Origin of the sequence: Pseudofrankia coriaricola (assembly GCF_032027725.1) — a bacterium.
Lineage (GTDB): Bacteria > Actinomycetota > Actinomycetes > Frankiales > Frankiaceae > Pseudofrankia.
The window spans coordinates 1-57,671 of record NZ_JASNFO010000005.1; the positions used below are offsets into that span (position 1 = coordinate 1).

At 73.9% G+C, this 57,671-nt stretch carries 43 protein-coding genes (1 of these 43 running past the window's edge); 22 read left to right on the top strand and 21 right to left on the bottom strand.

What is annotated here, in order from left to right:
* Together QOZ89_RS05400 and QOZ89_RS05405 are read right to left on the bottom strand one after the other, a co-directional pair.
* The coding region (locus QOZ89_RS05400) for a cytochrome P450 family protein (RefSeq protein ID WP_491723640.1) at positions 1 to 782 on the bottom strand (782 nt) is incomplete at its 3' end.
* The gene (locus QOZ89_RS05405) at positions 779 to 997 is read right to left on the bottom strand and encodes a hypothetical protein (protein WP_312623148.1); all 219 of its coding nucleotides are present in this window, start codon (positions 995 to 997) and stop codon (positions 779 to 781) included. The genes QOZ89_RS05400 and QOZ89_RS05405, both read right to left, overlap by 4 nt.
* Positions 998 to 1,773: 776 nt before the next feature.
* Here QOZ89_RS05405 and QOZ89_RS05410 point away from each other — a divergent pair.
* Together QOZ89_RS05410 and QOZ89_RS05415 are read left to right on the top strand one after the other, a co-directional pair.
* Positions 1,774 to 2,067 carry a 2'-5' RNA ligase family protein gene (locus tag QOZ89_RS05410; protein ID WP_071052459.1) on the top strand — a complete coding sequence of 98 codons (294 nt, stop codon included), beginning with the start codon at positions 1,774 to 1,776 and terminating at the stop codon, positions 2,065 to 2,067.
* Positions 2,068 to 2,143: 76 nt separating this feature from the next.
* Positions 2,144 to 3,379 (top strand): epoxide hydrolase family protein, encoded by a 1,236-nt coding sequence (locus QOZ89_RS05415; RefSeq protein ID WP_071052458.1) that lies wholly within the window; start codon positions 2,144 to 2,146, stop codon positions 3,377 to 3,379.
* Positions 3,380 to 3,664: 285 nt separating this feature from the next.
* Here QOZ89_RS05415 and QOZ89_RS05420 read toward each other — a convergent pair whose 3' ends face one another.
* Genes QOZ89_RS05420 through QOZ89_RS05450 form a run of 7 tightly spaced genes read right to left on the bottom strand, consistent with a single transcriptional unit; the run spans position 3,665 to position 11,189 of the window.
* The gene (locus tag QOZ89_RS05420) at positions 3,665 to 4,885 is read right to left on the bottom strand and encodes a cytochrome P450 (RefSeq protein WP_312623149.1); all 1,221 of its coding nucleotides are present in this window, start codon (positions 4,883 to 4,885) and stop codon (positions 3,665 to 3,667) included.
* A 53-nt stretch (positions 4,886 to 4,938) separates the two neighbouring features.
* Positions 4,939 to 6,276 carry a cytochrome P450 gene (locus QOZ89_RS05425; protein WP_312623151.1) on the bottom strand — a complete coding sequence of 446 codons (1,338 nt, stop codon included), beginning with the start codon at positions 6,274 to 6,276 and terminating at the stop codon, positions 4,939 to 4,941.
* Positions 6,273 to 7,298: an acyl-ACP desaturase gene (locus QOZ89_RS05430; protein ID WP_312623152.1), complete on the bottom strand. Its 1,026-nt coding sequence runs from the start codon at positions 7,296 to 7,298 to the stop codon at positions 6,273 to 6,275. The genes QOZ89_RS05425 and QOZ89_RS05430 overlap by 4 nt, the downstream gene beginning before the upstream one ends.
* Positions 7,299 to 7,355: 57 nt before the next feature.
* Positions 7,356 to 8,246: an SAM-dependent methyltransferase gene (locus QOZ89_RS05435; RefSeq protein WP_312623153.1), complete on the bottom strand. Its 891-nt coding sequence runs from the start codon at positions 8,244 to 8,246 to the stop codon at positions 7,356 to 7,358.
* The gene (locus QOZ89_RS05440) at positions 8,243 to 8,518 is read right to left on the bottom strand and encodes an acyl carrier protein (protein ID WP_071052455.1); all 276 of its coding nucleotides are present in this window, start codon (positions 8,516 to 8,518) and stop codon (positions 8,243 to 8,245) included. The genes QOZ89_RS05435 and QOZ89_RS05440 overlap by 4 nt, the downstream gene beginning before the upstream one ends.
* Complete coding sequence (locus QOZ89_RS05445) at positions 8,518 to 9,339, bottom strand: PaaI family thioesterase (RefSeq protein WP_312623154.1); 822 nt, start codon at positions 9,337 to 9,339, stop codon at positions 8,518 to 8,520. Before QOZ89_RS05445 ends, QOZ89_RS05440 begins: the two co-directional genes overlap by 1 nt.
* On the bottom strand, positions 9,336 to 11,189 hold the full coding sequence (locus QOZ89_RS05450; protein WP_083419603.1) for an AMP-binding protein: 1,854 nt from the start codon (positions 11,187 to 11,189) through the stop codon (positions 9,336 to 9,338). The genes QOZ89_RS05445 and QOZ89_RS05450 overlap by 4 nt, the downstream gene beginning before the upstream one ends.
* A gap of 822 nt (positions 11,190 to 12,011) precedes the next feature.
* On the opposite strand from QOZ89_RS05450, the gene QOZ89_RS05455 reads away from it, so the two are divergent.
* From QOZ89_RS05455 to QOZ89_RS05485, 7 genes are all read left to right on the top strand, one after another.
* Entirely contained in the window at positions 12,012 to 13,106 is a 1,095-nt protein-coding gene (locus QOZ89_RS05455) for a LysR family transcriptional regulator (RefSeq protein WP_083419616.1), read from the top strand.
* A gap of 483 nt (positions 13,107 to 13,589) precedes the next feature.
* Entirely contained in the window at positions 13,590 to 14,417 is an 828-nt protein-coding gene (locus tag QOZ89_RS05460; protein ID WP_071052452.1) for an MBL fold metallo-hydrolase, read from the top strand.
* A 114-nt stretch (positions 14,418 to 14,531) separates the two neighbouring features.
* Positions 14,532 to 15,872 carry an ABC transporter substrate-binding protein gene (locus tag QOZ89_RS05465; RefSeq protein ID WP_071052451.1) on the top strand — a complete coding sequence of 447 codons (1,341 nt, stop codon included), beginning with the start codon at positions 14,532 to 14,534 and terminating at the stop codon, positions 15,870 to 15,872.
* A 2-nt stretch (positions 15,873 to 15,874) separates the two neighbouring features.
* Complete coding sequence (locus QOZ89_RS05470; RefSeq protein ID WP_083419602.1) at positions 15,875 to 16,894, top strand: carbohydrate ABC transporter permease; 1,020 nt, start codon at positions 15,875 to 15,877, stop codon at positions 16,892 to 16,894.
* A complete protein-coding gene (locus QOZ89_RS05475; RefSeq protein WP_241842205.1) occupies positions 16,881 to 17,873 on the top strand; it encodes a carbohydrate ABC transporter permease in 993 nt (330 codons plus the stop codon). The genes QOZ89_RS05470 and QOZ89_RS05475 overlap by 14 nt, the downstream gene beginning before the upstream one ends.
* Before the next feature lie 5 nt (positions 17,874 to 17,878).
* The gene (locus QOZ89_RS05480; protein WP_312623155.1) at positions 17,879 to 19,531 is read left to right on the top strand and encodes an ABC transporter ATP-binding protein; all 1,653 of its coding nucleotides are present in this window, start codon (positions 17,879 to 17,881) and stop codon (positions 19,529 to 19,531) included.
* The gene (locus QOZ89_RS05485) at positions 19,524 to 20,243 is read left to right on the top strand and encodes an HAD-IA family hydrolase (protein ID WP_083419601.1); all 720 of its coding nucleotides are present in this window, start codon (positions 19,524 to 19,526) and stop codon (positions 20,241 to 20,243) included. The genes QOZ89_RS05480 and QOZ89_RS05485 overlap by 8 nt, the downstream gene beginning before the upstream one ends.
* Before the next feature lie 117 nt (positions 20,244 to 20,360).
* Here the strand turns inward: QOZ89_RS05485 and QOZ89_RS05490 are convergent, their stop codons facing one another.
* Positions 20,361 to 21,389, bottom strand: a complete 1,029-nt coding sequence (locus QOZ89_RS05490) for an alpha/beta hydrolase family protein (protein ID WP_312623156.1) — start codon at positions 21,387 to 21,389, stop codon at positions 20,361 to 20,363.
* Positions 21,390 to 21,872: 483 nt separating this feature from the next.
* Between QOZ89_RS05490 and QOZ89_RS05495 the strand changes: the two genes are divergently transcribed.
* Complete coding sequence (locus tag QOZ89_RS05495; RefSeq protein WP_312623157.1) at positions 21,873 to 23,867, top strand: AMP-dependent synthetase/ligase; 1,995 nt, start codon at positions 21,873 to 21,875, stop codon at positions 23,865 to 23,867.
* Positions 23,868 to 24,000: 133 nt separating this feature from the next.
* On the opposite strand, the gene QOZ89_RS05500 is transcribed toward QOZ89_RS05495, so the two are convergent.
* Positions 24,001 to 24,525: a DUF4442 domain-containing protein gene (locus tag QOZ89_RS05500; RefSeq protein WP_071052449.1), complete on the bottom strand. Its 525-nt coding sequence runs from the start codon at positions 24,523 to 24,525 to the stop codon at positions 24,001 to 24,003.
* 315 nt (positions 24,526 to 24,840) lie between these two features.
* Between QOZ89_RS05500 and QOZ89_RS05505 the strand changes: the two genes are divergently transcribed.
* The 9 genes from QOZ89_RS05505 (at position 24,841) to QOZ89_RS05545 (ending at position 44,260) form a co-directional block, all read left to right on the top strand.
* A complete protein-coding gene (locus tag QOZ89_RS05505; protein WP_312623158.1) occupies positions 24,841 to 26,037 on the top strand; it encodes an NAD(P)/FAD-dependent oxidoreductase in 1,197 nt (398 codons plus the stop codon).
* Between the two features lie 113 nt (positions 26,038 to 26,150).
* Complete coding sequence (locus QOZ89_RS05510) at positions 26,151 to 26,789, top strand: SGNH/GDSL hydrolase family protein (RefSeq protein ID WP_071052447.1); 639 nt, start codon at positions 26,151 to 26,153, stop codon at positions 26,787 to 26,789.
* A 240-nt stretch (positions 26,790 to 27,029) separates the two neighbouring features.
* Positions 27,030 to 34,133, top strand: a complete 7,104-nt coding sequence (locus tag QOZ89_RS05515) for an SDR family NAD(P)-dependent oxidoreductase (RefSeq protein ID WP_312623159.1) — start codon at positions 27,030 to 27,032, stop codon at positions 34,131 to 34,133.
* A gap of 2 nt (positions 34,134 to 34,135) precedes the next feature.
* A complete protein-coding gene (locus QOZ89_RS05520) occupies positions 34,136 to 36,871 on the top strand; it encodes a beta-hydroxydecanoyl-ACP dehydratase (RefSeq protein ID WP_071052446.1) in 2,736 nt (911 codons plus the stop codon).
* A gap of 5 nt (positions 36,872 to 36,876) precedes the next feature.
* Entirely contained in the window at positions 36,877 to 38,628 is a 1,752-nt protein-coding gene (locus tag QOZ89_RS05525) for a PfaD family polyunsaturated fatty acid/polyketide biosynthesis protein (RefSeq protein ID WP_241842204.1), read from the top strand.
* Positions 38,625 to 40,589: an acetyl-CoA carboxylase carboxyl transferase subunit alpha gene (gene accA, locus QOZ89_RS05530; protein ID WP_083419597.1), complete on the top strand. Its 1,965-nt coding sequence runs from the start codon at positions 38,625 to 38,627 to the stop codon at positions 40,587 to 40,589. Before QOZ89_RS05525 ends, accA begins: the two co-directional genes overlap by 4 nt.
* On the top strand, positions 40,586 to 41,326 hold the full coding sequence (locus QOZ89_RS05535; protein WP_116271748.1) for an acetyl-CoA carboxylase biotin carboxyl carrier protein: 741 nt from the start codon (positions 40,586 to 40,588) through the stop codon (positions 41,324 to 41,326). The genes accA and QOZ89_RS05535 overlap by 4 nt, the downstream gene beginning before the upstream one ends.
* Complete coding sequence (locus QOZ89_RS05540; protein WP_312623160.1) at positions 41,326 to 42,705, top strand: acetyl-CoA carboxylase biotin carboxylase subunit; 1,380 nt, start codon at positions 41,326 to 41,328, stop codon at positions 42,703 to 42,705. The genes QOZ89_RS05535 and QOZ89_RS05540 overlap by 1 nt, the downstream gene beginning before the upstream one ends.
* A 409-nt stretch (positions 42,706 to 43,114) precedes the next feature.
* The gene (locus QOZ89_RS05545; protein ID WP_312623161.1) at positions 43,115 to 44,260 is read left to right on the top strand and encodes a P1 family peptidase; all 1,146 of its coding nucleotides are present in this window, start codon (positions 43,115 to 43,117) and stop codon (positions 44,258 to 44,260) included.
* Positions 44,261 to 44,269: 9 nt separating this feature from the next.
* Here QOZ89_RS05545 and QOZ89_RS05550 read toward each other — a convergent pair whose 3' ends face one another.
* Both QOZ89_RS05550 and QOZ89_RS05555 read right to left on the bottom strand, forming a co-directional pair.
* Positions 44,270 to 45,655, bottom strand: a complete 1,386-nt coding sequence (locus QOZ89_RS05550; protein WP_071052443.1) for a lysine N(6)-hydroxylase/L-ornithine N(5)-oxygenase family protein — start codon at positions 45,653 to 45,655, stop codon at positions 44,270 to 44,272.
* A 367-nt stretch (positions 45,656 to 46,022) separates the two neighbouring features.
* Positions 46,023 to 46,280 (bottom strand): aspartate 1-decarboxylase, encoded by a 258-nt coding sequence (locus QOZ89_RS05555; RefSeq protein ID WP_071052442.1) that lies wholly within the window; start codon positions 46,278 to 46,280, stop codon positions 46,023 to 46,025.
* Between the two features lie 991 nt (positions 46,281 to 47,271).
* Between QOZ89_RS05555 and QOZ89_RS05560 the strand changes: the two genes are divergently transcribed.
* Positions 47,272 to 47,631: a hypothetical protein gene (locus QOZ89_RS05560; RefSeq protein ID WP_071052479.1), complete on the top strand. Its 360-nt coding sequence runs from the start codon at positions 47,272 to 47,274 to the stop codon at positions 47,629 to 47,631.
* A gap of 1,027 nt (positions 47,632 to 48,658) precedes the next feature.
* Positions 48,659 to 49,624 (top strand): isopenicillin N synthase family dioxygenase, encoded by a 966-nt coding sequence (locus QOZ89_RS05565; protein ID WP_071052440.1) that lies wholly within the window; start codon positions 48,659 to 48,661, stop codon positions 49,622 to 49,624.
* A gap of 72 nt (positions 49,625 to 49,696) precedes the next feature.
* Here the strand turns inward: QOZ89_RS05565 and QOZ89_RS05570 are convergent, their stop codons facing one another.
* The 7 genes from QOZ89_RS05570 to QOZ89_RS05600 form a co-directional block, all read right to left on the bottom strand.
* Positions 49,697 to 50,086, bottom strand: coding sequence for a hypothetical protein (locus QOZ89_RS05570; protein ID WP_071052439.1), 390 nt, complete (start codon positions 50,084 to 50,086; stop codon positions 49,697 to 49,699).
* A gap of 58 nt (positions 50,087 to 50,144) precedes the next feature.
* Entirely contained in the window at positions 50,145 to 51,962 is a 1,818-nt protein-coding gene (locus QOZ89_RS05575; RefSeq protein WP_071052438.1) for a protein kinase domain-containing protein, read from the bottom strand.
* A 265-nt stretch (positions 51,963 to 52,227) separates the two neighbouring features.
* Positions 52,228 to 53,100, bottom strand: coding sequence for an alpha/beta hydrolase (locus tag QOZ89_RS05580; RefSeq protein ID WP_198543498.1), 873 nt, complete (start codon positions 53,098 to 53,100; stop codon positions 52,228 to 52,230).
* Positions 53,101 to 53,439: 339 nt separating this feature from the next.
* Entirely contained in the window at positions 53,440 to 54,285 is an 846-nt protein-coding gene (locus QOZ89_RS05585; RefSeq protein ID WP_071052436.1) for an enoyl-CoA hydratase, read from the bottom strand.
* Between the two features lie 84 nt (positions 54,286 to 54,369).
* Positions 54,370 to 55,404, bottom strand: coding sequence for an aldo/keto reductase (locus QOZ89_RS05590; RefSeq protein ID WP_241842202.1), 1,035 nt, complete (start codon positions 55,402 to 55,404; stop codon positions 54,370 to 54,372).
* Positions 55,404 to 55,916, bottom strand: a complete 513-nt coding sequence (locus QOZ89_RS05595; protein WP_083419595.1) for a MerR family transcriptional regulator — start codon at positions 55,914 to 55,916, stop codon at positions 55,404 to 55,406. The genes QOZ89_RS05590 and QOZ89_RS05595 overlap by 1 nt, the downstream gene beginning before the upstream one ends.
* Before the next feature lie 101 nt (positions 55,917 to 56,017).
* The gene (locus tag QOZ89_RS05600; protein ID WP_071052435.1) at positions 56,018 to 56,590 is read right to left on the bottom strand and encodes a flavoprotein; all 573 of its coding nucleotides are present in this window, start codon (positions 56,588 to 56,590) and stop codon (positions 56,018 to 56,020) included.
* A 382-nt stretch (positions 56,591 to 56,972) separates the two neighbouring features.
* On the opposite strand from QOZ89_RS05600, the gene QOZ89_RS05605 reads away from it, so the two are divergent.
* Entirely contained in the window at positions 56,973 to 57,314 is a 342-nt protein-coding gene (locus QOZ89_RS05605) for an ankyrin repeat domain-containing protein (RefSeq protein WP_071052434.1), read from the top strand.
* 91 nt (positions 57,315 to 57,405) lie between these two features.
* On the opposite strand, the gene QOZ89_RS05610 is transcribed toward QOZ89_RS05605, so the two are convergent.
* Positions 57,406 to 57,671: the 3' end of an acyl-CoA dehydrogenase family protein gene (locus QOZ89_RS05610; RefSeq protein ID WP_071052433.1), read on the bottom strand. 940 nt of this gene lie beyond the right edge of the window; only the last 266 of its 1,206 coding nucleotides appear in the window; the start codon falls outside the window, past its right edge; its stop codon occupies positions 57,406 to 57,408.

The window sequence follows — 57,671 nt, forward strand, 5'->3', positions numbered from 1 at the left end:
GCGAGGATGCCGTTGCCGACGAGGTTGATGCTGGTCTCCATGCCGGCGACGAGGAGCAGCACGCAGATGCCGATGACCTCGGCGGCGCTGAGTTTGTCCCCGGCTTCTTCGACGGCGACGAGCCGGCTGAGCAGGTCGTTCTCGGGGTGGGCGCGGCGGCGCTCCATGAGGTCCATCAGGTATGCGACGACGCCTGCTCCGGCCTGGTCGCGGCGGGTGATCTCCTCGGTGGTCAGCAGCGGTTCCGGGTCGGTGCCGCGGGCGATTGCCAGCTCCCAGGCTCGCAGCTGGTCGGCGTCCTGTTCGGGTACGCCGAGCAGCCGCTGGCCCACCATCGCGAGTGCGAGCGGCGCGGAGAGGTCCCGGACCACGTCGAGCCCGCCGGCCTCGACGGCCCGGTCCACGAGGGTGTCGACCAGCCGGGTGATCATGGGGGTGAGGTCGGCGACCATCCGGGCGCTGAAGGCCTTGTTGACCAGGCCGCGCAGGCGTCGGTGGTCCGGGGGGTCCATCCGGATGAACGAGCCCGGCAGGCTCGCTTCCTGGTCCCAGAACGGGCTGAGCCGGTCGGCGTTGCCGTGCCCCCAGGTGGCGCTCTGCAGCACGGCGGCGCAGTCGGCGAACCTGGACAGCACCGTCACCTCGGTGTCGCCGAGGCGGATGTCGGTCAGGCTGGGGGCCTCGCGCAGCCGGCGGTAGCCCGGGTAGGGGTCGAGGCGGTGGGCGGTGGTGAACAGGTCGACCGCGTCGGGGACGACGTTCTCGATCTGGGCTGAGGTCATGGGTCCCGCTCCTTCGTGGTGCCGACCCGGGCTGTTACCTCGGGTGCGCATTGCGAGAAGCACCGCCGTCCGGCAGCCGTTATGGTCTGGTTGCGGTCCGTGCGGTGCTCGGGGCCGGACGCGTCGAAGACGAAGCCCGCCACGGCGTCGTCCGCGCCGCCGGAGGTGGACTGGGCCGGCTCGGTGGGCGCGGGGTTGAAGACGGTACGCGGCATGGCCGAAGTCACGTATCCACCCGGAGCTGGTCGTTGCCGGCGGCGGTCGGCCCGGGGATACGGCCGGCGGATTCTGGCCGCTTCCCCTCAGCCCGGTGGCGAGCTTTTCACGACGGCCTGCCCGAGTATGTCGCGAAAGCGACTAACATCGGTGTCGGCCGGAGTGGCGATCGGACATCGGTATCGCGCGATGGGTGGTGCTGATCGTGCTTGTCGGTGAGCGGGGACCGGTCTAGAAAAGCAGTGGAATGCTCTTTGGACCCAGGCAGAGAGAAACCGGGTCACCCACCGCGGACACCATCGAGAAGTAAACATTCACATGGTTTCGTGATCTTGCTGTGAGTGGTTGGCGTTCGAGCCGGGTGTCGATGTTGTTCGGTGTTCGGGGTGTCGCGCGTGGTGGCGCGGGTCGGGTTGTGGTGATCTGGCCGGGTGGCGCCGGAGGAGATGTCGCGTGAGGAGCTGCTGGCCGTGGTGGCCGCGCAGAGCGCGACCGTGGCGGCGCAGGCGGAGCTGATCGAGGAGCTGCGTGGGCAGGTCGTGCGGCTGACGGCTGAGGTCGACCGGTTGCGGCGGGCGTCGTCGCGGAACTCGGGAACTCGTCGTTGCCGCTGTCGTCGGACGGGGTGCTGCCGGGCCGGGAGGTGCCGAACCGGGCGGATCGCCGCGCCGCCGGCGGGGGAGAGGAAGCGCGGCAAGCAGCCGGGACAGGACGGGCGGACGCTGGCCTGGGCGGAGCGTCCGGACCGGGTCGAGCGGCATCTGCCGGCGGGGGCGTGCGGGTGTGGGTCGGGCCGCTGGCCGGGTCGAGCGGCGCGGTCCGCTTCACCGTCACGCCCTGGGAGCCGCTGGTCGAACTCCGCGCCGCCGTGGACAAGGTCACCGCTGCGTGCGGCCTTCCCGCCGTCGAGCAGCGTTTCCGTCCGCACGTCGGCATCGCCTACTGCAACCGCGACCTGCCCGCAGAGCCGATCATCCGCCGGGTCGCGAAAGGAGCGCATCCCTGGCCGGCCGGCTCGACTCGCGCACCACCAGCAGGTACTCGCCGCGTCGCTGCCCGCGCTCTCTGAAATGGCCCGGCCCGCTGCCCAACCATCCAACAGGCCGACAGCACCGCTTCCCGCTACCCAGTAGGAGAACCACGCCATGACCCCCCTGCACGCCTTCCCCCTGGAGCCCGCCCCGATCCATGTGTCCGACGAGGTCCTCGATGACCTGCGCGCCCGTCTCACGCTGACCCGTCCGCCGCTGGACGAGGGGAACGGGGACTGGTCCTACGGCGTCCCGGACAGCTATCTGCGTGAGCTGGTCGCCTACTGGCGGGACGGCTACGACTGGCGCAAGGCCGAGGCCGCCATCAACGCCTACGAGCACTACCAGGTGAGCGTCGCCGGTGTCCCGGTGCACTTCCTGCGCAGGCCCGGCCACGGCCCCCGCCCGATCCCGTTGATCCTCACCCACGGCTGGCCGTGGACGTTCTGGCACTGGTCGAAGGTGATCGACCCGCTCGCCGACCCGGCCGCGTTCGGCGGTGACCCCGCCGACGCGTTCGACGTCATCGTGCCCTCCCTGCCCGGCTTCGGTTTCCCCGGCCCGCTCACCGACTTTTCCGACGTCAACTTCTGGAAGGTCTCCGACCTCTGGCACACCCTGATGACCGAGACCCTGGGATACGAGAAGTACGCCGCCGGGGGCTGCGACATCGGCGGGATCGTCTCCAGCCAGCTCGGCCACAAGTACGCCGACGAGCTGTACGGCATCCACATCGGCTCCGGGCTGCCGCTCGACTTCTTCACCGGCCCCCGCGCCTGGGACTTCGCCCGGAATCGGCCCCTCACTGACGACCAGCCCGCCGACGTCCGCGCCCGGGTCATCGAGCTGGACCACCGCTCAGCGTCCCACCTCGCCGTGCACATGCTCGACGGCGCCACCCTGGCCCACGGGCTGAGCGACTCACCCGCCGGACTGCTCGCCTGGCTGCTGGAGCGCTGGAACGCCTGGAGCGACAACGGCGGCGACGTCGAGTCCGTCTTCAGCAAGGACGACCTGCTCACCCACGCCACGATCTACTGGGTGAACAACTCCATCGCGACGTCGATGCGGTACTACGCCAACGCCAACCGCTACCCCTGGGCCCCCGCCCACGACCGCACCCCGGTCGTGCAGGCCCCGGTCGGCCTCACCCTCGTCACCTACGAGAACCCGCCCGGCATCCACACCGCCGCCGAGCGCGTCCAGGCGTTCAAGACCGGCCCGCAGGCCGACTGGTTCAACCACGTCAACGTCAACGCCCACGACCACGGCGGCCACTTCATCCCCTGGGAGAACCCCGACGCCTGGGTGAGCGACCTGCGCCGCACCTTCCACGCCCGCAGGCCCTGAACGACGCTGGCCAACCTCGGTCACATCCGGCGTTCTGCCGCTGGCCACCAACCGCGATTCGCCAGCTCGGAGTGGGACTCCTGGACAACCCACCCTGCACCTGACCACGCCGACCGACATCACAACACCCCCAGGTTGGCCATCAGACCCGAACCGCCCCCCGACCGGACACGAATACGACAGCAACCATCGGAACCACCGTTAACGGGACAGTCCTCGGCCCGACGGGAACCGGGCGGACCAGTCGACCACCCCACCGTGGGCCCGGGACGCCCCGGATAATGCTCATGGACGCTCGAGGCGGACGCGCAGCGTGTCCAGGGTGCGGATCGCCACATTGGGACGGTAGACGGGAGGCTCGGCCAGCTCCACGGAGCGGGTGGCGGCGGCCAGCGCGGTGAGGGCGGCCTCGATCTGCACGCGGCCGACGAGGGCGCCGATGCAGAAGTGCACACCCAGGCTGAAGGCGAGGTGGCGGCGGGCCGGCAGCGGGCCGTGGTAGCGGGTGAGGTCGAGCCGGTCCGGGTCGGTGAACACCGCGGGGTCGCGGTTCGCCGAGGCGAGGATGACGACGATGCCGCTGCCGCGGGGAAAGAGCTGCCCTCCGACCGTCAGGTCCCGCAGCGCCACCCGGTGGGTGAACTGGACCGGCGGGTCGAACCGGATGAGCTCCTCGACGGCCGAGGCAGCAAGCTCTGGGCGGTGGCGCAGGAGATCGAGCTGGTCGGGATCGCGCGCGAGCGCGAGCACGGCGTTGCCGAGCATGCTCTCCGACGTGCCATAGCCACCGATGATCATCAGGGCGGCCAGCGCGCGCAGCTCGTGGCTGATGGGACCGTCGGGGCTGGCCGCGGCGGCGATCGCGCCGAGCAGGTCGTCGGTCGGCGCCCGCCGGCGCTGGTCGAGGAGGGCGCCCAAGGCGTCCTCCAGCACTCGCTCGCTCGTCGCACGGGCGGCGACGTCGGCTGGGGAGAGGAAGACGTCGGGGTCCACCCCGCGCGACATCGCGCGCAGCGGGCCGCGCAGCTCCTCGGCCAGTGACGTGGGTATGCCCAGCATCGTGGCGATGGTGTACAGCGGCAGCGGGTCGGCGAGCGCGGCCATTACCTCCGCCTCGCCCGCCCCGACCATGTCGGCGACCAGTCGCTCGGCGGTGGCCCGCACGCCGGCGCGCAGCCGCTCGACCGCGCGCGGCGTGTACCCCCGGCCGACGACGGCCCGCAGCCGGGTGTGGTCCGGCGGGTCGAGCACGAGGAACGAACCGGGGACGTCGGCCGCCGGGACGCCAGGCCGGAACGGGTTGATACCGGCGTCGTAGCCGTGTCCCCATGCCGGCTCGTGCAGCACCGCGGCGCACTCGTCGTAGCGCGGCGCGAGCCACACCGACGGAGCGAGCGGCTGCAGCGCCCCGCCCGCATGGATCCGGCGGTAGACCGGGTAGGGGTCGGCCCGGTGCTCCGGCGCGAAGGCCGCGAGCGGGTTCTCGGCCGCCGGGGCGCTCGTCATCCCAGCCACTCCTTCGATGGGTCGGGTCCAGCCATCCGGGTCGTCGGCGCCGCTCAGGAGAGGCGGACCGGAAGGCGGGCGAGGCCGCGCAGCACCAGGTTCGGCTTGTAGGTGGGCGCGTCCGCGCCGGGCTCGAAGTGGCGCACCCGGCGCGTGAGCGCGTCCAGCAGGATCTCCATCTCCAGGCGCGCCAGCGGCGCACCCAGGCAGTAGTGGATGCCCATGCTGAACGTCAGATGCTTGGGCGTGGTCGAGCCGCCGGCATACCGGGCCAGGTCGAGCTCGTCCGGCCGGTCGAACGCGCGCGGGTCCCGGTTGCCCGACCCGAACAGCAACACGATGGCCTCGCCTGGCTCGAAGACGCGACCGCCGAGGACCAGCTGGCGGCGGGCGACCCGGGTCGTCAGGTGCACCGGCGAGTCGTGGCGCAGCAGCTCCTCCACCGCCGGTGCGGCGAGCTCGGGGTGCCGGCGCAGCAGCTCCAGCTGGTCGGGGTGGCGCAGCAGGGCGAGCAGGCCGTTGCCGACGAGGTTGACCGTCGTCTCGTGGCCGGCGACGACCAGCGTGACGCAGGTGGCAAGCATCTCGTGCTCGGTGAGCACGTCACCCCGGTCGTGCACGGCGCCGAGGCCGCTGACCAGGTCGTTCGCGGGCTCGGCACGCCGCAGGGCGATCAGGTGGGCGAAGTAGTCCAGCAGCTCCAGCGCCGCGTCCGATCGGGCCTTCGCCTCGGCCTCGCTGAGCAGCAGGTCGGGGTCGAAGCCGCGGGCCAGCGCCGGCGCGCACCAGTGGATGCGGTGCTGGTCGGCCGGCGGGACGCCGAGCAGCTCGCAGATGACCGTCAGCGGCAGCGGGTAGGCCAGCGTCTCGACGGCGTCCACCTCGCCCCGGCCGAGCACCCCGTCGAGCAGCTCGTCGACGATCTCGGTGATCCGGGGCCGCAGGTCCAGCACCCGCCGCGCGGTGAACGCCTTGCTGACCAGGCCGCGCAGCCGGGTGTGGTCCGGCGGGTCCATCCACAGGAACGAGGCCGGCAGCTCGGTGTGCTCCACGTCCGGGTGGAAGATCTCCGCCTCGTCCGCGTGGCTCCAGGCCGGCTCGGACAGTGCGGCCGCGCAGTCGGCGTACCGGGTGACCAGATATGGGCCGAGCGCGCTGCGCACGAGCGGCGTCGCCTCCCGCACGGCCGCGTACCGCGGGTACGGGTCGGCGCGGTGCTCCGGGTTGAACGCGTCGAACTCCGGGACCGCGAGCTCTGGCACCACGAGCTCCGGCGTCGCGCCACTGCCGGGCACCGCGCCACTGCCGGGCACCGCGCCGCCGTCGCGCGTCGCGTCGGCGTGTTCCGCGCCGGCCGTGTCCGTGACCTGGCTGGCGAGCCCGCCGGTCATGACGGCGCTCCGGCGGTGGTGGAGCGGCAGGCGTCGACGAAGCGGACCAGCTCGTCGACCCGGTCGGTGCGGGCGTCGACCGCGTGGTTCACGATCCGGATCAGGTGCCCGTAGGCGTCGGTGTGGTCGTAGCGGGCGGTGTCGGCGATCCGCAGCGCCCAGCGCCAGTAGCCGCGGATCGTGTCGGCCAGCGGCATGCGGAACTGGGCGACGACCTCGCGGATCGGCTCGACCACCGCGTCGCCGTACAGCCGCAGGTACCGTTCCACCACGTCGGCGAGGAACGCGAAGTGCCGCGCCTCGTCCCTGGCGAGGTAGCCGAGCACGTCGGCGAGCACCGGGTCGCCGACGACCGCGCGCAGCTGCTGGTAGTAGATCTGGGTCGCCTTCTCCTGGACCAGCGCGTAGGCGAGCAGCGAGACGGCGTGGTCGTGCGGCAGCTCGAAGGGCTTGCGCCCCTCCACCGCGAGCTCCCGGCGCAGGCTCGCCGGGTCGGCGAGGCCGGAGGCGACCTGGTAGCGGAACAGCGCCCGCGCGTGCGTGTCCTCCTCGAACCCCCACCGGATCGTGAAGTGGTACAGCTCCCGGTTGTGGATGAACGTCTCGAGGTCGACGTCCTCGTCGAGCGGGAAGGCCCGCTCGTAGACGCCGATGTAGCCGGGCAGGTGGTCCTCGATCAGCGTGATGAACTGGACCGCCGAGGCCTGCCCGTCGGTCAGCCGGCCCGCGTCGGCCACCTCCCAGGCGATCGAGGACTCCACGTCCCAGCGCCGGGCGGACGGCGCGGCCCGGTGAAACGCCTCGGCCACGTCGGCGATGTCCGCCGCCGGCAGCAGCGGCCCGAGCGCCGGCCGAACCGGCCCGGAGCCGGGACCGGTGCCGGTGCTCGCGTTGACGGCCCGCACGTCGTGGGCTGACCGGCCGGGGGTCGACAGCCTCGCGGACGTGGTGTTGGTGGCGGTCGGATCGGTGGTGGACTGGCCGGTCGTCAGCGGGTCGGCCGTGGGTCCGGGAACGGGCATCGGGGTTCTCCGTAAGCGTCGGTCGGGGAAGGCGGGGGCCGGGGTACCGACCGGCGTCTAGCGGGCGCGGCGGCAGACGAGGGCGTAGTGCTTGGTCGTGTAGCCCCAGCCGGCGTTGGCGACCTCCAGGTAGCGGCGCAGCGTGGCCGCGGTGCCGGGGCGGATCGCGTCGAGCTGGTCGGTGGCGGCGTCGACGTTCACCAGCCAGTCGTCGATCGTCCGCCGGTAGTCGTCGGTGAGGTCGTCGACGCTGGCGATGGAGAAGCCGGCGTCCTCCGCGGCGCGCACCAGGTCGGACAGCGGCCGCATGTCGCCCCAGCCGAAGATCGCCGAGCGCACGAACTGGGTGCCCTCCCGCGCGTCGAAGGCCGCGCGGGCTGCCGCGTTGCGAAAGCAGCTCTCCGACACGTAGAGCCGACCGCCCCGGCGCAGCAGCGCGCGGGCCCGGCGGAAGACCACGTCCAGGTCGGGCATGTGCACGATCGAGCCGAGCATGGTGACCGCGTCGAAGCCGCCGGCCGTGAGCTCGCCCGCCTCGACCGTCTCGAAATGGCCCTGCACGGTCGAGACCCTGTCGGCCAGCCCCAGCTCGGCCGCCCGCCGCGCTATGTAGGCGTGCTGGTTGCCGGCCGGCGACACCCCGACCACCTCGCAGCCGAGCTCGTCCGCGACGAACAGGGTGAGCGACCCCCAGCCGCAGCCGACGTCGAGCACCCGCTGGCCCTGGCCGAGCTGGAGCCGGCCGGCGACGAAGCGCAGCTTGTTGAGCTGGGCCTGCTCCAGCGTGTCGCCCTTGCTGAGGTACAGCCCGGAGCTGTACTTGCGTAGCGGGTCGAGGAACAGGCCGAAGACCTCGGCGGGCAGGTCGTAGTGCTGGTTGGTGTCGCTGAGTTCCACGCAGGCGGCGGGCGCCGCCGTGCTGGGCGGGGCGGTCGTCGTGGTGGTCACGCGGCGTCCTGGGCGAGGGCGACGAGGACCACCGCGGCCACGCCGTCGATGGAGTTCGTCGAGAAGACCTGCTCGTCCTCGAGCTCGACGTCGTACTCCCGCTCGACCTTGGCGATCATGCGAAGCACCTTGACCGAGTCGGCGCCCTCGACCGAGCGCAGGTCGGTGTCGGGGGCGAGGCTCTCGGCGGGGACGCCGAGCTCCTGGGCGACGATCCCGGTCACGGTCGCGACGATCTCGTCATGGGTGGTGGTCGCCTGGGCGGTGGACATCAGTGCTCCCTGTGGTGGTCGGTGACGGCCGCCGGCGCGACGGCCCGCTGGGGAACGGCCTGCTGGGGAACGTCCTGGTGGGGGACGTCCTCCTGGTGGGCGACGGCCCGGGGGGCGATGGCCGCCCGCGAGGCGGCCGGCGCGGCGGCGTGGGACGCGACCGCGCCGAGGGCGGCCGCGACCCGGTCGGCCTCGTCCGGGCGCAGCGCGAAGCGCTCGCGCGCGACCTCGATCGGCGTCGGCAGGTAGCTCGCGGTCGCGGTCGCGAGCAGCGCGCCGGCCGCGTCGAGGATCTCGGCCTCGGCCTGGAGGACCCCGCCCTCGGCGCCGGCGGCCGCGCCGTCGGGCCGCGCGGCCTGGCCACGCCCGCCGGTGGGGCGCAGCCGGGCGACGCAGGTGTACTCGACGCCGACGCGCAGCGGCTCCAGGTAGCGCAGCCGCATGCCAGTGGTGAACGCGGTGCGGCCGAGCCGCAGCACGATCAGGTTGCCCATGGTCTCGTCGCAGATCACGCTGACGATCCCGCCGTGGACGACGCCGGGGTAGGACTCGTGGCCGCGGTCGAGCCGGAACGTCGTCGCGATGCCCGCGTCGTGGGCGGTGAAGCGCAGGCCTAGGCCGCGGGGGTTGTGCGGCGAGCAGCCGAAGCAGTGGTAGTCGTCCAGCACCGACCACGGCACCCGCAGGTACGCCGGCTCGTCGGGGCACGCCGGCGCCTCCGTGCCGGGCGCCGTGTCGACCGGCGCGCTGGCCGCCGCGGCGGGCGGGGGCGGGTCCTGGAGCGGCTCCTGAAGTGGCGTGGCGCCAGGTGAGCCGGTCACAGCTCACCCCGGTCGAGCAGGCCGCGCACGGCGAGGCGCTGGAACTTGCCGCTCGACGTTCGGGGCAGCGTCCCCGGATCGACGAGCCGGGCCGCCACCTCGGCGCGCCCCAGCCCGAGGGCCGCGGCCGCGGCCGTCGCCAGTTCGGCCGCCAGCCGGTCCCGTTCGGCCGGCTCGGTCAGCGACGTCTCGCCTACCAGCGTCATCGCCGCGTCCGCCGCGTCCGCCACGTTGCCGTCGGCGGGGCCGTCCGGCCCGCCAACGGCGACCACGCGGCGGCGGTGCAGGCCCGGCAGGTCGCGGACGGCCTGCTCCGCGTCTTCCGGGTAGTAGTTGACGCCCCGAATAATGATCATTTCCTTGGCTCGGCCGGTGACATAGAGCTCGCCGTCGCGCAGGAACCCGAGGTCGCCCGTGCGCAGCCAGCCGTCCGCGGTGGGCGCCGCACCCGGTGTGCGGGCGGCGGTCAGATAGCCGGCGGTGACCGGCGTGCCGCTGATCTCGATCTCGCCGACCCGCGTGTCGTCGTCGCCAACGCCGGTGGCGTCCACGGCCGGCAGCCCGCCGTCGTCCTCGCCGCCATGCACACCGTCGCCGTCGCCCGCGCGGATGCGTACGCGCACGCCCAGAACGGGCCGGCCGACGCCGACGAGACCGCGGGCGCGCGGGTGGTCCCGCCCCAACGGCACGACCACGCCGTCGGCCGTGAGCCGGTCGCGGTCGACCCACAGCACGACCGGCGGCCGGCCCAGCGGCGGGAAGGTGACCGCGAGCGTCGCCTCCGCCATGCCGTAGACGGGAAGCATCTGCTCGGCGGCGAAGCCCGCCGGCGCGAAATGCGCGAGAAAGCGCTCGAGGCTGTGCGGCGAGATCGGCTCCGCGCCGTTGAGCGCCACCCGCCAGTGACGCATGTCCAGGCCGGTGACCTCGCCGGGTTCCACCGCCGCCACCAGCTGGTCGTAGGCGAAGTTCGGCGCCGGGGAGACGGTGACGCCTCGGTCGAGGAACTCCCGCAGCCAGCGTGCCGGGTCACGGATGAACGCGGCCGGCGACCAGACGGTCATGTCGATGCCCGTCATGACCGCGCTGAGCGTCGCGAACAGGCCCATGTCGTGGTACATCGGCAGCCAGCTGCCGCCGCGGTCGTCCGGGCCGAGCCGGACCCCGGCGATGATCGCCCGGATACCGGCGAGCACGTTGCGGTGGGTGAGGACCACGCCCTTGGGCATCGCGGTGCTGCCCGACGTGAACTGCACGATCGCGACGTCGTGCGCGCCGACCTCCGGCGGGCGCCCCGCGCCCGGGGCTCCAGCGGCGAGCTCGTTCGCGGGCAGGAGGCGCAGGCCGTCCAGGCCGGCGCCGAGGCGGGCGAGCACGCCGGACAGACGCCGGCCGGTGATGACGCGGCGCATGCCGGCGGCGGCGGTCGTGCGCGTCAGCCGGCTGGCGTAGCCGGCCAGGTCGCCGGCGGCCGTCGGCAGCGCGAGCGGGCTCGCCGCCGCCCCCGCGCGGCTCACCGCGAACAGGGCGGTGAGGAAGTCCGCCGAGTTGGTGGCCAGGATGCCCACCCGCTCGCCGTGGGCGACCCCGTCGGCGAGGAGCGCGCCGGCCATCGTCCGGGACCGGTCGGCGAGCTCGCGCAGCGACACGGTCTCGCGCTCGTTCGGGAAGTCGACCGTGGCGTCCGGCGCGCAGGCCGCCGCGAGGTCGAGGGCGGTGTGCAGCGTCGCGGCCGTCGTCGGGTGCGGCTGCCCGTCGGGCGCCGGCGGATGGTTCACGGCGTGCTGGGCTAGGCGCTGGCCAGGCAAGGGCGGCCGCGTCGCGGCCGGCTGGCTGCGTGTGGGGGGCACGGGCGGCGCTCCTGTCTTCCGGACGTCGTGTCATGGCCTCGCGTCCCCGGCCGGCCGCGGGCCTTGACTGAGGACGTGCCCGGGCCCGGCGTCGTGGCCGCGGCCGGTGTCGCCTGGCGTTCGGTGCGCGGCACCGCGGGGTGGGGCCACGGTCGGGCCGCCGGGCGAAGGGAGGGGAGCCGAGAAAGGGAACGGAGGGGTGGGCTGTCCATGCCGGGCGGCTCTCGTCCACCGCGGCGGCGCCGGCGCGGCGGACGAGGTATTTCCGAGGCGGGCCGGCAAGAAGCCGGGGCGGGCGGGCCGACGATGACGCCAGCCATCAAGGAAGGCTTGTCGCAATGCTGACGGCCGTCAATGCCCGGCGGCCGGCGTCAATTGACCGATCCGCTCGACCAATCACCGCTCGCTCCACCGGCGACTGCCGCGAGGGAATTCATCGAACGGTACTCCAGCCGTTCACCGGCCGGAAAGAGCGGCGCGCTGCAATGGAAAAATTCCCTCGGCGCAGGTCAGAGCGGACCGGTTGCCTCCCCGGTGACACATACATTGTCGCAACGGCCGTCCCAAACTCTCCCGCCACGGTGCCCACCACCGGGCAGGGCCGGGATCCGTGGCCGGCAACAGCGGGGCCTCGATGAGGCTGCCCCGGGTGACGATACGAAATTTCCGGCCCGGTCAAGCGCTTTCCCTGGATGGTGGCACACGCCACACCGGTGCGAGCCGGTGCTTTACACCGCGCCTTCCGGAGTTTCACATGCCTGATTCACCGTGAGTTAGCCGGTGCCGGTAGCGTGTTCGCCGGAGGGTGCCATGGAGAGCAAGATGGAGTTCCGATACATCGTCTCCTTCCTGGCGATCGCGGAAGAGCTGCACTTCGGCCGGGCGGCGGCCCGGCTGCACCTGGCTCAGCCGTCTCTCAGCCAGCAGCTCCAGCGCTTGGAACGCGACATTGGCGTGGAGCTGGTGAACCGAACGTCGCACGAGGTGAAGCTCACCCCTGCCGGGCGGGCCTTCGAGGTGGAGGCCCGCCGGGTTCTCGACCAGGCGGCACGCGCCGTGCGTGCGGCGCGGGAGGCCGCGTCCGGGCGCACCGGCTCGATCTCGATCGGATTCAACTTCCCTGCGGGGCAGCGGGTCCTGCAACCGACCTTACGGCGCTTCAACGCCGACTACCCGCACGTGTCCACCCAGCTCTGGGAGGCCCGCAGCGGCCCGCAGCTGGCGGCGCTGGTGGAGGGCAGGCTCGACATCGCCCTCGTCTTCGCCGGACCGCTCGCGGCGCAGCTGCGCTCGCAGCGGGTGCTGACGGTGCCGCTCGTGGCCATCGTCGGCAGCCAGCACCCGTGGGCGCAGCGGCGGCAGGTCGCCTTCCGCGAGCTGGCGCAGCAGCGGTGCGTGCTGTTCCACCGGGAGCAGAGCCCGGCGATGCACGACGCCATCCTCGCCGCCGCCGACCGCAGCGGCATCCGGCTGACCATCGACGATGAGATCGACGACTCGGGCGCGACCGGCATCGTGGTCACGACCAAAGACGTCGTCGGGTTCGCCTCCGCGGCCCGCGGCGCGCACGTCGTCCCGACCAAGGGTCTGTCAGCGGTACGGCTGGTGGACCCGGTGCCCACGGTGGGGGTGTACGCGGTCTGGCGACCTGACCCGCAGCCGGCGGTCGGCGCCTTCCTGACCAGCCTGGACGCCGCGGGCCCGTTCAGCGAACCGGCCCTGACGCCCGCCTCCCCGCCGACGGATCCGGCGGTGCCGGCCGTGCCGCCGGCCGCTTCACCGCCGCCGACCGGCCCAGCGTCGGCGGTGTCGCCGTCCGCGCGGTCCGGCCCGGCCACGCCGTCGGCCGTCAACCTGCCCCAGATACCAGCGAGCCGGCAGGCGCCGGCCCGCCCGACCACCACCGCGGGCCGCTAAGGCGCTTCTGGCGGGAACCCCGGCCGCGGCGCCTGTCGGGCGCCAGGTCGTTACTTCTAGATCATCATCGGCCGGGCGTGAGAGTCCACTTCTCATGCCCGGCCGATGATTTTCGGCGTTCCCGGTGGGCGAGAGGCCGGGAATCCCGCCGGAGCTCGCGGTGCCCGCCGTCAGGCCGGGGCGGCGGCGGGCCGGCGCGGCCCGATGAATGATGCGGGATCTTTCGCCGTCGTGTCATGGAATGAATGGTGAACATTTTTCCCTGGCCGGGGGAGCGCGGGCCGGCCGGGCGGGTGCCGGCGCCGGGCCGGCCGGCGCCGTGACCGGCGATTGCGCTGGCCAATCACACGTTCGGAACATTCAGGTTGCGACCGTTCACTCCGGGGCGGGAGCATCGACGTCGCGGAACGGCGTGTTCCGCCGAGGCCCGGGCACGCCGTGCTCCTGGCCCGCCTGAAAACGTCGGAAGAACGGACGAGAAACATGTGGCTGACCGTCATCGGCTGCCGCTCCGGAATGCCGTCCGGGGGGCGGTGCAGCTCTAGCTACCTGGTTTCCACGTCCTCGACGAGGATTCTGCTGGACTGCGGGCCCGGCGCGGCGACGGCGCTGAGCGCGGTCGGCCATCCCAACCAGCTCGACGGCATCGTCATCAGTCACCTGCATCTCGACCACTGCTATGACCTGCTGCCCCTGGGAAAGATGCTGCTCGCCGCCCACGTGCGTTATCCGATGAGCTTTCCGACGCTACCCGACAGGTTGCGCCCGGAACCCGCCCCGCCCGTTCCGCTCTACATCCCGGAAGGCGGGCGCTCCATCTTCGAGGCGTTGGCCTCGCTTTTCCCGGTAGCCACCATCCCGATGCTCGACAAGGCCTTCTCGGTCGCCTTCGACGTGCGCGAGTACCGGCCGGGGGACACGTTCACGATCGGTGACCTCAAGATCGGCATGCACGGGCTGCGGCACTCGGTTCTCAACTGCGGGACCCGGGTCGAGTCGACCGAGGGCTCGCTCGCCTACACCGGTGACACCGGAGTGACCGACGCCCTCGTCGACCTCGCGCACGACGTCGACCTCCTGCTGGCCGAGTCCACCCTCGAGCTGCCCGACCCCAGCGGCCACGGCCACCTGTGCGCCCTGGACGCCGGTGACGCGGCCATGAAGGCCGGCGTCGGCCAGCTGGTCCTCACCCACTTCGTCACCGATGACCCGGGCTGGCTCGCGGCCAGGCGCGCGGAGGCCGCCGGCCGGTTCGACGGACCCGTCCACCTCGCCAACCCCGGCCGCCGGTTCGCCGTCCGCGCGGGCTGAACCCGTCCGCGGGCCAGGTCACGTCCGCGGGGTCCCTCAGCGTCAGAGCTCCGCGGCGCCGCCGGAGAGCTCGCTCGATCTTCCATGACAAGCCACGTGAAGGGGCAGGACCAAATGAGACAGCGAACGCGGTGGGGTACACGGCTGGTCCCCGCACTGCTGGCCGTGGCCGGGCTGCTCGCCGCGGCCGCCTGCGGCGGTACCACCGATGACGAGAAGCCGGTCGCAGCCACGGGGGCGGCGACACCGAACGCCGACAAGCCGGTGACGATCAGCTTCCTGTCGTACAACTACGGCACGCCCGGCATCGGCGGCAAGGGCACCCAGTCGCTGCTCGATGCCTTCCACAAGGCGCACCCGAACATCACGGTCAAGCCGCAGGGCGTCGCGGTCGCGGACGTGCTGACCCGGCTGCGGACCGACACGGCCGCCGGCTCGCCGCCGGACGTGGCTCAGATCGGCTGGAGCAAGATGGCCGAGGCCGTCCGCACGCTGCCTATCGTCCCCGTGCAGAAGGCCGCGCCCGCGGACGAGTGGTCCACGCACGTCGCCGGGCTGTCGCCGTCGATCATGAAGGCCGTCACCCAGGACGGCGTCGTCGCGGCGATGCCCTACACGATGTCCATCCCCGTGATGTACATCAACGCGGACCTGTTCAAGGCGGCCGGCCTCGACCCGGCCAACCCGCCGAAGACCCTCGACGACGTCCGCGCCGCCGGCCTGGCGATCAAGAAGGCGACCGGCAAGGAAGGCGCCTACGTCGCGGTTGTCGACAGCGGCAAGTCGGACTACCTGACCCAGTCGGTCATCGCCTCGGCCGGCGGCTCGCTGGTCGGGTCCGACGGGTCGGTGACCCTCGACCAGAAGCCGGCCGTCGACGCGCTGACCGCGGTCGCCGGGCTGACCTCGTCCGGCGCCATGCCCAAGGTCGACACCACCGCCGCCGTCGCCTCGTTCACCAAGGGCGAGATGGGGATGCTCGTCGGCAGCACCGCCCTGCTCGTCAGCGCCCAGCAGGCGGCCGAGGGGCACTTCACCCTCACCACCGCGCCGTTCCCGCAGGTCAAGGCCGGCACGCCGGCGCGGCCCACCTACTCGGGCGCGGGCCTCGCGATCCTCGCCAAGGACCCGGACCGCCAGCGCGCCGCCTGGGAGTTCATCAAGTTCATCACCAGCGACGCCGGCTTCGAGATCATCACCTCGCAGATCGGCTACCTGCCGCTGCGGCAGACGATCGAGACCAAGCTCGCCGACACCCCGACCGTGAAGCTGCTCAAGCCGGCGCTGGACCAGCTGGCGACCGTCACCCCCTACACCTCCTTCCCCAGCGACCACGCGAACGAGGCGGTCGTGACCCTGCAGGACGACGCCGTCGAGCCGATCGTGCTGCGCGGCGCCGACCCGGCCGGGACCCTGTCCTCGGTCGCCGACAAGATCAGGAAACTGGTCGGCTGACGATGACGACCAGCGAGGCCGGCGCCCAGCCGGCGCTCCCCAGGGGGCGGGCCGACAGGCCCGCCCCTCGTGGGCATGCTCTGGCAGGCAAGCGCGCGGACGAGCCGCCGGCGCCCGGACCGCTGGCGGCGTCGACGCGGCGGGCGGGCGGGTGGCGCGGGGCCGCCACGCCGTGGCTGTTCCAGGCGCCGGTGCTGGTGTCGCTCGCGGTGTGGGTGTACGGCCCGCTGGTCTTCACCGGGGTGCTCAGCCTGCTCGACTGGGACCTGATCTCGCCGCACCCGGAGTTCGTGGGCCTGACGAACTACCGCCAGCTCGTCGAGGATCCCGAGTTCGGCAACGCCGTGCTGCGCACCGGGCTGTACGTGCTCGCGCTGCTGCCGTTCGCGACGGTGGTGCCGATGGCATTGGCGATCATGCTGTGGAAGCGGCCGGGGCGGGCGAGCGGCATCTACCGGTCGCTGCTGTTCGTGCCGGTCATGCTCGCGCCGGTCGCGAACGCGCTCTCCTGGCGGTTCGTGCTGGACCCGCTCGGCGGGATCGTCAACGAGGTCTTCGGCGGCCTCGGGCTGCCCCAGCGGGACTGGCTGGGTGACCCGAGCTTTGCCCTGCCGGCCATCACCCTCATCACGGCGGCGAAGTTCGTCGCGATGCACCTGCTGCTCTACGGCGCGGCGCTCGCCGCCGTGGACCGGCGCTCGCTGGACGCCGCCCGGGTCGACGGCGCCACCGAGTGGGAGATCACCCGCCACCTCGTCGTGCCGCAGCTGGCCAGGACGACGGCGCTGCTCGCGTTCCTGTGCGCGGTGTTCGCCGGCCAGTGGACGTTCACGAACATCGTCGTGCTCACCGATGGCGGTCCGGACGGCACCACCGACAACGTCTACTTCCGCCTGTTCCAGTATGCGTTCACCTTCTTCGACGCCGGCACCGGCGCCGCGGCCGCGATGATGATCGTCGCGGGCCTGGCGCTGGCGTTCGCCGTCGTGAGCCTGCCACGGAGGCGCCGTGCCACCGGCTGACCGGACCGCACCCGCGGTCACCGCCGCCGACGGGGCGAGCTCTGGCGCGCTCGCCACCGCGATCCCCCTGAGACGACAGCCCATGCCCACGCGCTCGATGACCGAGAACCCCACAGGAGGGGCCGCGGCCGTTCGGGGACCGGCCGCGCGGCGCGACCGACGGTGGTGGCGCGCGGCGCGGACGGCGGGGCGCCACGGGGTGCTCGTCGCCGTCGTCCTCGCGATGCTGTTCCCGACGCTGTGGGCGCTGAACACCTCGTTCAAGCCGACGTCCGATGTCTACGACTCGAGCCCGCTGCCGATCCCGGCGACGTTGGCCAACTACCGGGCGGCCATCGACGCGTTCCCGATCTGGCAGCTGCTGCTCAACTCGTTCGTCACCGCCGCCGGGGTGACCGTGCTGCACCTGCTGGCCGGGGTGCTCGCCGGCTGGTCGTTCGTCCGGTACGCCCACCGGGGGCAGCGCGTCGTGTCGGCCCTGGTGCTGGTCGCGCTGGTCGTGCCGCCGCAGGCGCTGATCATTCCGGACTTCCTGCTGGTGGCCCGGCTGGGCTGGCGTGACACGTTCGTCGGCCTGATCGTGCCGCAGCTGTCGACCTGCTCGCTCGCGGTGCTGCTGCTGCGCCAGCACATCCTCACGGTTCCGGCCACCCTGTTGGGGGCGGCGACCCTGGACGGGGCGACCGACGGGGAGATCCTGCGTCACGTCGTGCTGCCGCTGCTGCGCCCCGCGCTCGGCGCCGTCGCGATCGTCGTGTTCATCACCACCTGGAACGAGTTCCTGTGGCCGGCGCTGGTGGCGCCGAGCCCCGAGCACACCACCGTGCAGATGGGCCTGCAGCTCTTCCAGAACCAGGAAGGTCCCGAGTACGGCCCGCTGCTCGCCGGCGCGATGCTCGCCACCATCCCGATCGCGCTGATCTACGCCCTGGCATCGCGTCGCATCACCGACGCCTTCCTTCACTCCGGACTGCGGTGAGCGCCATGACCCACCCGACCGTGCCCGCGCGGGCCATGCCCGCTCCCGCTCCCGCTTCGGTCCCCAGCGTCGGTGTCGGTGCCGTCCGCGCGCCCGCCGCGGCGTCGGCCGTCGCGGGGCCGACTGTCGCGGAGCCGGCGGCCGCCGGATCGGCCGGTGAGATGACCCGCACCGGCCAGACCGCCGTCGACCAGCCGGTCGCCGATGGCAAGGGCGTCACGGCCGAGGGCCGGGTCGCCGCGTCGGTAGACGACGGCGCCGCTGACTCGGCCGTCCGCCCGACGGCCACCGACGACACCGCGGCCGGGATCCTGTTCGACGGCGTCGCCAAGAGCTACGGCGGCCGGCTGGCGTTCGACGTGGGGCGCCTCGAGCTGCCGCCGCGGAGCTTCACGGTGCTCGTCGGGCCGTCCGGGTGCGGCAAGTCGACCGGGCTGCGCCTGGTCGCGGGGCTGGAGACACCCGAGGCGGGCCGCATCCTCCTCGGCGGCCTCGACGTCACCCACCTGCCGCCGGGCGAGCGCGGCGTGTCGATGGTGTTCCAGGACTTCGCGCTGTACCCGCACCTGTCCGTCGAGCGCAACATCGGCTTCGGCCTGACGCTTGAGGCCCGGCGCCGGCACTGGACAGGGCGCCGCCATCACCCCGGACCAGGGCGGACGGAGATCGCCCAGCGAGTCACCGAGGCCGTCGACCTGCTCCGCCTCGGCGAGCTGCGCCGCCGCCGGCCCGGGCAGCTGTCCGGCGGTGAGCGCCAGCGGGTCGGGCTCGCCAGGGCGATCGTGCGCCGCCCCGCCGTGCTGCTGCTCGACGAGCCGCTGTCCGCGCTCGACGCCCAGCTGCGCCAGCACGCCAGGGCCGAACTGGTACGGCTGCACCGAGAGCTCGCGAACACGGTCGTGCTGGTCACCCACGACCAGCTGGAGGCGCTGTCGATGGGCACCTACCTGGTGGTCATGAACGCCGGCCGGGTGGCGCAGGCCGGCCCGCCCGCGCTGGTCTACCACCAGCCGGCGGACACGTTCGTGGCGACGTTCCTCGGCAGCCCGCCGATGAACCTGCACCCGGTCGACGCCGAGGCGCGGGCCGGCGGGGCGACGGTGCTGGCCGCGCCTGGCCTGCGCGCCGGGCTGCCGTGGCGGGTCGGCGGTGGCGAGGCCGCGGCGACGCCGCGGGTCCTGCTGGGCTGGCGCCCGGGCGACGGCGTCGCCGAGACGGTGCCGTCCGGCGACGATCTCCCCGAATCCGATCTCACCGAATTCGGTCTTGCCGACCACCACCTCACCCGGCACGACCCCGCCGGCCTGAGCGCCGGTGGGGGAGCGGACGTTGGGGAGGGAGCGGGAGCTCACGACGGAGCGGATGGCGACGGCGACGGCGACGGCCTGACCGTGCTAGGCCGGGTCGATATCGTCGAGTTCACAGGCGACGCCGCCGTGGCGCACTGCGTCTCGCTCGCCGGCGACTGGACGGTGACCGTGCCGTCCCGGTCGGCCCCGCCGGTGGTCGGCACGTGGCTGCGGGTCCGAGTTCCGGTCCGGCGCCTACATCTGTTCGACGCCGACAGCGGCCGGCGTCTGCCGGCCCCCACGGAGGCCGCCACCCAGGCGCCGGCCGGCACGGCGGGTGGCCCCGGCAGAGAGGTCGACAATGACTGAGACCCGATCGCAGGTCGAGAACGGCGTGGCCGAGGCGGGCGGCGTGGCGGTTGGTGGGCCGGTTGGCGAGCCGGCGGTGTGGTGCGACTTCGGCGGGGTGCTCACCTCGCCGGTCGCCAACGCGTTGGGGCGGGTGGTCGCCGCCGCGGGTGTCCCAGCCGCCGTACTGCTCGCGGCGATGGAGGATGTCGCCGCGGCCCACGGCCTGACCGGGCTCGGCCCGCTGGAGCTCGGCCTGGTCAGCGAACGCGACTGGGGAGACCAGATGGCGGCGGCGCTGGCTCCGGCGTGGACGCCCGCGGTCGACCTGGGCAGGATGGGCGAGCACTGGTACGCGGCCCACCGCGCCGAGCACGCGCTGCTCGCCCGGCTCGTCGAGCTGTCGGAGCGCGGGGTGCGGCTCGGGTTGTTGACCAACAGCATCCGCGAATGGGAGCCGCACCGGGAGGCGCTGCTGCCCGGGGTGTTCCACGTGTTCGAGAGCAGGATCAACTCGTTCGAGGCCGGCGTCCGCAAGCCCGACGCGGCGATCTACGAGCTGGCGGAGCGGGCACTTGGGCGGGCCGGCGCCGACTGCCTGCTGATCGACGACACGGAGGAGAACTGCGCCGTTGCCGTCGGGCGCGGCTGGTCGGCGATCCACCACGTGTCCGCCGACGCCACCATCGCCCAGCTCGACGTCTGGCTCACCGGCCGGCTCGACCGACCCTGAGCGCCTCGGTCCCCGCCACCGCGTGTCGAGGCAGGTGAAGACTGGGGTTCGGGCGGCGCTCCCGACTCCAGTTTTGACTGCCTCGAACGCGGTGTCGTTCGCCGGTGGCGGGCCGTGCTACTCGGGCTTGGCCGCCTGGTCCTGGACCCAGGAGGCGACGTGGTCCGCCACCACCGCGGGCTCGCGGGCCCACGCGAAGTGGCCGACGCGGCCGAGGCCGTCCGCCCTGGTCAGGTGCGCCTTGGTCACGGTGGTCCCGGTGAGGCGGTCGATCAGCGCGTCGACGGCGCGGCGGGGCGCGAGGGGGTCGGCCTCGAGGGACAGCGCGAGCACTGGCAGGGAGACGTCGGCGAGCAGCTCGGCCAGGTCCCGGTCGTAGCCGGTGGGCTGGTAGCGGCCCGTCCTGGAGTGGCGGCTCCAGTCCAGCATGAGCGCCGCGGGCTGGCGGCCGCCGAAACCGAACCAGTGGCCCGGCCAGCGCCCGAGCGTCCGGGTCACCGCGGGGATGATCCAGGAGCCGACGAGCACATAGGCGGTGCGGCGGCCGAAGGCCCGCCAGTAGGCGGTGCCCGTGGCGATGACGGCGATGCCGGCGAGGCCGTCCTCGTCGCCGTGGCAGGCGGCCCGAAGGAGGGACAGCTGCCCGCCGAGGCTGTGCCCGACGACGAAGACCGGTGCCTTCGGGAACCGGTCGCGGGCCACGGCCGTGACGGCGGGGAGGTCCAGCTCGATGCGGTCGTGGTAGCCGCCGCCGCGGCGGCCATGCGGCGCCGTGCTGTCGCCCTGGCCACGCAGGTCGGTGACCACCACCGAGTAGCCCGCCTCGTACAGCGCGTCGACGAACCTGTCGTAGTAGCCGGCGCGAACACCCATGGCCGGAAGAAAGACAAGCGCCGGCGCGGATTCGTCCGGCCGCGGCCGGACGCTCACCCCCAAACGGGTGTGGGGGGTGGGGGGGCCCCCCAACACCCCCACCTCGACAGCGGACACCGCGGGGGCCTGGCCGTCGTCGGCGGCCACTCGCGTGGGGGCGGAGGCGACGCTGGTCGCGCCCGCTCCGGCGGTGTCGGCTGCCGTGGCCGTGACGCCTGTGGCGCCCGTGACGGCCTCGGCGGCCTCGGCGGCGCTCGCGGGGTGCGTGGTCACCGTCGGCTCCTTCCGTGAAATCCAGCCGGTGTGCCGCGCCCGAAGGTCTATTGGCACACACAATCGGCCGGTCTGGAAATGCGAATCGTTGGCGGCCCCGCGAGTGTGCCCGGGGCCTTCGCCGCGGCGCCTCCGGCGGTTAGCATAGTTCCGGAAGGCCGGACTATCCAGGTTCGGTGAACCTTTCGTCAGGCATCTGAAGAAAATCATCGATAAACAACCCGCGTGACGGCGGGTGTCATCTGGCGCGCCTCGTCGGTCATACCGACGATATTTGTTCGCGAAGCCGTGCGGAAAAGGTCGCCGGGTGTTTCCGCGTGCCCGTGCCGACGGCGCGGGCCAGACCGCCGCCGCTGTGAGCCGCGCTCGGCGGGACGGACCCGTCGCCGGCGCTCGCCGGCAGGTCCACCGACGGCTCCGAGATCCGCTCCAGGCCACCGTCTCCGCCCGCCGTCGCCGTCGTTGTCGCCGCGAGGAGAACCCGTGCAGCACCTCCAGCCCGCCCCGAATCTCGGACACCACCTCAACGGACACCATGCGGGCGAGCCGCTCGCCGAGCGGCACCCGCCAGCCGGCGACCGAGGTGACGCACCCGGGACGCGGCTACCCGAAGAGCGCGGCCTGGCCGGCGCGGTCCTCGATCTGGTCGAGGCGGCCGGCGGCCGGCCCGTGCTGGCGAGCCCCCAGGGCGACGGCTGGCGCGACGTCACCGGCGCCGAGTTGTGCGCCGACGTCCGCGCCGTCGCGCGCGGGCTGGTCGCCGTCGGGATAGGCCAGGGCGACCGCGTCGCCATCATGGGCGCGACCGGCTACGGGTGGGTGGTCGTCGACTTCGCGCTGTGGTCCGTCGGGGCGGTGACCGTCCCCGTCTACCCGACGTCGTCCGCCCACCAGACCGCGCACATCATGCGCGACAGCGGCGCCGTCGCCGCGTTCGCGCAGACCCCGGAACACGCCGGGCTGCTGCGTGCCGCGGGCGTTCCCGACGACCGTCTGTGGACGCTCGACGACGCGGTCGATGAACTCGCCGCGGTCGGCGGTGACGTCGACCAATCGCGGTTCGCGGCGTGCCTGGACGCGGTCCAGGCGGCGGACCTGGCCACCATCGTCTATACCAGCGGAACCACCGGTGAACCGAAAGGCTGCATGCTGACGCATGCCAACGTCTTTTATGCGGCGGTGAACGTCGTCGACATGCTCGACCCGGTCGTCCGGGCCGCCGGCGGCGCGCCGTCCACCGCGCTTTTCCTGCCGCTTTCTCATGTGTTCGGTCGGGTGACACTGGTGGGCTGCCTGTGGTCGGGGGTGCACACCGCGCTGGTGGCGAGCCCGGGAGACCTGCCAGCGGCTTTGGCCTCGTTCCGGCCGACCTTCCTCGTCGCCGTGCCCGCGGCGCTGGAGAAGCTGCGCAAGGGCGCGCGGGCGCGGGCCGGCGGCGGGCTGTCCGGGCGGCTGTTCGCCGCCGCCGAGCGGCACGCCGTCGAGCGTGGCCGGGCGGCCCGCGGCCGGCTCGAGCCGGCCGCGGCTGTGGAAGGCACGGGAGCCGCGCGCGGCGTGCGAGATGCCCAGGCGGACACCCGCGCCGGCGGGGCGGTCGACACGGGTGGGGCGCCCGGCCCCGCCGGCCCGGCCGGCCGGGGACTGCGCGGAGCGGTGTTCGAGCGGCTGGTGTACCGGCGGCTGCGGGTTGCGCTCGGCGGGCGGCTCGGGCACGTCGTCTGCGGGGGAGCCACCCTCGACCCGTCGACCGCCGAGTTCCTCACCGGTGCCGGCGTGCGGATCCTCGGGGCGTACGGGCTCACGGAGTCCGCGACGGCGGTGAGCATCAACGCGCCCGGCGCCGACCGCCCCGGGAGCGCCGGACGGCCGCTGCCGGGCACGACCGTCGCGATCGGCGACGGCGAGACCGGAGCCGTCGGCGAGATCCTCGTCGCCGGACCGCAGGTGTCCCCGGGCTACTGGCCGGGCGAGGGGCCTGCGCCGCACGAGCCCTGGCTGCGCACCGGTGACCTGGGCCGCCTCGACGAGGACGGCTACCTCTACATCACCGGCCGGGCGAAGGAGCTCATCATCACCTCCGGCGGCAAGAACGTCGCGCCGGCGCCGCTGGAGGACCGGATCCGACTGCATCCGTTGGTCAGCCACGCGATCGTGCTCGGCGAGGGCCGGTCGTTCGTGACGGCGCTGGTCACGCTCGACCGGGCGGCGCTGCGCGCCTGGGCGGCCCGCACCGGCGGCCCGGACGACCCGGCGGCCGCCCGCACCGACCCGGCCGTGCTGGCCGAGGTCCGCGCCGCGGTGGACGCGGCGAACGCGCTCGTGTCCCGGGCCGAGTCGATCCGCGAGTTCCGCGTGCTGCCGACGGACCTGACGGTCGAGGGCGGCCAGATCACCCCGTCCCTGAAGATCCGCCGGGCCGTGGTGGCCGAGGAGAATGCCGCGCTGATCGAGGAGATGTACGCCCCGCGCCCGCGCTGAGCCGTGCCTGCCTCATGACCGGCAGCGGATGGTGTCGAACCTGACAGCGACGGCGCGTCCGGAGGGGACGACCCTCACGGACGCGCCGGCGTCGCGGGTGGCGGACAGCAGGTAACGGGTAGCGGTTGCGGTGTCAGGCGACGGTGGCGACGTAGTCGAAGTCGACCTTGGCCACCAGCACGCCGGCGTCGTCGTAGACCAGCGAGCGGCCGGTCAGGTCGAACCGCTCGGTGCCGGTGCGGGTGAGCACGTCGCGCGTGACGGTGGTGTCGATCGCACCGTGCGCCCGCAGCCGGCCCCGCGCGGGCTTCAGGTAGGACACCCGGCAGTCGCGCAGCACGAAGGCCTGGACGCCGAGGATCCGGGGCGCCATCGCCCCGGAGAAGGCCGCGGCGCCGGACACCTCGGCCACGAGGAAGATCGCGCCGGCGTGCACGGTGCCCATGTGGTTGCGCAGATCCGGCCGGTCGGGCAGCTCGGCGACGCCCGCATCGGGGCGCAGCTCGATGACACGCACCCCGACGAGGTCGCAGAAGGGCACCATCGCGTCGATGACCTGGCGCAGCTGTTCGAGGTCGGGCGCCGTGTCCCCGTGGGAACGTAGGTGCGACGCGCGGGCCTCCGCCAGGGCGGAAGGAATGTCAGACTGTGCGGACATACCCTCCAGCCTCACCCGCGAAGATTTACCGCCGGTGAATAGCCAGCAAACGCAGGCGGGCATCGTGAGTATTCGACGTGTCTTTGATTGCCCCTGTCAATTGCCCGATCGGAACGCGTCAGAGCGTCCGCCCGGAAACCGTCGGACGCGGTAGGAAAATATGCGACGCCCCCGACTGGGCGGGCGCTCCGGCGCGCCGGACGACGTTTTTCGGCGCTGAGCCGCACAACGCCGGGCGAGATCGCGCCGGCCGACACCGCGCCGGGCGGACTGGCATCGGACGACGTGAACGGACGACCGATAGGGGACTGACCGATGTACGACGTGGCTGTCGTCGGCGCGCGCTGCGCCGGCTCGCCGGTGGCGATGCTGCTCGCGCGCCGTGGCTACCGGGTCCTGCTGGTCGACCGGGGCAGCTTCCCGAGCGACACGCTGTCCACGCACTACCTGCAGCAGGCCGGCCTGCTGCGGCTGCGCGACTGGGGCCTGCTCGACCGGCTGATGGCCACCGGGCCCACCCCGATCCGGCACATGACGATGTCCTACCGGGACCTGATGATCAGCGGATTCGCCGACCCGATCGACGGCCTCGACTTCTCGCTCGCACCGCGGCGCACCGTGCTCGACAAGATCCTCCTCGACGGCGCCGCCGAGGCGGGGGTCGAGGTGCGCGAGAACTTCTCCGTCCGCGAGCTGGTGTTCGACGACGACGGCCGGGCGGCGGGCATCCGCGGCCGCGACGCGGGCGGCGCCGAGGTGACCGAGCGTGCGCGGGTGGTCATCGGGGCCGACGGGCGCAACTCCGTCGTCGCGGGGCTTGTCGGCGCCGAGTTCTACAAGGTCGTGCCGGCCGCCTGCTTCATCTACTACTCGTACTTCAGCGGTCTCGACTGGCAGTTCCACAGCCGTTTCGGCGTGCGGGAGCAGTGCGCCGGCTGGCCCACGCACGACGGGTTGACGCTCGTCACCGCGATGCGTCGCCTGGACGCCTTCGAGCCGTTCCGCGCCGACATCGACGGCAGCATCCGCGAGGTCTTCCGCAACATCGACCCCCAGCTCGCCGCCGACCTCGAGGGAGCCGAGCAGGCCGACCGCTACTACGGCATCCGCTACCCCGACAACTACTACCGGACGTCGCATGGCCCCGGCTGGGCGCTGATCGGGGACGCCGGGTACCACAAGGACCCGGTCACCGGGCAGGGGATCGCCGACGCGTTCCACGCCGCCGAGCTGCTCGCCGAGGCGGTCGACGAGGGCCTGGGCGGCGCGCGCCCGCTGGACGAGACGCTGGCCGACTACCAGCGCCTGCGCGACGAGGAGTCGTCGACCGTGTTCGACCTGACCACCACGGTCGCGGAGCTCGACTTCCCGCCGGAGCTGGTCGCCGTCCTGACGGGCGTGGCCGCCAATGACAACGCGCGGAAGCTGTTCTTCGGGCTGCTCGCCGGCGTCGTCCCCGCGTCGGTGTTCTTCGCCCCGGAGAACATCGAGGCCATGCTCTCGGCGGCCTGACCTGCCGAACGCGGCCGGCGCCCGTCTGCCGGTGCCGGCCGCCGCCGCCCGCCGCCATCCACCACCGCCGTCATCCGGCCGCCCACCGGCCCGCATGAGGAGGAGCGACGACCATGCCCGCGCCGATGTTCACGGTGCTCGGCGACAGCTTCGCGCAGGGCCGCGGGGACCCGGCGCCGGGCGGTGGCTACCTCGGCTGGGTGCCGCGGGTCGCCGCGGCGCTGGGGATCCCGCCGAGCCGGGTGCGCAACCTCGGCGAGCACGGCGCCACCACGCAGACCGTCGTCGACCGCCAGCTCGCGCTCGCCACCGCCGCCCACTCGCGGCTCGTCGGCATCACCGTCGGCGGCAACGACCTGGTCAGCGACTACTCCCGGTCCCGGTTCGAGGACAACCTCGCAGCGATCTTCGACGCGCTGACGGTGCCCGGCACCGTCGCGTTCACGATCACCTTCCCCGACATCCCCGGCCGGCTGCCCATCCCGCCCGGCCTGCGCGACCTGCTGCGCGAGCGGTTCGACGCCGCCAACGCCTACATCCGCCCGCTCGCGGCCCGGCTCGGTATGCCGTGCTTCGACCTGGCGCACGCGCCCGGCACCGACGACCCGTCGCTGTGGAACCCCGACGGCATCCACCCGAGCCCCCGCGGCTACGCGGCCGTGGCCGAGGGCTTCGTCACCCTCCTGCGCGCCGGTGACGCCGAGGGTGCGCCGGCCCGGGGAAATAGCGAAGCCATGGTGTTCGGCCCATGATGTGGCCCGAATTACAGGAAGCCACGAGCGGGCCTTTTGGGGACGTTCAGCACGCGCGATAGGCAGCCCCGATCGAGTGTTCGGGCCACCGATATTGATAGCCGCCTTGTCTGACCCTAAGACTCTGCCTGGAATCCCGGCGCGATGAGCGCGTCGACGCCCGCCGCTAGCCACGAAAACCTCTATCAGACCGAGTTGGACCGTCAGCCGCCGCTCGCGGCAACCGAAAGAGGGAAGCTCGTGCACGAGGCCGACCGACCCGAGGACCGACGGCTCGCGAACAATCCGATCGCCATCGTCGGGCTTGCCGGGCTGTTTCCCCTGGCGCGCGACGTCCGGGAGTTCTGGAGCAACGTCGTCGACGCCGTCGACTGCGTGACCGAGGTGCCGGCGACCCACTGGCGGCCGGACGACTACTACGCGCCGGACCCCAAGGTGCCGGACCACACCTACGCTCTGCGCGGAGGCTTCCTGCCGCCGACGCCGTTCTCCCCGATGGAGTTCGGCGTCCCACCGAACCAGCTCGACGTGACCGGCGTCGTCCAGCTGCTGAGCCTGCTCGTCGCCCGCGACGCGCTCGCCGACGCCGGGGCGCCCGGCTCGGGCTGGTACGACTCCGAGCGCACCGGCGTCGTCCTCGGGGTGACCGGGCCGACGTCGCTCGCCCACCCGCTCGCCGCCCGCCTGGAGAGCCCGGTCGTGCGCGAGGTCGCCCGGGCCGCCGGACTGAACAACGACGAGGCCGCCTCCGTCGCCACCGCGTTCGCCGAGGCGTTCCCGCCGTGGGAGGAGAACACCTTCCCGGGCCTGCTCGGCAACGTCATCGCCGGCCGGATCGCCAACCGCCTCGACCTCGGCGGCACGAACTACACCGTCGACTCGGCCTGCGCGAGCGCGCTGACCGCCGTGCGCGCCGCGATCGGTGAGCTGCTCGACCACCGCGCCGACCTCATGCTCACCGGCGGCTGCGACACCGAGAACACGATCTTCAGTTACATGTGCTTCAGCAAGACCCAGGCGTTGTCCCGGACCGACAAGATCAGCCCGTTCGACGCCGAGGCCGATGGCACCCTTGTCGGCGAGGGCATCGGGATCCTCGCGCTCAAGCGGCTGGCCGACGCCGAGCGCGACGGCGACCGCGTCTACGCGGTGATCCGCGGCCTCGGGTCGTCCAGCGACGGCCGGTTCACCAGCATCTACGCGCCGCGCGCCGAGGGCCAACTGCGGGCGCTGCGCCGCGCCTACGCGGACGCCGGGGTCAGCCCCGCCACGGTCGAGCTGTTCGAGGCCCACGCGACCGGCACCGCCGTCGGCGACCAGACCGAGCTGACCGCGCTCTCGACCGTGCTCACCGAGGCGGGCGCGCGGCCCCGATCGGCGGCGGTCGGCAGCGTGAAGTCGCAGATCGGGCACACGAAGGGGGCGGCGGGCGCCGCGAGCCTGATCAAGCTGTCGCTCGCGCTGCGCCACCGGCTGCTACCGCCGACGATCAACGTGTCGGCGCCGAACAAGGTGCTCGCCGCCGCGGACTCGCCGCTGTACGCGAACACCAGCACGCGGCCCTGGGTGCTCGACCCGGTGCTCGGCCGCCGCCGCGCCGCCGCCTCCGCGATGGGCTTCGGCGGGACCAACTTCCACGTCGTCCTCGAGGAGTACGCCGCCACGGCTGGCGCCGGCGACGCGACGGCCGCGACGCCGGTCGCGCCCGCCCTGCACGGTGCCGCCCGCGCCTACCTGTGGCACGCGCCGACGCCCGCCGCGCTCGGCGAGCTGCTCCGGTCCGGGGGCGAGCCGAACGGTGACGACACCGTCCCGGCGTCCGCCGCCCGCGTCGGCTTCGTCGCCCGCACCCTCGAGGACGCCGACGCGCTGCGGGCGCTCGCCGTCGAGCAGTTGGCCAGCCGGCCGGACGCCGACGCCTGGTCGCACCCGCGCGGCGTCCACTACCGCCGGGCGGCGCTCGCGAACCCCACAGTCGGCGTGCTGTTCGCCGGTCAGGGCAGCCAGTACGTCGGGATGGGCGGCGCGGCGGCCATCGATGTTCCGCCGGTGCTGGCCGCGTTCGACGCTGCGAACGCCCACTTCGCCGGCGCGGAGCCGACACTGGCCCGCGCCGTGTTCCCCGCGCCGACCTTCGACGAGGCCGAGGCGCGTGCCGCCGAGGCCACGCTGACCAGGACCGAGTACGCCCAGCCGGCGATCGGAGCCCTGTCCGCCGGACACTTCCAGTTCCTGCGCGAGCTCGGCCTGCGTCCGTCGGGGCTGCTCGGGCACAGCTTCGGCGAGCTGACCGCCCTGTGGGCGGCCGACGCGATCGGCGCCGACGACTTCTTCCGGCTGGCGCGGGCCCGCGGCCAGGCGATGGCGCCGCCCGCCGCCGACGGCGGCACGGGCACGGGCGCCGTCAGCGACACCGGGTTCGACCCGGGCACGATGGCCGCCGTCCGGGCCTCCCGTGACGAGGTCGTCGCCGCGCTCGCCGAGCACCCGGACGTGGTCGTCTGCAACCACAACGCCCCGGACCAGGTGGTCGTCGGCGGCCCGACCGCCGCCATCGAGGCATTTGTCGCCGCCACCGGCACGCACGGGCTGGACGTCCGCCGGCTGCCGGTCGCCGCCGCCTTCCACACCCGCCTCGTCGAGCACGCCGTCGACCGGTTCGCCGCCGACCTCGCCGAGGTCACCATCGCGCGGCCGGCCACCCCGGTGTACGCCAACACGGCCGGCGCGGATTACGGCCCCGACCCCGTGGCCAACCGCCAGGTGCTCGCGGAGCAGCTACGCAACCCGGTGGAGTTCGCCGCCGGCCTCACCGCGCTGCGCGCGGCCGGCGTCGACGTGTTCGTCGAGGTCGGCCCCGGCCAGGTACTGACCGGCCTGGTCCGCCGTACCCTCGGCGACGACGTCGTCGCGGTCGCGGTCGACGCCGGACGCGGTGGCGACGGCGCGGCGAGCCTGCTGGCCGCCGCCGTCCGCCTGGCCGTGCTCGGGGTCGAGCTGACCGGCCTGAACCGGTACGCGGCCCCGCTCGCCGCGCGGCCGGAGCCGACCGGCCTGACGGTCACCCTGACCGGCGCCAACCACGTCTCCGAGTCGCGCCGCCAGGCCTACCGCGATGCCGTGACCGCGCTCGCGCCGATCGCGGCCAGCCGCCAGCTCGCCGCGATCCCGGCGCCGGCGCCGCCCGCCGTGGAGATGCCGGCCGCCGCGGCTTCGGCCGTGGCGACTTTGGTGGACGCGACGCCGGTGGCGACGCCGCCTGTGCGGCCGGAGCCGGCGCTCGTGCCCGAGTGGACATCCGCGCCGGGAGCGATGGTGCCCGCGGCCACCGCGGCCACGCCTGAGCCGGGCCCCGTCGCCGCGTTCGCCGCCGGCGCCGCGGGGCCGGCGGGTTCCGCCGCCGCGGCGGCGGAACTGAGCACGCTCGCGCGGGACCACCTCGCGCTGCACGGCCAGTTCATCGAGGGCCAGCTGCGGGTCGCCGAAGGGCTCGTCGACCTGCTGCGCCAGGCCCCTGGCGACGGCGTGGCCGGTCAGGAGATCGGGCTCGCCGCGCAGGCCGTGGCTCACCAGAGCCTTGCCACCGGCGACGCGCATGTGCGCGTCAACGAGATCCTCGCGTCGCTCGCCACCCTCGCGCCCAGCGGAGCGGTCGCGACCGGCCTGTCCGCCGGCGGGTCGGCGGCGGGTGGCCTGTCCGCCGGCCGATCCGGAAACGGGCTGGTCGGCGACGGCGGCCCACACGGCGACCAGCCCAGTGGCATCGGCCAGCCACCGGTGGCGGCCAGTCTCACCCATGCGATCCCTGCCCAGGCCGGACCGTCGGCCGGCGGCTACCTGAACGGCTCGTCCAACGGGCACGCGCCGAGCACGCACCCCGCCGCCGGTCCGGACCCTGACGTGGCGGCACCCACGGCCTCGGCCTTGGAGAGCTGGCTGCCGGCGGGAGCGACCGACCTGCTCGACCGCCCCGCGCCGGCGAGCTTGCCGACTGCCGCCGCCGCGGCTCCGGCTGTGGATTCGGCGACGGTGTCCGCGGCGGTTGCTGAGGTGGTGGCGGGGAAGACGGGCTATCCGGTGGATGTGCTGGATCCGTCGATGGCGTTGGAGTCGGATCTGGGTGTCGACTCGATCAAGCGGGTGCAGATTCTGGGTGCGCTTCAGGACCGGTTCCCGGGTGTGCCGGCGGTGGGTCCGGAGCGGCTCGCCGAGCTGCGCACGCTCGCCGATGTGGCCAGCTTCCTGACCGACGGGCTGGCATCGGTGGGCGGGCCCGCCGCGCCGGCGAGCTTGCCGACTGCCGCGGCTCCGGCTGTGGATTCGGCGACGGTGTCCGCGGCGGTTGCTGAGGTGGTGGCGGGGAAGACGGGCTATCCGGTGGATGTGCTGGATCCGTCGATGGCGTTGGAGTCGGATCTGGGTGTCGACTCGATCAAGCGGGTGCAGATTCTGGGTGCGCTTCAGGACCGGTTCCCGGGTGTGCCGGCGGTGGGTCCGGAGCGGCTCGCCGAGCTGCGCACGCTCGCCGACGTGGCCAGCTTCCTGACCGACGGCCTCGGGCTCACAGCCGGGACGCCGGCGGCGGTGCCCGCCGCCGTGCCGCCCGCCGTCGCGCCCTCCTCGCGGCCAGTCCCGGCCTCGCCGGCAGCCGGCGGCGCCGGCCAGCCTCGCGACGCCGCCGACGAAAGCGCCGCCGCGGCGGCGGCCGTGGTCGAACGGATGCCGTTGGCGCTGCGGCGTATACCCGCCGCCGACCCACTCGACATTCCGTTCGGCACCGGAGCACGCGCGCTCATCATCAACCTCGGCGGCAGGGCCGCCGCCGCGTCCGAGGCGGACGACACCGGTGACAGCCCCGCCTCCAGGCTCGCCCGTCGCCTGGAGGCCGAAGGGCTGCGCGTCGACGTCGTCACCGTCGGCGCGACCAACCTGCCGCTGGACGCGGACCCCGGTCATACCAGCACCGGGCTCGCCGGCTGGGACGGCGGTGACGCGGAGGCCGCCCTCGCCGCCGTCGAGGACTTCACGCGCCTCGACCTCTGCCTGCTCCTCGTCGAGCCGACCGGCCTCGACAGCCGCGCCGAGGGCGCTCTCGTCGACCAGCCGGGCGCGGTGAGCGCCACCCGGAGGCTCGCCGACGCCGTGCTCATCGCCGGCCGGCTGGTCGACGCGCTGCGCACGACCGCGGCGGCTGGCCGGCGCGCGGCGTTCGTGGCCGTGACCCGGCTCGACGGCGCGCTCGGCCACCGGGGTGACGCCCCGGCGGCGGCCGCCATGACGGGCGGCGTCGCGGGCCTGGTGAAGACCCTGGTCCAGGAGGCGCCCGAGATCTTCTGCCGGGCGGTCGACGTCCATCCCGCTCTCGACGCGGCGGCGTTCACCGGCGCGGTCCTGCGGGAGGTCACCGACGTCGCCAGGGATGTCGTCGAGGTCGGAGTCGGCGAGGACGGTCTGCGCTGGGCTCCCAGTTATCTGTCCGCGGGTGACGGCTCGCGGGGCCAGACGCGGCCGGATGTCGTCGTCGACGGCGACGACCGGCCGCCGGTCGACGGGTCCGACGTGCTCGTCGTCACCGGCGGGGCGCGCGGCATCACCGCCCGCTGCGTCGAGGCGCTGGCCGTGGCCTGCCCGGCCGAGCTGGTCCTGCTCGGCCGGACGGAACAGGAGGACGACCCGGACTGGGCCCAGGGCGTGTCCGACGACCGGCTCAAGGCGGCACTCGTCGCCGCGACCCGCGCCGCCGGCGGCGCGCTCGACCTGCCGGCGGTGGACGCGGCCGCCCGGCGGGTCACCGCGTCCCGCGAGGTGCGCGCCACACTGGCGGCCCTGGCCTCGGCCGGCGCGAGCGCCCACTACCTGGCCGTGGACATCGCCGACCCGGCCGCCACCGCCCAGGCGCTGGCGCCGTGGCGCGAGCGGGCGACCGGCGTCGTCCATGGCGCGGGGGCGCTCGCCGACGCGCTGCTGGCCGACAAGTCGCCCGCGGCGGTCCGCGCCGTGCTCACCCCGAAGCTCGCCGGGCTGTCGTCGGTGCTCACCGCGCTGCGCGACGCCCCGCTGCGCCACCTGGTGCTGTTCGGCTCGGTGGCGGGCGCGTTCGGCAACCCGGGCCAGGCCGACTACGCGGCGGCGAACGAGGCCCTCACCCGCCTCGCCGCCACCGCCCGCCGCCGGCTGGACGGCCGGGTGGTCGCCGTGAACTGGGGCGCGTGGGACGCAGGCATGGTCGGCGCCGACCTTCGGGAGCTTTTCCTTGCCAGGGGCGTCACGCTGCTCGAACCGGCCGACGCGGCCGCGCGCTTCGTCGCGGAGCTCCTCGACGGCACCGGCCGGCAGGCCGCCGTGGTGGTCGGCGCCGCCTCGCCGCTGACCGGGCCGGCTGACACCCCCATGGGCCCGGCCGTCGCGACCGCCTGGGAACGCCGGCTCGCCGCTTCGGTGCCGTTCATCGCCCACAGATCGCTGGCCGGGCTGGAGACGGACCCGGTGATCGACGACCACCAGATCGGCCCGTCACCGGTTCTGCCGGCGACCGCCGGCCTCGGCTGGTTGATCAACGGTGTCGAGCGGGCGGTGCCGGGCCTGCGGGTGGTCGGCGCGGAGGACTACGAGGTGCACAAGGGCGTCGTGTTCGACGGCTCGCACCGGCGCGACTACTGGCTGGACGTCCAGCCAGGCCGGCCCGCCGCCGCCGACGCACACCCCGGCTCGCCCGCGCGGGTGCGCGCGGTGGTCCGTGGTGATGGCGGCACGGCGCTGCCCCCCTCGCACTACGCCGCGACGCTGCTCCTCGCTCCCGCGCCGCTGCCTGCGCCGGCACCCACCGCCGGCGCCTGGCCGCCGGTCATGCCGTGGCCGCCCGCTGACGCGACCGACGCGTCCTGGGTCTACGCCGAGGGCGTCCTCTCGCACGGTCCGCGGCTCGCCGGCATCCGTCGGATCCTCGTCCGCGAGCGGACCCGGCTCGTCGTCGAGTGCCAGCTCGCCGAGACGCCGCTCGCGGCCGGCGCGTTCGCCGGCGCGCTGCACAGCCCCGGCCTCGCCGACGTCCTGGTGGCCGCCGCGTCGCTGCTCGGCCGCTGGTACCTCGGCGACATGGGCTGCCTGCCCCTGGGCATCGGCCGGGCCGAGCTGTTCGCGCCGCTGCCCGACGATGATCCGTTCGTCACCGTCGTCGACGACCTGCGGCCCCGCTCGTCGGGCGTGACGGTGACGGTGACGGCATACCGCCCGGATGGGCTTGTGCTGCAGCGGCTCTCGGAGGTCTCGCTCGTGCCTACGCCCGACATGGCCGAGCACATCCGCGCGGCGGCTCGCCGACGCGACGCCCGGACGGAGGCCTGACGGTGACCAGCCCGACCATCACAAGCGCGGCGCACGCGGACCGCGGCGGTGCCGCGGCCCTGGATGTCCTCGACGAGCTCGCCTTCGACGGCGACCCGGCCGACCCGAGCGTCTGGACCGCCGTCACCGGCGGCGCTCCAAGCTGGGACGACAGCGCGGGCGAGCCCGCCGATATGGCCAGCGGGGACCCGGCGTCGGGCGAACGGGGTGACCTGGCGGCCGAGCTGGTGGGCCAGCTGCGTAGGGGGCTGGTCGCCGCGCACGCTTCGGCGCTGCGAGTCCAGACCGCGTTCGCCGACCAGGCATTGACGCTGCTGCGCGAGGCGGTCTCCGCGCCCGTGCCGTCGACGGCCACCACGGCCGTCAGGCCGCCCGTCATCGAACCTCCGGTCATCGAGCCGCGGGTCGCTCTGCCGGCCGAGATCACAGTGGCGACCGAACTCACCCCGGCCATGCCGGCGGACACCGGCGGCTGGCTGACGCTGCCCGCGCTGCTGCGAGCCGCCTGGGCGGAGCTTGCCGCCCGGTCGGCGCACCTCGCCAGCCTCCCGCCGGGCGGTCTCGAACTGACCCGTGCGACTGTGCGGGCCCTGGGCCCGCTGCCCGCGGCCGGTGAGCGGCTGTGGCTGCACGCGACGACCCGGACCGCCGGCGGCGTCGCCGGTGCGGCCGGCACGGGCGGCACCGACGCCGGCCTCACCGTCGAGATGCGGATCGACGGGCCGTCCGGGCCGATCGTCCAGGTGACCGACTGCCTGCTGTCGCTGGCCACCGCGGGCGTCGACCGCCCAGCGGCGCGCGGCGGCGCGGGCGGTGCGGTCACCCGGCCCGCCAGCCGGGAGCCGGGGCCGTACGCGTGGACACCGCGTTGGACGGAGCCGGCGTTCAAGCCGCTCGCCCGCGCGGCCGTGAACATGCTCGACGCGGCGGCGCTGGGACAGCTCGCGCGGGGCGACGTCGCGGGTGTCCTCGGCGCTGCCTACGACCAGGAAGGCGCGAATCCCGCGATCCGCCTCGCCGGGCCGTGGCCGCTCGCCGCCGTCACCGAGCTCGCGCCGCGCGGCGGTCAGCTCGGCCGTGGCCTGCTGCGCGCGGCGGCGTCGCCAGTACCGCCGGCCGGTGTGCCTGGCGCGGACACGGCGCTGTGGGCGCTGGACGCCGCCTGGCAGGCCGTCTCGGTCTTCGCGCTCTACCTGGGCCTGCACCTGGTGATGGCCGACAGCCACCTGGACGTCGCGCTGCCCGACCCGCGCCTTGTGCTTCCCGACGGGATCGGCTTCGCGGACGTCGAGATCCACGACACCGCCGGGCTTGGCGCCGCCGGGTTCGACACGGCCGGGCCCGAGGTGGAGCTGGAGCTGACCGTCACCGACGTCGACCTGGTGCCGCGGCCGTGGCTGCGCGGCGACGTGGCGCTGCTTGCCGGCGGGCGGCCGGTCGCGACCGTGCGGGGGATGGCCGTCGCCGTCCGCGAGGCTCCCGGCGCGCCCATCGCCCCGCTCACCGGCGGGGAGGTGCCCGGCTTCCTCGGCCGGCGCGGCCCCGACGGGACCAGGGCGCTGCTCGGGGAGCTGCACATGGCGCACGGCGCCCGCGGCGACCTCGCCATCGCGCTCGGGCCCGAGTTCGCCTCCTCGATGGGCCGGCGCGCCTGCCGGCTGCCGGGCGGCGGCCTGCGCCTCGTCGACCGGTTCATGTCCGTCCAGGGGCGGCGCGGCGAGCTCGGCGGCGGCGCGACCGCCGTCACCGAGTACGACTCGCCGGCCGACGCCTGGTACTACGCCGACAGCGCCACGCCGACGATGCCCAACGTCATCCACATGGAGACGTCGCTGCAGTCGGCGCTCATGCTCGGCTACTACCTGGGCGCCACCCTGACCGCCCCGGACGAGCAGTACTGCCTGCGCAACCTCGACGGCACCGCGACGCTGCTGCGCGACGTCGACCTCGCCGGGCGCACGATCCGCCAGACCTCAACGCTGCTGTCCACCACCGTGCTGACCGGCGCGGTCCTGCAGAACTTCTCCTACGAGCTGGCCGTCGACGGCGAGCCGTTCTACGCCGGCGAGTCGCTGTTCGGCTTCTTCAACGACACCACCCTGGCCAACCAGAACGGCCTCGACGGCGGCGACCACGTGCCGACGTGGCTGGAGCGGACCCGGCCGCCCGCCGCGGCGGCGCGCACCATCGACGTGGCCGGCCGCCGCGCGGCCGGCGCGCCGCTGTGCGCGACCGGCGCGATGGCGCTGCTCGACGAGGTCACCGTCGTCGACGGCGGCGGCGACCACGGGCGCGGCTACCTGCACGCGACCCGCGAGGTACGCGCCGACGACTGGTTCTTCTCCCGGCACTTCTGGCTCGACCCGGTGATGCCCGGCTCGCTTGGCATCGAGGCCGTCATCCAGGCGATCCAGGAGTGGATGGTCGACACCGGCCTGGCCGACGGGCTCGACGAACCGGTGTTCGTCCTGCCGACCGGCCTGCCGATGAGCTGGCGGTACCGGGGCCAGATCCTCGCCGAGGACGGCGAGATGACCATCGAGGCGCACATCCGCGAGGTCCTGCGCGGCCCGGGACGGGTCCGGGTCGTCGCCGATGCCAGCGTCTGGAAGCCGGGACTGCGCATCTACGGACTCACCGACATAGCGGCGGAGATCCGCGCCGCCGACGCGCGCGGCCAGGACGTGGGCGACCTCGTCCCGACCGGCGGGCGCGGCGAGCGCGGCGAAGGAGCCTGAGCATCGTGACGACACCACCCCCAGCCCTCGCACGACCGGCCCCGCCCATGACATCCGTCCCACCCCAGGCGGTCCGGCCCGCGGCGGGCGGCCCGCGCGCGGCCGGCCGAGGCGCCGACGTGCCGGCCACCCTCGACGCCGACGGTCTCGGACGCACGGGGCGCGACATCTACGCGGCGCTTGCCCGGGTGGGGAACCCCTGCCTGCTGGTCCGCGACCAGGCGGGCCGGCTCGCGGTGACCGCGGACCCGGCGGCCGCCCACGCCGCCGGCGCGGCGGTGCTCGCCGTCGCCCCGCCCACGCTGCCCGAGCAGCTCGGCGCGGCCGGGTTCCGTGCCGACCACGGCGTCCGCCTGTCCTACATGACCGGCGCGATGGCCAACGGCATCGCCTCGCCCCGGATGGTCATCGCCCTGGCCCGCGCCGGCCTGCTCGCGTCGTTCGGAGCCGCGGGTGTCCTGCCCGACCGGCTGGACACCGCGCTCGCCGAGATCCGCCGCGGCGTCGGCGCGGCGCCGTTCGCCTGCAACCTCATCCACAGCCCGAACGAGCTGGAGCTGGAGCGGGCCACCCTGGCCGCCTGCCTGCGCCACCAGGTTCGCTGCGTCGAGGCGTCGGCGTTCGTGGCGCTCACCCCGCAGATCGTCGCCTACCGTGTCTCGGGCCTGCACCGCGACCGGTCCGGCCGGCCCGTCGCCAGCCACCGGGTGGTCGCGAAGCTGTCCCGCCAGGAGGTCGCGGAGCACTTCCTGCGCCCCGCGCCCGAGCCGATCGTGCGGGCGCTGGTGGCGGCGGGGACCGTCACCGCCGAGCAGGCCGAGCTGGCGAGGGCGGTGCCGATGGCCGACGACGTCACCGTCGAGGCCGACTCCGGCGGGCACACCGATCGTCGCCCGCTCGCGGTGCTCCTCCCGGAGATCATCCGGCTGCGCGACGCCGTCGCCGCCGAGCTCGGCTACCGGCGCCCGCCACGGGTCGGCGCCGCGGGCGGCATCGGCACGCCCGCGGCCGTGCTGGCCGCGTTCGCGATGGGCGCCGCCTACGTGGTCACCGGCTCGGTCAACCAGTCGTGCGTCGAGTCCGGCCAGTCGGAGCCGGCGAAGGCGCTGCTGGGCCGCGCCGGCCCGACCGACGTCGACCTCGCGCCCGCGTCGGACATGTTCGAGATCGGCGCCGAGGTCCAGGTGCTGCGGTCCGGCACGATGTTCGCCGGCCGCGCCCGGCGGCTGCTGGAGATGTACCGGGCGCACGACGGGCTCGAGGCGCTGCCCGCCGCCGACGTCGACTGGCTGGAGCGTTCGGTGCTGCGCCGCCCGGTCGCCGATGTCTGGGCCGACACCGTCGCCTACTTCAACCGCCGCGACCCCGAGCAGATCACCCGCGCCGAGGGCAACCCGAAGCGGCGGATGGCGCTGGTATTCCGCTGGTACCTCGGCCTGTCGTCGAGCTGGGCGATCTCCGCGGCCGCCGACCGGGTCACCGACTACCAGATCTGGTGCGGCCCGGCGCTCGGCGCGTTCAACGAGTGGGCCGAGGGCAGCTACCTCGCCGACGTGACCAGCCGCAGCGTGGTCGACGTCGCGGATGAGCTGATGCTCGGCGCGGCCTACGCCGCCCGGGCGGCCGCCCTGCGCTTCGCCGGCGGGTACCTGCCGGCCGCCGCGGCCGGCTACCGGCCACCCGCCGGCGCACCCGCCGGCTCCGTCGCCGCCACCCTCGTCGCCGGTGGCCCCGTCGCGTACCGGGGCGCGGCGTGAGCGCCTCCGGAGCGCCCGCCACCGCGCGGCCCGCCGGGGAAGCCGGCGCGGGCCGAGACGTCGTCGACCGGTCGGCGTGGCACCTGTGCGGGCGCTGCCGCGCACTGCTCTATGGCAAGCGGTTCCTCGCGACCGCCCGGGTCTGTCCCGACTGCGGCTGGCACGCCCCGCTGACCGCGCCGGAGCGGATCGCGCTGCTGCTCGATCCAGGCTGGTCCGAGCTCCCGACGCCCGAGCCGGCGGACCCCGACCCGCTGCGGTTCACAGACACCCGGCCGTACGCCGAGCGGCTGGCGAAGGCCAAGACGGCGACCGGCCTCGACGAGGCGGTGCTCTGCGCGCGCGGCCACCTGGACGGGGCGCCGGTCGTCGTCGCCGCCATGGACTTCCAGTTTCTCGGCGGCAGCCTCGGCTCCGCGGTCGGGGAGGCCATCACCCGCGCGGGGGAGCTGGCGCTCGCCGAGCGGGTGCCACTGCTGCTGGTGACGTCGTCCGGGGGAGCCCGCATGCAGGAGGGCGTGCTCTCCCTCATGCAGATGGCCAAGACCAGCCAGATGCTCGGCCGGCTCGACGAGGCCGGCGTGCTCACCATCGCGCTGGTCACCGATCCGACGTTCGGCGGCGTGGCCGCGTCGTTCGCGACCCTGTGCGACGTGATCGTGGCCGAGCCGGGTGCCCGGCTCGGCTTCGCGGGGCCGCGGGTGATCGAGCAGACGATCCGCCAGAGCCTGCCGCCGGGCTTCCAGACGGCCGAGTTCCTGCTGGAGCACGGCATCGTCGACCAGATCGTGCCGCGCGGCGACCTGCGCGCGATGCTGTCGCGCCTGCTGACCGTCGCGGCCTCGGGCCGCCGCGCGCCCGCCACGGCCCAGGCGGCCGACAGCCAGCCGGCGCCGAGTGGCGCCGCGCCGGCTGGTCCCGCGCCGTCGGGAAGCATGATCACCGACCCGTCGCGGCTGCCGCCCAGGCACCCGTGGGACGTCGTCCGGCTGGCGCGCGGGCTCACCCGGCCGACCACGCTGGACCTGGTCTCGCTCATGCTCGACGACTTCAACGAGCTGCACGGGGACAGGGCGGGTGCCGACTGCCCGGCCATGGTCGCGGGCCTCGGCCGGCTCGGCAACCTCGGCGTCGCCGTCATGGGAACCCAGAAGGGGCACACCGTCGAGGAGCTGACGGCGCGCAACTTCGGCATGCCGAGCCCCGCCGGCTACCGCAAGGCGGCCCGGGTGATGCGGCTGGCCGCGAAGCTCGGCCTGCCCGTCGTCACCTTCATCGACACGGCGGGCGCCCACCCCGGGATCGAGGCCGAGGAACGCGGCCAGTCGGTCGCGATCGCCGAGAACCTCCGGCTCATGGGCGCGCTCCCGGTGCCCGTCGTCGCGCTCGTCACCGGCGAGGGCGGCAGCGGGGGAGCGCTCGCGCTCGCCGTCGCCGACCGGGTCCTCATGTGCGCGAACGCCGTCTACTCGGTGATCAGCCCCGAGGGGTGCGCCGCGATCCTGTGGAAGGACCCGGCGGCGGCGCCGCGGGCCGCGGAGGCGCTGCGGGTCGACGCCCGCCAGCTGCTCGGCCTCGGCGTCATCGACGCCGTCGTGCCCGAGCCCGACGGCGGCTCGGGGGCTGACCCCGTACAGGCCGCCGCTCTCGTCGAGGCCGCGCTGCGCGACGTTCTCGGCGAGCTCGTCGGCCAGGGGCCGGCCGAACTCGTCGCCGGCCGGCACGCCCGCTTTCGCCGCTTTGGCGCGCCCGCGCCGTCCCCGGAGTCGCCGTCCACCGCATCCGCGCCGTCCGCCGAGCCCACGCCGCCGACCTCACCCGCGCCGACGGCGTCCACCGCGTTCCCGGCGGCCGGCGCCGACGCGCCACACGGGCAGGCCGACGGAAACGGGGGGCCTGTGGCCGACGGTGGCGCCGAGAAGGCAGACCCGACCGCCGCAGAGCAGGGAGCCCCCGCATGAGCACCATCAGTACCGCCCGCCGCCCCGACACTCCTCCATCCGGCGCGGACCTGGCCGGCGACGGCCATACGCCGCCCGGCGTCGCCGACCACTCCGGCCCGGCTCTGGCCGGCCTCGGCGTCGCCGACCTGGACCTCGTCCTCACCGCGGTCCGGCACAACGCTGTCGCGCTGTGCGAGGAGGCCGGCCGGCCCCCGACGCGCCTGCGCGTCACCGCCGGGCCGCTGACCGTCGAGGTCTCCTGGTCGGACGGCGGCTCCGCCGGCACGGCGGGATACGGCTGGGACGAGCCCACCACGAACGGCGTCGACCAGGCCGCCGCGAACGGCTGGTCGCGGCGCGGTGTCCCGGCGCCCCGACGGGACCTGGCGCCGGCGGGCGCCGCCACGGGCAGGGGCGCCGCACCGGGCGCCGCCACCGCCACCGGCGCGGCTGCCGACGACGACCGCCAGGCTGGCCGGGAGGCCGGTGGGCCGCCGGCCGCGGGCCAGATCGAGGTGACCTCGCCCAGCGTCGGGGTCTTCTACCACGCGCCCGAGCCGGGGGCGCGCCCGTTCGTCCGGGTCGGCGACACGGTCAAGGCCGGCCAGCAGCTCGCCATCCTCGAGGTGATGAAGCTGATGATCCCGATCGAGGCCAGCCAGTCCGGCCGGATCGTCGAGGTGTGCCGGCCGGACGGCGGCGGCGTCGAGTTCGGCGACCGGCTGTTCCTGCTCGCCCCGGTGGCCGCGGCCTGATGGTCACCACTGTCCTGATCGCCAACCGGGGCGAGATCGCGCTGCGGGTCGTGCGCACCTGCCGCGAGCTCGGCCTGCGCACCGTCGCCGTCTACTCGACCGCCGACCGGGACTCGGCCGTGGTCCACCAGGCCGACCGCGCCATCCACATCGGCCCGGCGCCCTCCGGGCGCAGCTACCTCAGCATTCCCGCGATCATCGAGGCGGCTCGGCTCGGCGGCGCGGACGCCATCCATCCCGGCTACGGGTTCCTCTCGGAGAACCCGGACCTCGCCGAGGTCTGCGAGGCCGAAGGGCTGACGTTCGTCGGGCCGCCGTCGGGGGTGCTGGAACGCCTCGGTGACAAGGCCGTCGCCCGGGCGATGATGGTGGCTGCCGGCCTGCCGCTGCTGCCCGGCAGCCACACCGCCCTCGACCACGCCGACGAGGCGCGGGCGTTCGCGGACTCCATCGGCTACCCGGTCATCATCAAGGCGGCCGCGGGCGGCGGCGGCCGGGGCATGCGGATCGTGGTGCAGCCGGAGGAGTTCCTACGCGCCTACACCGAGACCCGCGCCAGCGCGCAGGCTGTCTTCGGCGACGGCCGGGTGTATGTCGAGCGTTACCTGCCGTCGGCCCGGCACGTCGAGATCCAGGTGCTCTTCGACCAGTACGGCAACGGCGTGCACCTCGGCGCCCGCGACTGCTCGGTGCAGCGCCGCCACCAGAAGCTGGTCGAGGAGACCCCGGCCCCTGGCCTGCCCGCCGACCTGGTGGAGCGGATGGGCCGGGACGCGCTGCGCGGCACCGGCGCGGCCGGGTTCGTCGGCGCCGGCACGGTCGAGTTCCTCGTCGACCCGGACGGCAACTACTACTTCATGGAGGTCAACTGCCGCCTGCAGGTCGAGCACCCCGTGACCGAGATGGTCACCGGCATCGACATCGTCGCCGAGCAGTTCCGGGTCGCCGCCGGGGAGAAGCTCGACCTCACCCAGGACGCGGTCCAGCCGCGCGGCGCCGCGCTGGAGTGCCGGATCAACGCCGAGGACCCGGCCCGCGCCTTCGCGCCGACACCCGGCGTGCTCGAGGAGTGCCGCCTGCCCGGCGGGCCGTTCGTGCGGGTGGACAGCCACGCCTTCCCCGGCTACCGGATCCCGGCGATGTACGACTCGCTGCTGGCCAAGCTCGTCGTCTGGGCGCCGGACCGTGACGGCGCGCTGCGCCGGATGCGCGCCGCGCTCGAGGAGCTGCGGCTCGCCGGCCCCGGCGTGTCGACGACGGTGCCGTTCCTGCGCCAGGTGCTCGACGACTCCCGGTTCCGCTCGGCCACCCACGACACCTCGCTCGCCGACGCCCTCCGTCAGTCCGCCCCACCTGGTCTGGGCAGCCACGCTCGGTGACGCGGCGGGACCGGGTCGGCGGGCCCCGCGTCCACGCCGACGGGCCGGCGTCCACGCCGACGGGCCCCGCATCCACGCGAAGTGCCTGGCCATGGCAGAGTCGGGGTTTCTGGTGGTGCGGGGGCGGCCAGAATGACAGGGTGGGGGCTGTCGGACTTTGGCCGGGGTTTGGCGACGGAGGAGCCGGGTGCGTCCGAGCACAGGACTAGGAGACGCCACGCCGCTGCCGCGGCGAGTGCGTCGGCCGGTGCCGCCCGCGAAGGGGCCCGTCACGTTCGTGGACGACCCAGCCCTGCTGGAGCGCGTCGCCGAGCGGCTGCGCGTCCTCGACCTCCGCCGTCTCGCCGGTCTGCGCCGCCTGAACTAGTGCCGGTCGCGCGGAGGTGGCGTGGCCGGCAGAATGCGGGCGATGAAGCTTTCGGGCCGACCAGCTGAGGCCGTAGCCACGGGCGCGGTCACCGGCGCCGCCACGGGACCGGTGGCCCAGGGGCTTGGCGGGTCGCTGACGGACGTGCCGGGGATCGCCGTCGGGCATGCGCAGCGGATCGGCGGCGGGTGGCGGACCGGGGTGACCGTCGTCCTCGCGCCGCCGGGCGGGGCGGTCGGCGGAGTCGACGTCGCCGGCGGGTCGCCGGGGACCCGGGAGACCGATCTGCTCGACCCTCGCAACGCCGTCGAGCTGGTACACGCGGTGGTGCTGACTGGCGGGAGCGCCTTCGGGCTGTCAGCCGCGGACGGGGTGATGCGCCGGCTCGCGGACGCGGACATCGGCTTCCCGGTCGGGCCGGCGGGGGTCGTCCCGATCGTCCCCGGAGCGGTGATCTTCGATCTGGGCCGCGGTGGCGCCTCGCCGGCGTCACACGCGGTACCCGGGCCGGAGCTCGGCGCGCTCGCCTACGACAACGCGACCGCCGGGCCCATGGCGCGCGGCACCGTCGGCGCCGGGACGGGCGCGGTCAGCGACGCCCTCGCGGGCGGGGTCGGCGGGGCGTCGACAGTGCTCGGCGACGGGACGACCGTGGCGGCGTTGGCCGTGGTCAACTCGGCGGGCTCCGCCGTCGACCCGCGCACCGGCCGTCTCTACGGCGACCTGGACGCCGAGCTACCTCCGCCGGACGCCCAGCTGCTCGCGGCCTGGCTGGCCTCGGACCGGGCGCCGAGGCCGTTCCCCCCGGACTTCGCCACGGCGGCCCACGAGTCCGGCCCGCGGGGCTCGACGCCCGCCCAGGCGCCGGCTCCGGGCCTGCTCATGAACACCACGATCGGTGTCGTCGCGACTGACGCCATACTGACGAAGGCCCAGTGCTGGCGGCTCGCCTCGAGCGCGCACGACGGGATGGCGCGGGCGATCCGCCCGGTGCACACGATGGTTGACGGTGATTCCGTCTTCGCCCTGGCCACCGGCGCCCGCCCGGCGGGCAACCTCAACGAGCTGCTCGCCGCCGCGGCGGACACCTTCGCCCGCGCCGTCGCCGACGCCCTTTACCAGGCGACCGGCTACCCCGACCTCCCCAGCTACCGCCAGCTCCTGCTCGGCGGCCACCAGTCGGCGTAGCTCCCGGTGTCAGCGCAGCGCGGAGACGAGGCGATGGTCACCGGCCAGGGCGTCGTCCGCCGTGGCGGGGGAGTCGGCGCGGGTGAGGATGGAGGCGAGGATCTCACCGGCGCGGACGGCGACGTTGGACAGCAGGGTCGACGAGATGCCGTGGGTGTGTTCGGTGGCTCCCGTGATGTAGACGGCGGCCGTGGCGGGACCGGCCGTGACCAGGCGGTAGTCGCGGGTGAACAGCGGGCGGCCCGCGTCGTCGACGCGGTACGCCTCGGCGGCCTCGCCGAGCAGCGCGCGCGGCTCCCGTGGCCGGTAGCCGGTGGCGAACACGACGACGTCGACGTCGAGGTCGCGTCGCTCGCCGGTTGGCAGGAACTCGACGATCGCGCGCACCCCGTCGTCCAGCCGCTCCAGCTCCGCGAGCCGGGAGGCACGCAGCAGGTGCAGGCGGCGCGGGCCGCGCACCTTCTCCTGGTAGACCCGCCGGTACAGGTCCTCGATGAGATCCATGTCGACGACGGAGTAGTTGGTCGAGCGGTGGTAGTCGGTGAGCATCCGGCGGACGTCCGGCGACGCCTCGAAGAAGTCGTCGACGGCGTCCGGGTCGAAGATCTGGTTGGCGAACGGGCTGTTGTCCGCCGGGCTGTAGCCGTAGCGGGCGAAGACGGCGTGGACCTCGGCGCTGGGGAACGTCCGGTGCAGGTGGTCGGTGACCTCCGCACCGCTCTGGCCAGCACCAATGACCATGAACCGGCCGTGCCGCAGCGGCGGCAGGTTGCCGAGCCGGTCAAGCAGATCGCGGTTGTGCCAGACCCGGTCATCCAGCGCGACGCCGGCCGGAAGCCGCGGCTCCAGCCCGAGCGCGACTACGACGTCGCGGGCACGGCGGACGACGGTGTGGCCGTCGCCGTCCTGGCTCACGACGTCGACGTGGGTGATCTCACCGTCCTCGACTACTGGGCGCAGGGTCGTCACCGTCTGGCCGTATTGGACCAGGTGGTCGAGCCGGCCGGCCGCCCACTCCAGGTAGTCGTGGAACTCGTGGCGCAGCGGGAACATCGTCTTGTGGTTGATGAAGTCGACCAGCCGCCCGAGGCCGTGCAGATAGGCCAGGAAACTGAAGTCGCTGGTCGGGTTGCGCAGCGTTACCAGGTCCTTGAGGTAGGAGACCTGCATCGTGGCGCCCTCGATGAGCATCCCGCGGTGCCAACCGAACCGCTCCTGGCATTCCAGGAAGACGGCACGCCGTCGGTCCCGCTCGTCAACGCGCGTGTTGTGCTCCTCGATCGCGATCGCCAGGGCCAGGTTCGCCGGACCGAACCCGACGCCGATGACGTCGTAGAGCTCCGACGCCGTCGTCTGCGTTGACTGCGGTGCCGCGGGATGCGGTCGCCCTACCACGGGTGCCTCCGGTGGGTGTGGGTGCGGGTTGGCTGGTGCGGAACGACGGCCGTCGTACAGCCGGGCAGGTCGGGCAGGGCGGGCAGCGGACGGGCGCCGGCGCGCCGGCGGAAACGCCGGCTCGCGCTCCCTGCGCGCCGCCGCCGTTCGGCCTGGTGGGGAGACCGCGCGGGCCGGCCTCTGTCGTCCGGTCGGCCGTGCCTTCTCGGGGCGTCAGCCGGTTCGCTCGCCAGGACGTGCGGGCGGGCGGGCGTGCTGACGGCCCGGGGCGCGGAGCTGGCCGCTCGGGGGAGGTGACATCCCCGACGCCGGCGAGTCCGGGGACCGCGGGTTGGGACGGAAGGGGCGGACGGCCAGCGCGGCGGTGTCAGGAGACGGCGCCGTTGACGCCGAGGACACCGGAGCCGACGCCGACGATGCCGGAGTCGACGACGTCGGGGATGGCATGGGCGGCCAGGTGACCGCCGTTATCGATGTCGATGTCGACGACCCGGACCTGCTCGCCCTCGATGAGGCCCGCCGCGGCCGTCAGCTCCTGGTCGATCTTGATCGAACCGACGCGGTGCGGGTCGGCCTGGGTGGCGGCGGCGCGATGGATCTTGCTTGTGAGCAAGGACCGGTACACGGGGACGTACTCCCTGGATGAGGCGTCGGGCTACTGGGTCATGCCGCCGGGCGGCGGGTGCAACGGTGCCTCGGTGCCGCGGGTCGAACGGTGCCGTGAGCGGCGGTTGGCGCGGCGGCGCGGGGCGACGGCGCGGTGTCACCCGCGCGCTGGTGGCGGCGGGCCGGGTACGTCGGGTGGTCAGGTCGGTTGCTCATGGTGACCATACCGGTGCATTTCGCGGCTCCTAAAGTTAGGCTAGCCTAAGTGGTCGTCGATGTCATGTGGCGACGTCCGCGGTCACGTCGCCGGGCCTCTCGTCGGGCCGGCCGGGGTCCGGGTGGTCCGGGTGTGGGTTCGCGGGGCGGGCCTCCTGTAACCGTCGGCCTGGCTGGCGGCCCAGCCCCTGGGTGGCGCGCCGGCCTGACCGGTAGGATTGCTGCTGGTTAAGTTAGGTTTCCCTAATATCCGTCTCGCCGCAAGGGCTGCCGCCGTGGTCGCTCTGCCGGATGGGAAGGCCCGAAGCGGGCGGTCGCGCTCGGCTACCAATCGGGAGGTGTGTCGCGTGCGCCGGCGGCACCCATCACCCGCGCTGGTCGTGTCGCTCGGTCTGCCGTCCCGCGCGAGATCACGTCGGGGAGCTCGGTCGACGGCCTCGTGTCGCGGTCCTCGTCTTACCTTTGGCCGTCATGGCCCGGCACGGCGGCTGCCGGTGCTGCTACACCTTGCGGTCGGGCGGTTACCGTATAGAGTCACGTGCTGACTACGGAGCGATGTCGCAAGCGGGCTGGAGGCAACGGTGAATCTCGCCCCGCGCCGCCTGGAGTGGGTGCCGCTCGCGTCGGATCGAGGGAGGTCGAGTGTGATCCGACGTCACGCGGACGCACGCTCAGGTGTCATGAATATTACGTATTCGCACGGTTACCGGCTGTTGCGCGATGAACCTCACCGTGACTGAGGCGCGGCCGTGAAGCATTGTTGGGAGAAACCGAATTCTGGATGGGTGAACCTGATGCATGTTGTGAGCGGCAACACTTCTTCTGCTCGTCGGAAGCCCCGGTTAGTAGCCGAGGCCCCCTCCGTTCCGAGCCAGCCGAGGCGGCTTCACCAGCCGCCCGCCGCGGCCACGCCAGGCCGCCCCAGCTGGGTGGCTGTCCGCCTGCACGCGGCCCTCTCAAGCGCCGACCGCCCGCTTCGGGCCCGCTCCCTCGCCTATGACCTCGGTCTCTCCGCCGCCGAGGTGACCGTCGAACTGCGTCGTATGCAGGATCTCGGCGTCGCGGCCTCGCGTGACCGCCGCTGGACCATCGTCGGGGCCGCTCCCACGACCGCCGACGCGCCGGCCGCCGCCCCCTCGCGCAAGAGCGCCTGAACCGTACCGGGCCGCGGGCGGCTGTTACCCTCGCCGTTTGTACCGGGTACGGACGCTGTTTAGGCCAGCCAGGCTCCCAGTGCGGGCCTCGGCCAGGGAATGTCGATTTCCTGACAACGGTCCGCCGGTGTACCCGGTGGCAAGACCCGCATCGGCCCTTTTGGGCGGCCCTTGTGGGCCGTCGCGGCCGGGGGAAATGACTCCTCGCCGCGGGACCGCCTCCCGCTGACCGAGTCCGATCGCCGAGCCCGATCGCCGGTGCCGGTGACGAGCCGCCCGGCCCCAGTGGCAGGCCGCTCGTGCCGGTGGCGGGTCCCGCGCCTAGACGGCCAGGCCGCCGGACGTGCGGGAGAACCGCCCGGGCAGTGATGGCTGGCCGCGCGCGCCGCCCGCCCTGGCCGCCGTTCCGCGCCGCGCGCTGTCTCCGGCAGCCGGAAACCAGGCACGCCGAGCATCCGCATCTCCGGAACGCCCGCCGATCGCGCTACTCTCCGAAGTATGGGGGACACGTACGGGAAGCGAGAGACGACCGGGCCGCAGATCTACCTGCCCTGCGAGGCGTGCCGGGACTTCCAGCGGGCGCGTTCGCGCGCGCTCGACCGTCAGGTCGTGCTGACCTGGCCGCCCGGCCGCCGGCCGCAGGGCTGCACCTGCAAACAGGTCCGGCGCGACCGTGACGGCTAGGGCTCCGTCGCCGGTCGCCGGTCGCCGTCGCCGGTTTTGACGTTGCTGACCCGCCTCCGACGCGGCTGTCGGACCGCGGCCAGCCTGTCGTGCCCGGATTGGCGATGGCCACGGTCTCGTAACTCGCGGGGCCGCCTGGCGAAACGTCGATGGGCCGTAATGGCAGGTAGACGGGTACCACCGCGCGGCGCCGCTGCCTGCCGGTGACGCGTGGCTCCGCCAGGCCAGGCCCCGCGAGGCGGCGATTCGCCGAGCGCCGTGGCCGGGTGCGTGCGGGCCGCGCCGATGCTCCGGCCGACGACTGGACGGCCCTGACCATGGGCCGCGGAGGCGAGGGACCTACGTGACGACGACACCGGACTTCCCGCTGCTCGACATCGGCCGTTGGCGCGACGGCACCGGTGACCAGCGCTACCGGTTCGCCTGCGAGCTGGACGTGGCACTGCGGCAGTCCGGGTTCCTGCTGGTCGAGGGGCACCGGATCAGCGCCGGGCTGCGGGCGGACATCCGCGCGGCCGCCGCGCGGTTCTTCGCCCTGCCGGCAGGGACGAAGGCGGCCTACGCGACGGCGGTCGGCGGGCGCGGCTGGATCGCGCCCGGCAGCGAGGCCAACGCCTACTACGGCCAGGCTGTCGACTCGACCCGCGCCGACCTCAAGGAGAGCCTGACCATCGGGCGTACCTTCGCCACCGGCGACGTGGACGTCGACCAGACGTGGTTCGCCCCCAACGTGTGGCCGGCCGAGTGCCCCGAGCTCGCGGCGCTCTGCGAGCGTTATACGGACGAGGTCCGCGGCCTCTACGCTGACCTGCTGCGGGCCTGCGCCGTCGCCTTCGGCCTGCCGGAGCCCTGGTTCGCCGAGCGGGTGCGCTCCAGCCCGCACACCCTCAACATCAACCGCTACCCGCCGCGCTCGCGGACCGGAACCCCGCTCGACGGCCAGTTCCGGGTCGCCCCGCACACCGACTGGGGCGTTCTCACGGTCCTCGACCGTCAGCCCGGTTACGGCGGCCTTCAGGTCCAGGACCGCGCCGGCCGCTGGATGAACGCCCCCTACGAGCCGGACGCGTTCACCGTCAACGTCGGCGACCTGCTGGCCCGCTGGACCGGCGACCGCTGGCGGTCCACCCGTCACCGGGTGCTCCCGCCGCCGGCCGAGGCCCCGGACGAGGAACTGATCTCCCTCATCGTCTTCCTCGAGGCCGACGTCGACACGGTCGTCGAGCCGCTCGTCGCCGGCACGGCCTACGCCCCGATCGTCGCGGGCACCTACCTGCTCGAACGCGCCAACGCCGCCACGGTCGCCTAACCTCGCGGCCACGGCCACGGCCACGGCCACGGCGCCGGTCAGGCCACCCTGGTCAGGTCGCGTCAGGTCGCGTCAGTGGGGCAGCTTCTTGTCGGCGCAGACGGACAGGGCGGCGCGGGCGTCGGTGTAGATGGAGGTCGTCTCGGAGTTCAGCGCGTCCCGGTAGACCACGGCGAACGGCTGGGAGAGGTCGCCGTACTTCTTCTTGTCGGCGGTGGCGGCGGCGACGCCCAGGTCACCGGCGGCCCGCAGCCGCCGCCAGTCGACGTCGGTGGGGTGGGTCAGGGTCGGCTTGGTCCGCACGAGCGCCTCGCAGGCGGCCTTGGCGTCGCCGGGCGCGGAGCTTGCGGCCTTGCTCCCGCCACCGCAGCCGGCCAGCGCCACCGCGGCCGTGAGTGTCACGACGGCGAGGACAACCCGAACCGGCCAGGCGTTCGTGAGCATGCTGCCATCATCGACCATCGACCGCGTCCAAGACAGGAGCCAGGCGGTTTCCACCGGCGATCCCTGAGGTCCCGAGCTAGCCGCTTCCGCTCCTGCGGGCCCACAGGACGGTGCCGTCCTCGAGGCAGATGACGAGCTCACCGTCGTCACGCATCCAGAGGTACGTGCCAGACCCGTGGGTACCCGAGTTCCAGTACACGGTCGTCTCGTCGGTGCCGTAGAGCACGAGGTCGCCGTCGTCGCGCATCACGGCGTAGGCCGCCGCGGTCCCGCTGGTCCCGGACTCCCAGGCGGGGGTGACCGGGCCGGGGCCTTCGGAGTACACGACGAGGTTCCCGTCGAACTGCAGGGCCGCGACGAACCGGCCGTTGCCCGACACCAGCTTCTGGCCCTGTTCCATCCGCTGGCCGGAGTGGAGGATGGCCTGCGCCGCGGCGGGCTGGGCCGTCTGCGTGGGCGGGACCTGCGAGCGCGTGCCGCCCGTCGGCGGCGTCGTGGAGCCCGCGGCGCTCGGTGCCGGCTGTGTCAAGGCCGGCGGCGGCGATGGCTCCGTCCCGACCAGGAGCGAGGATGTCGGCGTGGCGCCGGTGGGCAGGCCGGCACTGAGGCTGGTACCGAGCGACGGCTCGCTCACCGTGCTTGGCCCACGGCTGCGCGGTACCAGCATCAGGGCGAGGGCGACGACCACGACGATGGTGAACGCCGCCGGTATCCACCAGTGCGGCACCGTGCGGCGCGGCCCGGTGCCCGGCTGCTTCGCGGCGGTGCCCGGCGCCCGCTGCTCCGCGCCGCCCGCCAGGTCGTCGGGTGTCGCGGGCTCCTGGCTCGGGTCTACCGGTTCCTGGCTCGGGTGTACCGGCCGGCCGTCCGCCGGGGTGCCGCGCGCCCTGGGCGGGGTCCCGTTGGACAACGACGGCGGGCCGGCGGGGCTGGGCAGCAACGGCGGGAGCGTGGCGTGGATGACGGGCGCGTCGGCGACGAGGACATCGTGGGACGGGGGCGGTGCCGGGGCCGGGGTGGCGGGCGTGACGGGCAGGCCGAGCGCCGCCTGGGTGCTCCGGATCGCCGCGGCGAACGCGGCGGCTGACGGCCACCGGTCCTCCCGGTTGACGGCGAGGCCCCGCCGCAGCAGCGCGCGCAGCGGCCCGGACAGGCCTATGTCGGCGTCGCGGGGCAGGCCGTAGCCGACCCGCTCGATGAAGGCGCCCGTGCCCTCCCCGGGCAGCTGCTCGAACGGCGGCGTGCCCGTCAGCATCTCGAACAGCGTCGCCGCGAGGCTCCACACCTCCGACCTCGGCGAGAACCGGCCGTGGAAGAGCACCTCCGGCGCGGCGTAGGCCTGGGTGAAGCCCTTGACGGTGACGGACGAGCGGCCCGACGCCACCCAGACCGAGACGCCGAAGTCACTGAGCAGGGGATGCCCGTCGCCGGTGAGCAGGATGTTTCCCGGCTTCACGTCGCAGTGCAGGACCGGCGGGGTCAGCCCGTGCGCCCAGGCGAGCGTGTCGGCGACGAGGACGCCGGTGCGCAGGGCCTCGGCCTGGGTGAGCGGCCCACTGCGGCGCAGCGCCTTGGAAAGGGCGCCACCCGCGACGAACCGCATGCACAGCCAGGGGCGGCCGCTGGGGGTGACCCCGGCGCTGTGGACGGAGACGACGCCCGGGTGGGCACTCAGCCGGCCCAGCGTCGCGCACTCGAGGCGGAAGGCGGCGAGCGCCGCCGGGTCGTCCGTGAGCGGCCCGGTGAACAGCTTCAGCGCGACGGTGCGGCTCAGCGCCTCGTCGTACGCCCGGTACACCTGGCCGGCCGACCCGGATCCGACGGGCACCAGCTGGCGGAAGTTGGGCGGGAGGTCGCGGTCGAACCCGGAGTCCGCCGATGAATCGACCGTCATTCCCGTCCCCCGCACCGCTGGAGTCCAGCCCTTGTCAAGCCTACCGAGATCGGGATTAAACGACCGGTAAAGGCGGCGGTGCGGACTGTCCGTGCGGCGGGGGTGCACCGTCGGTGACGCCCCCGTAGGGAGCGTCCTTCCCGGCCGGGCCGACGGGCGGAGGCGCGCGGCCGCTCCGCGGGCCCGGTGGGAAGCCTTCTGCCTGGCGGGACCGCGTGCGGACTGGGCCGGCCCTCGTTGGCCGTGCCCGGCGCCGTCCTCATGATCAGGAGTAGCGGGTGAGGAAGTCGACGAGGTGGCGGGTGAAGACGGGGCGGGTGCGGCGTTCCAGGTGGATCCAGTGGCCGGCGCCGGTCAGGTGGACGACCTCGACCGACGGGTGGTCCTCGGCCAGCTGCTTGGCGTGGGCGGTGGTGAACACGGCACCGAGCGCCTCGTCGGCGGCGAGGAGGAAGACCGGCGCGGGCACCGGCGCGGACGTGTCGAGCGCGGCCAGCATCGAGCCGTCGAGGACCGCGTCGATCACCCGCACGTCGACGTGCTTGAGGCTGAACGCGGTCGCCTCGACCGCGTCGCTGGTGTAGGCGGCCCCCATCGTCGGCGCGGACGCGGGGCCGAACGACGTGTCGGCCAGCCGTTTCGCGATCTCGTCGATGGACACGCCCTCCCGCTGCCACTGGTCTGTGGCGGCCCGAAGCCGGGCGAAGACGGTCCCGGCCGGCGAGCCGGCGTCGTCGGCGCGGGATCCCTGGAACAGCGGCGGCTCCTCCAGGAAGAGCGCGGTGACGAGGCCGGGATGGCGCTGGGCCACGGCCCAGGCGACGGCACCGCCGAGCGAGTGCCCCACCAGGGTCGCCGGGCCGCCGACGACGTCGCGCAGCACCACGGCCACGTCGTCGGCGAAGTGGGGGAGCAGGTAGGCCTCGGGCGCGCGGTCGGAGCGGCCGTGTCCCCGGAAGTCGACCTTGACGATCCGCCGGTCGGCCGTGACCGCTGGAGGCAGCCAGTCCCACACGGTGCCGCTCGAGGCCAGGCCGTGCAGGAACACGACCGGCCGGCCGTCGGCGGGCCCCGCAAGATCGACGTAGACGCCGATCCCATCCCGGTCGACCCGCATGATTGCCCGTCTGCCCACCACCGTCGCCTCCGTCCTCGATCAGCGCCGGTCACGTCAGGCTAGACCGAGCAGGCTCCAGGCGCCGCTGTTACTGAACGTCCATTCATGAGATTGCGCGGATCCGTCCCGGTTGATCGCCGCGCGGCCTGACGGAAGTCCCGGCGTCGGAGAAATTCCTGCCGCGTAGCACAATCCCGGCCGTCAGCGGTGGTAGGCCCGCGGTGAGACCGCTGACCTCGCACCGCCGTGACCTGGGCCGACGATGCTCAGTTCGGTCGCCGCCGCCCCGCCGTGTCGCCAGTGTCGCGGCGCCGCCGGCCACGGCGGCGGGTCTGGCGCGAACAGGGCGCCCGGCGCGGTTCAGGGGCTGGACTGGGCGCGGCCGCGTGCGGCCACCGCGGCCCGCCTGGACGCCACGTCGCGCGTTCCCGGCTCCCACGTCTCGGCGAGCACGCCTTCGAGCAGATGCGCCTCGGTGAGGGTGGCCGTGTCGGCCAGCTGGCGATAGTGCCGCAGCAGCCGCCGCACGCCGCGCTGGTCGTTGCTGACGATGTCGGCGGCCAGCCGCCAGGCGAACGGCAGCAGTTCCTCGTGCGGCACGACGTGGTTGACGAGACCGAGGCGCATGGCTTCGTCCGCCGTGACGAAGTTGCCGGTCAGCGACATCTCGATCGCCCGGCGCAGGCCGATGGACTGGGCGAGCAGCACGGTGAGGCCGCCGCCGGGCATGATCCCGATCCGGGCGTGGGTGTCGGCGAAACGGGCGCGTTCCGACGCCACCAGGAGCGTGCACTGCAGGGCGATCTCGAGGCCGCCGGTGACCGCGACGCCGTTGATGGCCCCGATCACGGGTTTCGAGATGACGGGCAGGAACCGGAAGAGGCCGTCCTCGCCGCGCTCGGGACCAGTGCCCTCGGGCCGCTTCCTGGCCGAGGGTGCGGTCTCGCCCGAGACCTCCTTGAGGTCGACGCCCGCGCAGAAGGCCGGGTCCGCCCCGGTGACGATCACCGCGTCGACGCCGGGGTCGTCCTCGGCGGCGTTGACGGCGTCCCAGAGCGCGTACGTGACCGCGCGGCTGAGCGCGTTGCGCGCCTGGGGGCGGTTCAGCGTCACGGTCGCGACGCGGTCCGCCACCTCGTAGCGGACGACGGGCGCGTGGGCCGCCGCGTTGGGCTCATCGGCCAAAGGAATTATGTTCTCCGTCATCGGAACGTAATTCTCGCGCCCGGTCGACCCGAGGCGCAACCGCCGGGGGCGGCGCCTGGGCGCGGCGCCACCGGCTGACCGCGGCTACCGGTTGACCGTGGACATGTCGGCGTAGCGGTCACCGCGGACGGCGTCGCCGGCCGCGGCGAGCTCGGCCAGGTCCTCCGGGGTGAGTTCGACGGCGGACGCCGCCACGTTCTCCTCCAGGTAACGGCGCCGCTTCGTGCCCGGGATGGGCACCATGTCGGTGCCCTGGGCGAGCACCCAGGCGAGCGCGACCTGGGCGGGCGTGGCGCCGCGCGCCGTGGCGATCCGCTCGACCTGCGCGACCACGGCGAGGTTCGCGTCGAGGTTGTCGCCCGTCAGCCGGGGCATGTTGGCGCGGAAGTCGTCGGCCGCGATGTCGGCCGCCTTCCGGAAGGTGCCCGTCAGGAAGCCGCGGCCGAGCGGGCTGTAGGGCACGAAGCCGATCCCGAGCTCGCGGGTCGTCGGCAGGATCTCCGCCTCCGGCTCGCGGGACCAGATCGAGTACTCCGTCTGCAGCGCGGTGATCGGGTGCACCGTGTGCGCCCGCCGGATCGTCGCCGGTGCCGCCTCGGACAGGCCCAGGAAGCGGACCTTGCCCGCGGTGACCAGCTCGGCCATCGCGCCGACGGTCTCCTCGATCGGCACGTTCGGGTCGACGCGGTGCTGGTAGTAGAGGTCGATGTGGTCGATCCCGAGCCGGCGCAGCGACGCGTCGCAGGCCGACCTGACGTACTCCGGCCGGCCGCTGACGGGGCGTGCCGCCAGGTCCGCCGGGTCGTAGACGATGCCGAACTTCGTCGCGACGACCACCTCGTCGCGACGGCCGGCGATCGCCCGGCCCACGAGCTCCTCGTTCGTGAACGGGCCGTACCGGTCGGCCGTGTCGAGGAACGTCACGCCCAGGTCGAGGGCGCGGTGGATGGTGGCGAGGGACTCGTCGTCGTCGCGTCCGCTGTAGAAGTCGGACATCCCCATACAGCCGAGGCCCTGGGCCGAGACGACCAGCCCCTGGCCGCCCAGCGGGACCTGGGCCAGCGTCGACGAGGTCGACGTGGACAAGGCGGACGACGTAGACGGCGGTGTCGGTGACATCAGGTGAGCGTCCTCTCCGTGTTGAGCTCGCTCTTGCTCGCATACATCTCGATCTTTGTGTCGATGGCCTCGAGGTGGCGGCTGACCTCGGCCAGCCGCTCGGCGACCCGGCGGCGATGCCCGGCGAGCAGCTCCAGGCGCCGGGCCTCGTTGCCGTCCCCTGCCCGCACCAGGGCCGCGTACTCGGCGATCTGGCGGATCGGCATCCCGGTACGCCGCAGCGCCGTCAGCGTGCCGATCCAGCGCAGGTCCTCGGCCGAGTAGCGCCGGTGACTCGACGAGGCCCGGGCCACCCGGTCGCGCATCAGACCGGCCCGTTCGTAGTAGCGCAGCGTGTGCGCGGTGACTCCGCTGACCCGTGCCGCCTGGGTGATGCTCAGCCCGGGCCCGGTCTTCACGTCGGTCAGGGTGCATGACGTGTTACGAGCGTCCCGACGGTCCGTGTCGTCTCGGATACCGCCGCTGGCGGCGCGGGGCTCGGGCAGCCTCTGGGCGGTGCGACCATCGACCATGCCTCGACGCTAGAACTTCGAGCGCGCTCCAAGTCAAACATCGACCGCGACGCCCTGGCCGCCCGCCTGCCCCGGGCCGCCTCCTCGCCACCCAGCGCGCGTCAGCCGGCGGGCCGGACGGGGAACCCGGCGGCGAGGTGAGACAGCCGTGCGGTGAGCGCGTCCCAGGGAAACCGCGGGCCGCCGGCCGATGCCGCGTCCGGCTGGGCCGGGGCGAAGTCCTCCCCGTCGAAAAGGACGCGCACGCCCCAGGAACGCAACGCCGTGAGGCTCGCGGCGAAGGCGGGGTGCCGTGCGAGCTCCCGGTTGGGGAACGGCGCGAGCAGGATCGGTTTCCCGGCGCCGAGGCCCTCGTTGACCAGGCCGAGCACGAGGGTGTCGGATATGCCGGCGGCGAGCTTGTTCACCGTGTTGAACGTCGCCGGCGCGACGACGAACGCGTCCGCGGGCGGAAGCACGTCCGGCTCCTCGGGGCGCTTGTACTCGGAGCGCACCGGGTGCCCGGTCAGCTCGGCCAGGCGCGCCGCGTCCAGGAACTTCATCCCGGCCGGCGTCGCGACCACGCACACGTCCCAGCCGGCGGCGAGCGCCCGCTCGACGAACGGCTCGATCTCGCGCGCCGGCTGCCCGCCGCACACGAGGACGTAAAGCACCCCGAGCTCAACCCTGGCCATGCTCCGATGTCCTACCAGGCTCGCCTGAGGCCCGAGAGCGAACCATGCCCGTGACGTAAATGTCGCCGATACCGGCCGGGCTCGCTTACCCGCCGGTCGTCGGCGCTGCGGACAGCTCCCGAGCCGATCCCGGGAGTCTTGCCGTACATACCATTGGTATTCACTCGGCGACAGCGGGCATACCCGGCGGATGGTAGTCCGCCGCGGGTTTCTCCGCTATGGGGGCATCGGGCCGATCCCCTGGTAGGCCGTATCCGGCATACCGGGCGGAACCTGGCTCATGGCGCCCGGATAGGATCATCGACCTGCAGCCGTGTCCGGTCGAGGCGTGTCACCAGGAAGGGGCTGGTGGGCTCTGGTGCAAGGTTCAGGGGTAAGCGGCATGCTCGACGGCTTGACTCCCACGCACCGCGCCGTGGAGATGGAGGACCTGCCCGCCCTCCGGGACCTCCTGGACGCCGGCGCCGACGTCCACGAGGAACGAGACGGGTTTACGCTCCTGCACCGCGCGATAGACATGGAGCTGGACGCGCACGCGCTGACCGGTGAACCGCTGCACGTCGACATGACGGCGTACCTTCTCGCCCGCGGCGCGGACCCGCGCCGGCGGGGCGAGGGTGGGAACGGCATATCGGCGAGGCATATGGCCGTGTCGAGCGGTCACTGGCTGGCCACCTGCCTCATCGACGAGTGGATCCGCACCCACACCGACGGCGGCGACTAGACCTCGCGCCGACGAGTATCGCCCTCCCGCCGGATCCGCGGGCGCCCGAGAGCGTTTGCGGGCGTCCACGGATGTCGGCGGGCGGTCGCTGTCAGCCGAGGTAGGGGCGTTCGGCGCGCAGCTCGCGGCGGGCGATGGTGCGCCGGTGGACCGCGTCCGGGCCGTCGACGATGCGCAGGGCGCGCGCCGAGGCGTAGAAGTGGGCCAGCGGCGTGTCGTCACTGACGCCGGCGGCACCGTGGACCTCGATCGCCCGGTCGATGACCGCGGTCGCCACGGCCGGCGCGGCGACCTTGATTCCGGAGATCTCCGTGGCGGCGCCGCGCGCGCCATGCCGGTCGATCAGCCAGGCCGTCT

Coding starts and splice junctions, on each gene's coding strand:
- QOZ89_RS05545 (WP_312623161.1), top strand. CDS start 43,115: ATGAAGCTTTCGGGCCGACCAGCTGAGGCCGTAGCCACGGGCGCGGTC.
- QOZ89_RS05420 (WP_312623149.1), bottom strand. CDS start 4,885: ATGACGAGCGCCCCGGCGGCCGAGAACCCGCTCGCGGCCTTCGCGCCG.
- QOZ89_RS05590 (WP_241842202.1), bottom strand. CDS start 55,404: ATGTCACCGACACCGCCGTCTACGTCGTCCGCCTTGTCCACGTCGACC.
- QOZ89_RS05500 (WP_071052449.1), bottom strand. CDS start 24,525: ATGTCCGCACAGTCTGACATTCCTTCCGCCCTGGCGGAGGCCCGCGCG.
- QOZ89_RS05470 (WP_083419602.1), top strand. CDS start 15,875: ATGACGACCAGCGAGGCCGGCGCCCAGCCGGCGCTCCCCAGGGGGCGG.
- QOZ89_RS05560 (WP_071052479.1), top strand. CDS start 47,272: ATGCATGTTGTGAGCGGCAACACTTCTTCTGCTCGTCGGAAGCCCCGG.
- QOZ89_RS05510 (WP_071052447.1), top strand. CDS start 26,151: ATGCCCGCGCCGATGTTCACGGTGCTCGGCGACAGCTTCGCGCAGGGC.
- QOZ89_RS05465 (WP_071052451.1), top strand. CDS start 14,532: ATGAGACAGCGAACGCGGTGGGGTACACGGCTGGTCCCCGCACTGCTG.
- QOZ89_RS05600 (WP_071052435.1), bottom strand. CDS start 56,590: ATGGCCAGGGTTGAGCTCGGGGTGCTTTACGTCCTCGTGTGCGGCGGG.
- QOZ89_RS05460 (WP_071052452.1), top strand. CDS start 13,590: ATGTGGCTGACCGTCATCGGCTGCCGCTCCGGAATGCCGTCCGGGGGG.
- QOZ89_RS05535 (WP_116271748.1), top strand. CDS start 40,586: ATGAGCACCATCAGTACCGCCCGCCGCCCCGACACTCCTCCATCCGGC.
- QOZ89_RS05440 (WP_071052455.1), bottom strand. CDS start 8,518: ATGTCCACCGCCCAGGCGACCACCACCCATGACGAGATCGTCGCGACC.
- QOZ89_RS05540 (WP_312623160.1), top strand. CDS start 41,326: ATGGTCACCACTGTCCTGATCGCCAACCGGGGCGAGATCGCGCTGCGG.
- QOZ89_RS05570 (WP_071052439.1), bottom strand. CDS start 50,086: ATGGTCGATGATGGCAGCATGCTCACGAACGCCTGGCCGGTTCGGGTT.
- QOZ89_RS05405 (WP_312623148.1), bottom strand. CDS start 997: ATGCCGCGTACCGTCTTCAACCCCGCGCCCACCGAGCCGGCCCAGTCC.
- QOZ89_RS05595 (WP_083419595.1), bottom strand. CDS start 55,916: ATGGTCGATGGTCGCACCGCCCAGAGGCTGCCCGAGCCCCGCGCCGCC.
- QOZ89_RS05585 (WP_071052436.1), bottom strand. CDS start 54,285: ATGACGGAGAACATAATTCCTTTGGCCGATGAGCCCAACGCGGCGGCC.
- QOZ89_RS05455 (WP_083419616.1), top strand. CDS start 12,012: ATGGAGTTCCGATACATCGTCTCCTTCCTGGCGATCGCGGAAGAGCTG.
- QOZ89_RS05605 (WP_071052434.1), top strand. CDS start 56,973: ATGCTCGACGGCTTGACTCCCACGCACCGCGCCGTGGAGATGGAGGAC.
- QOZ89_RS05480 (WP_312623155.1), top strand. CDS start 17,879: ATGACCCACCCGACCGTGCCCGCGCGGGCCATGCCCGCTCCCGCTCCC.
- QOZ89_RS05425 (WP_312623151.1), bottom strand. CDS start 6,276: ATGACCGGCGGGCTCGCCAGCCAGGTCACGGACACGGCCGGCGCGGAA.
- QOZ89_RS05430 (WP_312623152.1), bottom strand. CDS start 7,298: ATGCCCGTTCCCGGACCCACGGCCGACCCGCTGACGACCGGCCAGTCC.
- QOZ89_RS05415 (WP_071052458.1), top strand. CDS start 2,144: ATGACCCCCCTGCACGCCTTCCCCCTGGAGCCCGCCCCGATCCATGTG.
- QOZ89_RS05485 (WP_083419601.1), top strand. CDS start 19,524: ATGACTGAGACCCGATCGCAGGTCGAGAACGGCGTGGCCGAGGCGGGC.
- QOZ89_RS05575 (WP_071052438.1), bottom strand. CDS start 51,962: ATGACGGTCGATTCATCGGCGGACTCCGGGTTCGACCGCGACCTCCCG.
- QOZ89_RS05505 (WP_312623158.1), top strand. CDS start 24,841: ATGTACGACGTGGCTGTCGTCGGCGCGCGCTGCGCCGGCTCGCCGGTG.